Source organism: Streptomyces globisporus C-1027 (assembly GCF_000261345.2).
Lineage (GTDB): Bacteria > Actinomycetota > Actinomycetes > Streptomycetales > Streptomycetaceae > Streptomyces > Streptomyces pakalii.
On record NZ_CP013738.1, the window covers coordinates 5,870,774 to 5,927,996 of the forward strand.

54 protein-coding genes (2 of these 54 cut by a window edge) are annotated in these 57,223 nt (G+C 71.6%); 43 read left to right on the top strand and 11 right to left on the bottom strand.

All coding sequences use genetic code 11. The features are described 5' to 3' along the window. The 3 genes in view from repSA to WQO_RS26005 are tightly spaced (each overlapping or abutting the next) and all read left to right on the top strand, a layout consistent with a single transcriptional unit that may run on beyond the window. Positions 1-459, top strand: partial view of a replication initiator protein RepSA gene (gene repSA / locus WQO_RS25995; RefSeq protein ID WP_010061981.1) — the final stretch only. The gene continues 984 nt to the left of window position 1, outside the view; 459 of the gene's 1,443 nt are visible here — the last part of the coding sequence; its start codon lies off the left edge, out of view; it ends in the stop codon at positions 457-459. Further along, positions 456-653, top strand: a complete 198-nt coding sequence (locus WQO_RS26000; protein WP_007457675.1) for a helix-turn-helix transcriptional regulator — start codon at positions 456-458, stop codon at positions 651-653. Before repSA ends, WQO_RS26000 begins: the two co-directional genes overlap by 4 nt. After that, positions 653-1,888, top strand: a complete 1,236-nt coding sequence (locus WQO_RS26005; RefSeq protein WP_010061980.1) for a tyrosine-type recombinase/integrase — start codon at positions 653-655, stop codon at positions 1,886-1,888. The genes WQO_RS26000 and WQO_RS26005 overlap by 1 nt, the downstream gene beginning before the upstream one ends. Before the next feature lie 20 nt (positions 1,889-1,908). Here WQO_RS26005 and WQO_RS26010 read toward each other — a convergent pair whose 3' ends face one another. After that, positions 1,909-2,859, bottom strand: coding sequence for a CAP domain-containing protein (locus tag WQO_RS26010; protein WP_029182422.1), 951 nt, complete (start codon positions 2,857-2,859; stop codon positions 1,909-1,911). A gap of 237 nt (positions 2,860-3,096) precedes the next feature. On the opposite strand from WQO_RS26010, the gene WQO_RS26015 reads away from it, so the two are divergent. The 4 genes from WQO_RS26015 to WQO_RS26030 all read left to right on the top strand — a co-directional run bounded on the left by WQO_RS26015 (position 3,097) and on the right by WQO_RS26030 (position 9,880). Beyond that, a complete protein-coding gene (locus tag WQO_RS26015) occupies positions 3,097-3,378 on the top strand; it encodes an acylphosphatase (RefSeq protein ID WP_010061977.1) in 282 nt (93 codons plus the stop codon). A gap of 438 nt (positions 3,379-3,816) precedes the next feature. Further along, the gene (locus WQO_RS26020; protein ID WP_006127885.1) at positions 3,817-4,029 is read left to right on the top strand and encodes a hypothetical protein; all 213 of its coding nucleotides are present in this window, start codon (positions 3,817-3,819) and stop codon (positions 4,027-4,029) included. Positions 4,030-4,368: 339 nt separating this feature from the next. Then, positions 4,369-8,253, top strand: coding sequence for an AAA family ATPase (locus WQO_RS26025; RefSeq protein ID WP_010061976.1), 3,885 nt, complete (start codon positions 4,369-4,371; stop codon positions 8,251-8,253). Between the two features lie 205 nt (positions 8,254-8,458). Further along, positions 8,459-9,880 (top strand): sugar porter family MFS transporter, encoded by a 1,422-nt coding sequence (locus tag WQO_RS26030; protein ID WP_010061975.1) that lies wholly within the window; start codon positions 8,459-8,461, stop codon positions 9,878-9,880. A 65-nt stretch (positions 9,881-9,945) separates the two neighbouring features. Here WQO_RS26030 and WQO_RS26035 read toward each other — a convergent pair whose 3' ends face one another. After that, a complete protein-coding gene (locus WQO_RS26035; protein ID WP_010061974.1) occupies positions 9,946-10,932 on the bottom strand; it encodes an LLM class flavin-dependent oxidoreductase in 987 nt (328 codons plus the stop codon). A gap of 200 nt (positions 10,933-11,132) precedes the next feature. On the opposite strand from WQO_RS26035, the gene ftsY reads away from it, so the two are divergent. Continuing rightward, a complete protein-coding gene (gene ftsY / locus WQO_RS26040; RefSeq protein ID WP_010061973.1) occupies positions 11,133-12,347 on the top strand; it encodes a signal recognition particle-docking protein FtsY in 1,215 nt (404 codons plus the stop codon). Positions 12,348-12,427: 80 nt separating this feature from the next. Here the strand turns inward: ftsY and WQO_RS26045 are convergent, their stop codons facing one another. Beyond that, complete coding sequence (locus WQO_RS26045; RefSeq protein ID WP_058954103.1) at positions 12,428-13,075, bottom strand: bifunctional DNA primase/polymerase; 648 nt, start codon at positions 13,073-13,075, stop codon at positions 12,428-12,430. A gap of 429 nt (positions 13,076-13,504) precedes the next feature. On the opposite strand from WQO_RS26045, the gene nsdA reads away from it, so the two are divergent. From nsdA to ffh, 5 genes are all read left to right on the top strand, one after another. Continuing rightward, on the top strand, positions 13,505-14,980 hold the full coding sequence (gene nsdA / locus WQO_RS26050) for a transcriptional repressor NsdA (protein ID WP_058954104.1): 1,476 nt from the start codon (positions 13,505-13,507) through the stop codon (positions 14,978-14,980). Between the two features lie 371 nt (positions 14,981-15,351). Next, a complete protein-coding gene (locus WQO_RS26055) occupies positions 15,352-16,704 on the top strand; it encodes an ammonium transporter (protein ID WP_010061969.1) in 1,353 nt (450 codons plus the stop codon). Further along, positions 16,701-17,039, top strand: coding sequence for a P-II family nitrogen regulator (locus WQO_RS26060; protein WP_006127894.1), 339 nt, complete (start codon positions 16,701-16,703; stop codon positions 17,037-17,039). Before WQO_RS26055 ends, WQO_RS26060 begins: the two co-directional genes overlap by 4 nt. A 29-nt stretch (positions 17,040-17,068) precedes the next feature. Next, positions 17,069-19,528: a [protein-PII] uridylyltransferase gene (locus tag WQO_RS26065; protein ID WP_010061968.1), complete on the top strand. Its 2,460-nt coding sequence runs from the start codon at positions 17,069-17,071 to the stop codon at positions 19,526-19,528. 132 nt (positions 19,529-19,660) lie between these two features. Next, positions 19,661-21,211: a signal recognition particle protein gene (ffh, locus tag WQO_RS26070; RefSeq protein WP_010061967.1), complete on the top strand. Its 1,551-nt coding sequence runs from the start codon at positions 19,661-19,663 to the stop codon at positions 21,209-21,211. 60 nt (positions 21,212-21,271) lie between these two features. Here ffh and WQO_RS26075 read toward each other — a convergent pair whose 3' ends face one another. After that, positions 21,272-22,156 carry a methyltransferase domain-containing protein gene (locus WQO_RS26075; protein ID WP_058954105.1) on the bottom strand — a complete coding sequence of 295 codons (885 nt, stop codon included), beginning with the start codon at positions 22,154-22,156 and terminating at the stop codon, positions 21,272-21,274. Between the two features lie 452 nt (positions 22,157-22,608). On the opposite strand from WQO_RS26075, the gene WQO_RS26080 reads away from it, so the two are divergent. From WQO_RS26080 to WQO_RS26160, 17 genes are all read left to right on the top strand, one after another. Then, positions 22,609-23,202 carry a hypothetical protein gene (locus WQO_RS26080; protein ID WP_003965961.1) on the top strand — a complete coding sequence of 198 codons (594 nt, stop codon included), beginning with the start codon at positions 22,609-22,611 and terminating at the stop codon, positions 23,200-23,202. A gap of 157 nt (positions 23,203-23,359) precedes the next feature. Then, positions 23,360-23,800, top strand: coding sequence for a 30S ribosomal protein S16 (gene rpsP, locus WQO_RS26085; protein ID WP_006127898.1), 441 nt, complete (start codon positions 23,360-23,362; stop codon positions 23,798-23,800). Between the two features lie 2 nt (positions 23,801-23,802). After that, complete coding sequence (locus WQO_RS26090) at positions 23,803-24,042, top strand: RNA-binding protein (protein ID WP_003965959.1); 240 nt, start codon at positions 23,803-23,805, stop codon at positions 24,040-24,042. Positions 24,043-24,159: 117 nt separating this feature from the next. Next, on the top strand, positions 24,160-24,756 hold the full coding sequence (rimM, locus tag WQO_RS26095; RefSeq protein WP_010061964.1) for a ribosome maturation factor RimM: 597 nt from the start codon (positions 24,160-24,162) through the stop codon (positions 24,754-24,756). Further along, positions 24,756-25,577, top strand: coding sequence for a tRNA (guanosine(37)-N1)-methyltransferase TrmD (gene trmD, locus WQO_RS26100; RefSeq protein WP_010061962.1), 822 nt, complete (start codon positions 24,756-24,758; stop codon positions 25,575-25,577). The genes rimM and trmD overlap by 1 nt, the downstream gene beginning before the upstream one ends. A 130-nt stretch (positions 25,578-25,707) precedes the next feature. Then, positions 25,708-26,058, top strand: coding sequence for a 50S ribosomal protein L19 (gene rplS / locus WQO_RS26105; protein WP_010061961.1), 351 nt, complete (start codon positions 25,708-25,710; stop codon positions 26,056-26,058). A 66-nt stretch (positions 26,059-26,124) separates the two neighbouring features. Next, on the top strand, positions 26,125-26,895 hold the full coding sequence (gene lepB, locus WQO_RS26110; RefSeq protein WP_010061960.1) for a signal peptidase I: 771 nt from the start codon (positions 26,125-26,127) through the stop codon (positions 26,893-26,895). Continuing rightward, entirely contained in the window at positions 26,888-27,964 is a 1,077-nt protein-coding gene (gene lepB / locus WQO_RS26115) for a signal peptidase I (protein WP_029182421.1), read from the top strand. Before lepB (WQO_RS26110) ends, lepB (WQO_RS26115) begins: the two co-directional genes overlap by 8 nt. Then, complete coding sequence (lepB, locus tag WQO_RS26120) at positions 27,867-28,763, top strand: signal peptidase I (protein WP_010061958.1); 897 nt, start codon at positions 27,867-27,869, stop codon at positions 28,761-28,763. The genes lepB (WQO_RS26115) and lepB (WQO_RS26120) overlap by 98 nt, the downstream gene beginning before the upstream one ends. 50 nt (positions 28,764-28,813) lie before the next feature. Next, positions 28,814-29,572 carry a signal peptidase I gene (lepB, locus tag WQO_RS26125; RefSeq protein ID WP_058954106.1) on the top strand — a complete coding sequence of 253 codons (759 nt, stop codon included), beginning with the start codon at positions 28,814-28,816 and terminating at the stop codon, positions 29,570-29,572. Further along, complete coding sequence (locus WQO_RS26130) at positions 29,569-30,057, top strand: NUDIX hydrolase (RefSeq protein WP_010061956.1); 489 nt, start codon at positions 29,569-29,571, stop codon at positions 30,055-30,057. Before lepB (WQO_RS26125) ends, WQO_RS26130 begins: the two co-directional genes overlap by 4 nt. Positions 30,058-30,121: 64 nt before the next feature. Continuing rightward, positions 30,122-30,430, top strand: coding sequence for a DUF2469 domain-containing protein (locus tag WQO_RS26135; RefSeq protein WP_003965949.1), 309 nt, complete (start codon positions 30,122-30,124; stop codon positions 30,428-30,430). Positions 30,431-30,600: 170 nt separating this feature from the next. Then, on the top strand, positions 30,601-30,960 hold the full coding sequence (locus WQO_RS26140; protein WP_010061952.1) for a YraN family protein: 360 nt from the start codon (positions 30,601-30,603) through the stop codon (positions 30,958-30,960). Then, the gene (locus WQO_RS26145; RefSeq protein ID WP_010061949.1) at positions 30,960-32,582 is read left to right on the top strand and encodes a YifB family Mg chelatase-like AAA ATPase; all 1,623 of its coding nucleotides are present in this window, start codon (positions 30,960-30,962) and stop codon (positions 32,580-32,582) included. Before WQO_RS26140 ends, WQO_RS26145 begins: the two co-directional genes overlap by 1 nt. Positions 32,583-32,977: 395 nt before the next feature. Next, positions 32,978-34,090, top strand: coding sequence for a DNA-processing protein DprA (gene dprA, locus WQO_RS26150; RefSeq protein WP_010061948.1), 1,113 nt, complete (start codon positions 32,978-32,980; stop codon positions 34,088-34,090). A 254-nt stretch (positions 34,091-34,344) separates the two neighbouring features. Further along, positions 34,345-35,181, top strand: coding sequence for an RNA polymerase sigma factor WhiG (whiG, locus tag WQO_RS26155; RefSeq protein ID WP_006127910.1), 837 nt, complete (start codon positions 34,345-34,347; stop codon positions 35,179-35,181). Positions 35,182-35,321: 140 nt separating this feature from the next. Then, on the top strand, positions 35,322-35,879 hold the full coding sequence (locus WQO_RS26160) for a TetR/AcrR family transcriptional regulator (protein ID WP_029182420.1): 558 nt from the start codon (positions 35,322-35,324) through the stop codon (positions 35,877-35,879). Between the two features lie 121 nt (positions 35,880-36,000). Here WQO_RS26160 and WQO_RS26165 read toward each other — a convergent pair whose 3' ends face one another. Next, positions 36,001-36,675: a M23 family metallopeptidase gene (locus WQO_RS26165; RefSeq protein ID WP_029182419.1), complete on the bottom strand. Its 675-nt coding sequence runs from the start codon at positions 36,673-36,675 to the stop codon at positions 36,001-36,003. Positions 36,676-36,997: 322 nt separating this feature from the next. Here WQO_RS26165 and rpsB point away from each other — a divergent pair, with 322 nt between their 5' ends. The 9 genes from rpsB (at position 36,998) to WQO_RS26210 (ending at position 46,931) form a co-directional block, all read left to right on the top strand. Then, entirely contained in the window at positions 36,998-37,912 is a 915-nt protein-coding gene (rpsB, locus tag WQO_RS26170) for a 30S ribosomal protein S2 (protein ID WP_006127913.1), read from the top strand. Positions 37,913-38,011: 99 nt separating this feature from the next. Next, positions 38,012-38,848 carry a translation elongation factor Ts gene (tsf, locus tag WQO_RS26175; protein ID WP_010061944.1) on the top strand — a complete coding sequence of 279 codons (837 nt, stop codon included), beginning with the start codon at positions 38,012-38,014 and terminating at the stop codon, positions 38,846-38,848. A 161-nt stretch (positions 38,849-39,009) separates the two neighbouring features. Further along, the gene (gene pyrH / locus WQO_RS26180; RefSeq protein WP_010061943.1) at positions 39,010-39,786 is read left to right on the top strand and encodes a UMP kinase; all 777 of its coding nucleotides are present in this window, start codon (positions 39,010-39,012) and stop codon (positions 39,784-39,786) included. Positions 39,787-39,908: 122 nt separating this feature from the next. After that, complete coding sequence (frr, locus tag WQO_RS26185) at positions 39,909-40,466, top strand: ribosome recycling factor (RefSeq protein WP_006127917.1); 558 nt, start codon at positions 39,909-39,911, stop codon at positions 40,464-40,466. Beyond that, positions 40,466-41,563: a phosphatidate cytidylyltransferase gene (locus WQO_RS26190; protein ID WP_029182418.1), complete on the top strand. Its 1,098-nt coding sequence runs from the start codon at positions 40,466-40,468 to the stop codon at positions 41,561-41,563. Before frr ends, WQO_RS26190 begins: the two co-directional genes overlap by 1 nt. Before the next feature lie 110 nt (positions 41,564-41,673). Beyond that, a complete protein-coding gene (rlmN, locus tag WQO_RS26195; RefSeq protein ID WP_010061941.1) occupies positions 41,674-42,780 on the top strand; it encodes a dual-specificity RNA methyltransferase RlmN in 1,107 nt (368 codons plus the stop codon). A 295-nt stretch (positions 42,781-43,075) separates the two neighbouring features. Continuing rightward, positions 43,076-44,173: a thiamine ABC transporter substrate-binding protein gene (locus tag WQO_RS26200; protein ID WP_010061940.1), complete on the top strand. Its 1,098-nt coding sequence runs from the start codon at positions 43,076-43,078 to the stop codon at positions 44,171-44,173. 86 nt (positions 44,174-44,259) lie between these two features. Continuing rightward, on the top strand, positions 44,260-45,885 hold the full coding sequence (locus tag WQO_RS26205) for an ABC transporter permease (RefSeq protein ID WP_032748777.1): 1,626 nt from the start codon (positions 44,260-44,262) through the stop codon (positions 45,883-45,885). A gap of 5 nt (positions 45,886-45,890) precedes the next feature. After that, positions 45,891-46,931 (top strand): ABC transporter ATP-binding protein, encoded by a 1,041-nt coding sequence (locus WQO_RS26210; protein WP_010061938.1) that lies wholly within the window; start codon positions 45,891-45,893, stop codon positions 46,929-46,931. Here the strand turns inward: WQO_RS26210 and WQO_RS26215 are convergent. Together WQO_RS26215 and WQO_RS26220 are read right to left on the bottom strand one after the other, a co-directional pair. Beyond that, complete coding sequence (locus WQO_RS26215; RefSeq protein WP_010061936.1) at positions 46,920-47,588, bottom strand: response regulator; 669 nt, start codon at positions 47,586-47,588, stop codon at positions 46,920-46,922. The two genes, WQO_RS26210 and WQO_RS26215, sit on opposite strands and share 12 nt — an antisense overlap. Then, complete coding sequence (locus WQO_RS26220; RefSeq protein WP_010061934.1) at positions 47,582-48,838, bottom strand: sensor histidine kinase; 1,257 nt, start codon at positions 48,836-48,838, stop codon at positions 47,582-47,584. Before WQO_RS26220 ends, WQO_RS26215 begins: the two co-directional genes overlap by 7 nt. Before the next feature lie 142 nt (positions 48,839-48,980). Here WQO_RS26220 and WQO_RS26225 point away from each other — a divergent pair, with 142 nt between their 5' ends. From WQO_RS26225 to WQO_RS26235, 3 genes are all read left to right on the top strand, one after another. Next, positions 48,981-50,207 (top strand): hypothetical protein, encoded by a 1,227-nt coding sequence (locus tag WQO_RS26225; protein ID WP_010061933.1) that lies wholly within the window; start codon positions 48,981-48,983, stop codon positions 50,205-50,207. Further along, a complete protein-coding gene (locus WQO_RS26230) occupies positions 50,204-51,391 on the top strand; it encodes a glycosyltransferase family 4 protein (protein WP_010061932.1) in 1,188 nt (395 codons plus the stop codon). Before WQO_RS26225 ends, WQO_RS26230 begins: the two co-directional genes overlap by 4 nt. 119 nt (positions 51,392-51,510) lie before the next feature. Next, entirely contained in the window at positions 51,511-51,966 is a 456-nt protein-coding gene (locus WQO_RS26235) for an SRPBCC family protein (RefSeq protein WP_010061931.1), read from the top strand. A 1-nt stretch (position 51,967) separates the two neighbouring features. On the opposite strand, the gene WQO_RS26240 is transcribed toward WQO_RS26235, so the two are convergent. The 4 genes from WQO_RS26240 to WQO_RS26255 all read right to left on the bottom strand — a co-directional run bounded on the left by WQO_RS26240 (position 51,968) and on the right by WQO_RS26255 (position 55,915). Next, complete coding sequence (locus WQO_RS26240) at positions 51,968-53,125, bottom strand: hypothetical protein (protein ID WP_010061930.1); 1,158 nt, start codon at positions 53,123-53,125, stop codon at positions 51,968-51,970. Beyond that, positions 53,107-53,844: an ABC transporter ATP-binding protein gene (locus WQO_RS26245; protein ID WP_010061929.1), complete on the bottom strand. Its 738-nt coding sequence runs from the start codon at positions 53,842-53,844 to the stop codon at positions 53,107-53,109. Before WQO_RS26245 ends, WQO_RS26240 begins: the two co-directional genes overlap by 19 nt. 215 nt (positions 53,845-54,059) lie before the next feature. Further along, positions 54,060-55,439: an aspartate aminotransferase family protein gene (locus tag WQO_RS26250; protein WP_029182417.1), complete on the bottom strand. Its 1,380-nt coding sequence runs from the start codon at positions 55,437-55,439 to the stop codon at positions 54,060-54,062. Continuing rightward, positions 55,424-55,915 (bottom strand): Lrp/AsnC family transcriptional regulator, encoded by a 492-nt coding sequence (locus tag WQO_RS26255; protein ID WP_006127933.1) that lies wholly within the window; start codon positions 55,913-55,915, stop codon positions 55,424-55,426. Before WQO_RS26255 ends, WQO_RS26250 begins: the two co-directional genes overlap by 16 nt. Positions 55,916-56,092: 177 nt before the next feature. On the opposite strand from WQO_RS26255, the gene WQO_RS26260 reads away from it, so the two are divergent. Further along, positions 56,093-57,223 carry the 5' portion of a gamma-aminobutyraldehyde dehydrogenase gene (locus tag WQO_RS26260; protein ID WP_010061927.1) on the top strand. 309 nt of this gene lie beyond the right edge of the window, so the window shows 1,131 of its 1,440 coding nt (coding positions 1-1,131); its start codon is at positions 56,093-56,095; the stop codon falls past the right edge of the window.

A 57,223-nucleotide genomic window follows, 5' to 3' on the forward strand; every position in this document is an offset into this window, starting at 1 on the left:
ACCGTCGACCGCCGTATCGGAGAGCTGGGCGAGCTGGACAAGCTCACCGACCTGCCCGACCACGCCCGGCGTCTCATCGAAGCGTGCTTCGTCCTGGACGACGCCTACCCGGACCGGATGCTGTGGCGGTGGGCCCACATGCTCGGCTTCCGCGGACACTTCTCCACCAAGTCCCGCGCCTACTCCACCACCCTCGGCGCACTGCGCCAGGTCCGCGCCGACTACCGCGCCCGCCAGGAACGCCGCGAACGCGGCCTCCCCGACCCCGACGACGCCCCGGAGGGCTCCACACTCACCCTCGCCCACTGGACGTACGCCGGACACGGGCACACCCCCGGTGAGTCCTGGCTCGCCGCCACCATCGCCCGCGACATCCAGACCGGCCGCACCACCGCCCGCGAAGCACGCGCCGAACTCGAAGACCTGGACCACCTCGACGCGGCGGAGGCGTGGGCATGAGGCGACCGCTGCCCGACCGCTACCTGACCCCGCTCGACCTGGCCGACCTCCTGGGCGTGCCCGTCGAGACCGTCTACCAGTGGCGCCGCAAGGACACCGGGCCCCGCGGCTTCCGCGTCGGCCGACACCTCCGCTACGACCCCGAAGACGTCCGCGCCTGGGTCGCCACCCTCATGGACAAGGAAGCCGCCTGATGGCCGGACACATCCAAGACCGCTGGTACAAGACCGAACCCGGACCGACCGGCAAGGCCGTACGGGTCAAGACGGACCGCCACGGCATCGGCCTGCGCTACCGCGCCCGCTACATCGGCCCCGACGGCACCGAGAAGTCCAAGAGCTTCCCCGACAAGCAGAAACGCAAGGCTGAGACCTGGCTGTCCAACGTCGAAGCCGACATGTCTCGTGGCGACTACATCGCGCCCGAGGCAGGCAAGGTCACCTTCGAGCAGTACGCGACGCGGTGGATGAAGACGCAGATGACGGACCCGGCGACCCGCGAAGCCGTCGAGATGCGGCTGAGGCTCCACGCTCTCCCGCACATCGGTAAGCGGCCCATCGGGTCGTTCAACCCGACGCACCTTCGCCTCTGGATGCGGGGCCTGGAGGACGCGGGTCTGTCCGCCGCTTACCGGCGCGGGATCTTCGCTCACGTATCGACGGTTTTCACGGCCGCAGTCGAGGACCGACTCATCCGGGCGAATCCGTGCTCGGCGCGATCGGTCAAGGCTCCCCGTCTCGATCCCCGAAAGATCAAGCCTTGGTCTGCCGAGCGCGTCAAGGCGGTTCGGGAAGCGCTGCCGGAGAAGTACCGCGCGATGGTGGACCCCGCTTCCGGATGCGGTCTACGTCAGGGGGAGGTGTTTGGGCTCGCGGTTGAGGACGTGGACTTCCTCGGTGGCGTCCTCCACGTGGTCCGGCAAGTCAAGTTGCTCCGTGGGCGGCCCGTCTTCGCTCCGCCCAAGGGAGGGAAGGAGAGGGACGTTCCTCTGCCCGAGTCCATCGCCTCCGGGTTGGCCGGCCACCTGACGCGGATGCCTGCCGCCGAGGTGACGTTGCCGTGGAAGACGTTGGACGGCCCGCTCGTCACTGCGGCGCTGATCTTCCGGAGCCCTGAGGGGCACGCACTGAACCGCAACAAGTTCAACGATCGGCAGTGGCGGCCCGCCCTTCGTGCTGCTGGTGTGGCTGAGGGGCGGGACAACGGGGTGCATGCGCTGCGGCACTTCTACGCGTCGGTGCTCCTGGACGCGGGGGAGAGCATCAAGGCTCTGAGCGAGTACCTGGGGCATCACGACCCCGGTTTCACGCTGCGGACCTACACCCACCTGATGCCGTCGAGCGAGACTCGCACGCGCGCTGCTGTCGACGCAGTCTGGGCCGCCCCGGTTACCGATGACGGCCCGGAGACGGCCCAGAAGGGGCTATAGGTCGTTGACCTGCGGGATTCTCAAAAGCCGAAGTTCTGGACCCACCACGGGCCGCCGGAGCCCTCGTGGACACCGATGCCGATGGTCTTGTAGTCGCAGTTGAGAATGTTCGCCCGGTGGCCTTCGCTGTTCATCCAGCCCTCCATCACGGCCTGGGCGTCGGCCTGGCCGCGGGCGATGTTCTCCGCCGCCAGCCCCTGGACGCCCGCCTGCGCGGCGCGGTCCCAGGGGGTGTCGCCGTCCGGGTCCGTGTGGTCGAAGAAGCCGCGGGCCGCCATGTCCTCGCTGAAGTTCTGGGCGAGCGAGGTCAGCGGGGCGCTGGTGGAGAGCGGGGAGCAGCCGACCTTCGCGCGCTCCTGGTTCACCAGGGCCAGCACCGCGCTGCGTGCGGAGGCGTCGGTCGGGGAAGGGCTCGGCTTCTTGCTGGGCGGCGGGGCGGCGGAGGTCTTCGGCGGCGCCGGGGCCTTGCTCGCCGGGGCGGAGCTCTTCTCCGGGGCCGTGGTGGGGGCCTTGGACTTCTTCGACGGGGTGGCGGCCGGCTTCTTCGACGTGGAGGGCGCGGCCGACTTCGACGGGGCCTTCGAGGTCTTCGAAGGCGAGGGCGTCTTGGACGGCGTCTTCGACGGCGACGTGCTCGGCGCCTCCGGACGCTCGCTGCCCCGGCTCGCGGGGGAGGAGGACCGGTCGGCCGGCGCGGTGGAGCTGCCGCCCTGCGTCAGCAGGTCCGGAGCGCCGCCGGTGCGCACCTGGTCGGAGGCGGTGGGGGAGCCGGTGGTGTACGTGTCGTTGCCGGGCATCAGACCCGAGGCGACGGCCACCGCTCCGACGGCCACAGCCGCCGAGACGCCGAGAAGCCCGGTCCGGATCGGCACGGCGGACTTCTTCCGGCGCGTGCCCCGGCGCCGGGAAGCGGCCCCGGCCGCGGGTTCTTCAGCGGCGGGGCCTGCGGCGGATCGTCGGTGGCGTCCCATGCGCTGTGCCTTCCTGATACTCCGGACGCCGTCTGCGACGTCACGCGATTGCCCCGTTTGCTGAACGGCCTTGATGATCGAATGCGATCGACGCGGAGCGAATGTCGCTTGATCGACTTTCCGTCGATACTCGTCCGACACTCACCCGATCGAGTGAGGCTGTTGCGACGGGACTGTAGCCCATGGGTGAAAGGGGGCGGCGTGCTTCTTGAGCAATTGGCCGGTTAGCGTTCGGGCATGAACGAAGAAGCGCGCCTCGTCGTCTGGGTACGCGGCCGAGTACAGCAAGTAGGCTTCCGTTGGTTCACCAGGGCAAACGCTTTGGAGATCGGCGGGCTCATCGGGTTCGCCCTCAATCTCGACGACGGCAGGGTGCAGGTCGTCGCCGAAGGCCGACGTGAGAATTGCCACCGTCTGCTGGACTGGCTGCAGTCCGACGACACACCCGGGCGCGTGGACGGAGTCACTGAGATCTGGGACACCCCGCGCGGTGGATACGACGGATTCGCCATCCGCTGATCCCGCCCGGAGCGAGCGCTTCCGATCCGCTCCGTGAACGCGGCGCACCGAACGGTCACCGGAAGATCCGCTCGCCCCCCGCACCCGAAATGACCTGCGACGGGACCCGGCGGGGACCGATGGTTGCCAGAAGCGGAATGTCGTGCAAGGCTGCGGCATTGACGAAGATCCGCGCACCCCTCGGGGTCCCGCAGGAGAGTCGCGCCGCATGATCGTCCGGCCGCGCGCCCCCGGGACACCCGGGTACACAGGGTGTGATCGTGTTGACCGTCAAACTTTTTGGTGAGACGCTGAAAACCCCGCGCACCTTAGCTGTTCGGTAGAGCTGATTAGCAGCAGAACCGCAGTGGTGACAGAGCCCTGCCGAGCACCGCGGGTGCGATCCCCTGACGACCCACACCGCATCGGTCGGTCACTCATTGTGGAGGACCATCCATCATGGCAAAGGCGCTTCTCGGTTACGTCGGCGGTTCCGATCCGCGACTCCTCGCCGAGATGCGACGGCTCCAGCAGCGCGTCCAGGACCTGGAATCCGAGCTCACCCGGATCCAGGACGAGAACGACGCGCTCAACGCCGCCGCCCAGCACCAGGAGTCGCTGCTCGACAGCATCGACATCGACGTACCCCAGGGCGAGCCTGCACTGACCTGACCGTGACGGCCCCTTCGGGCCGGTCGGGCCGGGCACGCTCAGTAGCCTCGGAATTTCTCTGATCCGTCCTGCGTCAGGGATCGCCGTCCCCGAACACCGGGGTCCCCGCACCGTCGGGGATGCCGATGTCCGGTCGTTCGACGATGCACGGCGCGGGTCACAGCAGGATGAACGGCGACGCAGGCTGCACAGCGACGTCGACAAGATTCACAGGGACGCTTCGGCGTCCCTTTTTCTTTGCCCGACGGCCACCCCCTGACCTGCCCCCCTTCGCTTACCGTCTGATGTGCCCTGCACCTTCATCAGCGAAACCGAGAGCGAAAGGTAGAGTCCGGCGGCGTGCACCTCAAGGCCCTGACCCTGCGTGGTTTCAAATCGTTCGCGTCCGCCACCACCCTGCGGTTCGAACCGGGGATCACCTGCGTCGTCGGACCCAATGGATCCGGCAAATCCAACGTGGTGGACGCGCTCTCCTGGGTCATGGGGGAACAAGGGGCCAAATCCCTGCGCGGCGGCAAGATGGAAGACGTGATCTTCGCCGGGACGACCGGGCGGCCGCCGCTCGGCCGCGCCGAAGTATCGCTGACCATCGACAATTCCGACGGCGCATTGCCCATCGAGTACGCCGAAGTGACGATCACTCGGATCATGTTCCGCAATGGCGGCAGCGAATACCAGATCAACGGCGACACCTGCCGGCTGCTCGACATCCAGGAACTCCTCTCCGACTCCGGTATCGGGCGCGAGATGCACGTCATCGTCGGGCAGGGCCAGTTGGACTCCGTTCTGCACGCCGACCCGATGGGCCGCCGGGCCTTCATCGAGGAGGCCGCGGGCGTGCTCAAGCACCGCAAGCGGAAAGAGAAGGCGCTGCGGAAGCTGGACGCGATGGGTGCCAACCTGGCCCGGGTCCAGGACCTCACCGACGAACTGCGCCGCCAGCTCAAACCGCTCGGCCGGCAGGCCGCCGTCGCCCGCCGGGCCGCCGTCATCCAGGCCGACCTGCGCGACGCCCGGCTCCGGCTCCTCGCCGATGACCTGGTGACCCTGCGGGACGCGCTGCGCGACGAGATCGCCGACGAGGCGGAGCTGAAGAAGCGCAAGGACGCGGCCGAGGCCGAGCTGAAGACGGCCCTCCTCCGCGAGGCCGAGCTGGAGGGCGAGGTGCGCCGGCTCGCGCCCCGGCTCCAGCGCGCCCAGCAGACCTGGTACGAGCTCTCCCAGCTCGCCGAGCGGGTCCGCGGCACGGTCTCGCTGGCCGACGCCCGCGTCCGAAGCGCCTCCGAGGCGCCCGCCGAGGAGCGCCGCGGCCGCGACCCCGAGGACCTGGAGCGCGAGGCGGCCCGGATCCGCGAGCAGGAGGCGGAGCTGACGGCGGCCCTGGAGGCGGCCGAACACGCGCTGGAGGACACCGTCGCCCACCGCGCCGACCTGGAACGCGAGCTGGCCGCTGAGGAGCGTCGGCTCAAGGACGCGGCCCGCGCCATCGCGGACCGGCGCGAAGGGCTGGCCCGGCTGAACGGCCAGGTCAACGCGGCCCGCGGCCGGGCCGGTTCGGCCCAGGCCGAGATCGACCGGCTGGCAGCCTCCCGCGACGAGGCCCAGGAGCGCGCGGTCGCCGCCCAGGAGGAGTACGAGCAGCTCAAGGCCGAGGTCGAAGGGCTGGACGGGGTCGACGAGGAGCTGACCGCCCGCCACGAGGAGGCCAAGCGGGCTCTGGCCGACGCCCAGGCCGCCCACAGCACGGCCCGCGACGAAGCCACCGCCGCCGAGCGCAGGCGGGCGGCGGTCGCGGCCCGGCACGAGGCGCTGGCCCTGGGGCTCCGCCGCAAGGACGGCACGGGCGCGCTGCTCGGCGCCCGGGACCGGCTGGCCGGACTCCTCGGCCCCGCCGCCGAACTGCTGACCGTCGAGCCCGGGTACGAGATTCCGGTCGCGGCCGCCCTCGGCACGGCGGCGGACGCGGTGGCCGTCACGGACCCGGCCACCGCGGCCGCCGCGATCAGGCTCCTGCGCGAACGGGACGCGGGGCGCGCGGCGATGCTGCTGGGCGGGGAGACCGGCGGCGCTCCGGAGACCCGGCCCAACCACGTACCGGAGCAGTCCGGCGAGCAGACGCCCGGGCGGCAAGAGCCGGGTGGCCAGGTACCCGTACCGGGGCGACCTGGTGAGCAGGCAGCCGTGCTGGGGCGACCTGGTGAGCAGGTGCCCCCGCCTGAGCGATCCGGCGGGCAGGCCCCCGTACCCGAACAACCCGGCGAGCAGACGCCCGTACGGGACGAGGCTTTGCATTCCGCGCCCGCCGTGCTGCCCGGCCAGGGCGGCGCTCCCGGTGAGCCCGCGTCCGCGTCTTCGCCCACCGGCCCGGCTGCCGTCGTCCCCCTCCCGCACGGCCGTGCGGGAGAACAGGCCACCGTCCTCGCCCCGCCCGCCGTCGCCGATCTCGTGCGCGGGCCCGCCGCGCTCGTCGAGGCCGTCCGTCGCCTGGTCGCGGGCACGGTGGTCGTCGCGACGCTGGAGGACGCCGAGGAGCTGGTCGCCGCGCAGCCCGGGCTGACCGCGGTGACCGGGGAGGGGGACGTGCTCTCCGCCCACTTCGCGCACGGCGGGTCGGCCGGTGCGCCCAGTCTGCTGGAGGTCCAGGCCTCCGTCGACGAGGCGGCCGCCGAGCTGGCCGACCTGGCCGTACGGTGCGAGGAACTGGCCGAGGCCCAGCGCCTGGCGGGGGAGCGGCGCACCGAGCAGGCCGCGCTCGTCGAGGAGCTGGGGGAGCGCCGCCGGGCGGCCGAGCGGGAGAAGTCCGGGTTCGCCCAGCAGCTCGGGCGGCTCGCCGGGACGGCCCGGAGCGCGGCGGGCGAGGCCGAGCGCATGACCGCATCCGCCGCCCGCGCCGAGGAAGCCCTGGAGCGGGCGACCGAGGAGGCCGAGGAGCTGGCCGAACGGCTGCTGGTCGCCGAGGAGGCGCCGGCCGAGGAGGAGCCCGACACCTCCGTACGGGACCGGCTCGCCGCCGACGGGGCCAACGCCCGCCAGACCGAGATGGAGGCCCGGCTCCAGGCCCGTACGCACGAGGAGCGGGTCAAGGCGCTGGCCGGGCGCGCCGACTCGCTGGACCGGGCCGCCCGGACCGAACGTGAGGCCCGCGCCCGTGCCGAACAGCGCCGGGCCCGGCTGCGGTACGAGGCCGAGGTCGCCTCCGCCGTCGCCTCGGGCGCCCGTCAGCTGCTGGCGCACGTCGAGGTGTCTCTCGTACGGGCCGACGAGGAGCGGACGTCGGCCGAGGCGGCGAAGGGGGAGCGGGAGCGCGAGCTGGCCGTCGACCGCGACCGGGGCCGGGAGCTGAAGGGCGAGCTGGACAAGCTCACCGACTCGGTCCACCGGGGCGAGGTGCTGGGGGCCGAGAAGCGGCTGCGGATCGAGCAGTTGGAGACGAAGGCCCTGGAGGAGCTGGGCGTGGAGCCCGCGGGGCTGGTCTCCGAGTACGGCCCCGACCAGCTCGTACCGCCGTCGCCCGCCGCCGAGGGCGAGGAGCTGCCGGAGGACCCGGAGCACCCGCGCAACCAGCCGAAGCCGTACCGGCGGCCCGAGCAGGAGAAGCGGCTGCGGTCGGCCGAACGGGCGTACCAGCAACTCGGGAAGGTGAATCCGCTCGCGCTGGAGGAGTTCTCGGCGCTGGAGGAACGGCACAAGTTCCTGTCCGAGCAGCTTGAAGACCTGAAGAAGACCCGGGCCGATCTGCTCCAGGTGATCAAGGAGGTCGACGAGCGAGTCGAGCAGGTCTTCACCGAGGCCTACCACGACACCGCCCGGCAGTTCGAGGGCGTCTTCTCGCGGCTCTTCCCCGGCGGCGAGGGCCGGCTCATCCTCACCGACCCGGACAACATGCTGACCACCGGCGTGGACGTCGAGGCACGCCCGCCGGGCAAGAAGGTGAAGCGGCTCTCCCTGCTCTCGGGCGGCGAGCGGTCCCTGACGGCGGTGGCGTTGCTGGTCTCGATCTTCAAGGCCCGGCCCAGCCCGTTCTACGTGATGGACGAGGTCGAGGCCGCGCTCGACGACACGAACCTCCAGCGGCTGATCCGGATCATGGAGGAGCTCCAGGAGAGCTCGCAGCTGATCGTGATCACCCACCAGAAGCGGACGATGGAGGTCGCCGACGCGCTGTACGGCGTGTCCATGCAGGGCGACGGGGTCTCGAAGGTGATCAGCCAGCGGCTGCGCTGACTCTTTACCGAATCATCAGAGGTTCAACGCACCTTTTGTGCACCCTGGGGTACACGGCACCGGACCCGCTGTTTGACTTCGATTCTTGAACGCATAACCTCTGCGAAGTTGATTTGGTCTTCAAGTGGTGGCGAGCCGGATGGTGTGCGCCACTGGGAAGGCTCACACCCCACGTCTGACCCCCGGCCAGGCATCAGGAGTTCACGTGACCAGCAGCACAGCGAACGGACCCGAGTCCGGGGCGAGGGCGGCCCACCCGGACCACCTCGGCCATGTCATCTTCATCACCGCGGCCGCGGCGATGGGCGGCTTCCTCTTCGGCTACGACAGCTCCGTCATCAACGGCGCCGTCGAGGCGATCCGCGACCGGTACGACATCGGTTCCGGAACGCTCGCCCAGGTCATCGCCATCGCCCTGATCGGCTGTGCGATCGGCGCCGCCACCGCGGGCCGGATCGCGGACCGGATCGGCCGCATCCGCTGTATGCAGATCGCCTCGGTGCTCTTCACCGCCAGCGCCATCGGCTCCGCGCTGCCGTTCGCGCTCTGGGACCTGGCGCTGTGGCGCATCATCGGCGGCTTCGCCATCGGCATGGCCTCCGTGATCGGCCCGGCCTACATCGCCGAGGTCTCCCCGCCCGCCTACCGCGGCCGGCTCGGCTCCTTCCAGCAGGCCGCGATCGTCATCGGCATCGCCATCTCCCAGCTGGTCAACTACGCCGTCCTGCAGATCGCCGACGGCGACCAGCGCGGCGAGATCCTGGGCCTGGAGGCCTGGCAGTGGATGCTCGGCGTGATGGTCGTCCCGGCCATCCTGTACGGGCTCCTCTCCTTTGCCATCCCCGAGTCCCCGCGCTTCCTCATCTCGGTCGGCAAGAAGGCCGAGGCCCGCAAGATCCTCGAAGAGGTCGAGGGCGACAAGATCGACCTCGACGCGCGCGTGACCGAGATCGAGACCGCCATGCACCGCGAGCACAAGTCCTCCTTCAAGGACCTGCTCGGCAACCGCTTCTTCTTCCTGCCGATCGTCTGGGTCGGCATCGGCCTCTCGATGTTCCAGCAGCTCGTCGGCATCAACGTGGCGTTCTACTACTCGGCGACGCTGTGGCAGTCCGTCGGCATCGACCCGACCGACTCGTTCTTCTACTCGTTCACCACCTCGATCATCAACATCATCGGCACGGTGATCGCGATGGTGCTGGTCGACCGGGTGGGCCGCAGGCCGCTCGCCCTCGTCGGTTCCGTCGGTATGGCGGTCGCGCTGGCCGTCGAGGCCTGGGCGTTCTCCGCCGACCTGGTCGACGGCAAGCTCCCCACCGCCCAGGGCGCCACGGCGCTGGTCGCCGCCCACGTCTTCGTGCTCTTCTTCGCCCTGTCGTGGGGTGTCGTCGTCTGGGTCTTCCTGGGCGAGATGTTCCCGAACCGCCTGCGCGCCGCCGCCCTCGGTGTCGCCGTCTTCGCGCAGTGGATCGCCAACTGGGCGATCACCGCCAGCTTCCCGAGCCTGGCCGACTGGAACCTCTCGGGGACGTACATCATCTACGCCTGCTTCGCCGTGCTCTCGATCCCCTTCGTGCTCAAGTTCGTGAAGGAGACCAAGGGCAAAACGCTGGAGGAGATGGGCTGACCCCCCGCACGGGAGGAGACGGGCCCATCCCCGCTGCCCCTCTCCTCTTCACCGACGGCCCCGGCTCACCCTTGAGCCGGGGCCGTCGGCCTTTCCCGGGCCAGGGCCCCGCAGAACAGCCGCAGGCTCCGCCACCCCTCCTCCACCGGCATCCCTCCGCACAGCGGGTGCAGCACCAGGCTCTCCGCCCCCAGGCCCGCCAGCTGGTCCGGCGTCACGATCCGGTACACCCCCTCCTCGCGCAGCTCCGCCACCGTCGTCGCCGCCGAGCGCACCGCCGAGCGGATGTCCTTGGACTGCCAGGAGGCGTACGTCCTCGCCTCGTGCAGCAGGTGCTCCCCGTACAGCGCCCACGTCCGCTCCGGGTCCTCGGAGACATGCAGCAGCGGGGTGCGCTCCGCAGGCATCATGCAGAAGCCCTCCGTGCCGTGGGCGGCACACTGCTCCCGGTAGTACGCCTCCAGCTCCGGCAGATGCGCGCTCGGGAACAGCGGCAGCCCCATCCGGGCCGCCCGCCGCGCCGCCGCCCGCGAGCTGCCGCCGACCAGCAGCATCGGGTGCGGTCGCGTGTACGGGCGCGGGGTGACGCGTACCGTACGGCCCCGGTACGGGAACGGCTCCCCGGTCCACGCGGCCAGCAGCGTCTCCAGCAGCTCGTCCTGGAGCCTGCCGCGCCGGCCCCACTCGACCCCCGCCCGCTCGTACTCCTCCGGGCGGTAGCCGATCCCCGCCACCGTCACCAGGCGGCCCGCGCTCAGCAGGTCCAGCACAGCGGTGTCCTCCGCGAGCCGCAGCGGATCGTGCAGCGGCCCGATGATCGCCGAGACGGTGACCGCGATCCGGCGGGTGGCGCCGAAGACCGCTCCGGCGAAGGTGAACGGGGAGGGCAGCCAGGAGTTCGCCACCCCGTGATGCTCCTCGGTCTGCACCGTGTCGACGCCGTGCTCGTCCGCGTACGCCGCCATCTCCAGGGCGGCGCGGTAGCGGGCCGAGAGCGATACGGGGGTGGCGTCGGGCTCGACGAGATTGAACCGGACCACTGTGAAGGCCATCGGGGGTGTCCCTTCGCCGGAGCGGGCGGATGGGTGGCTGTACGGGCAGGCGGGCGGCCGCACCGTACCTGACGAGTCGTCAGAAGTGTAGAGGTGTACGTCTGCATTGCGGCCAAAAGGTGCATAGGGGGCCCGCTGGATCGCCGGGGGGCTGCCGGGGCAGCGCCTGCGCGACGGCCGTGGCCGATACTGGACGGGTTATGGAACTCGTCGAAATCGTCATCCTCGCTGTAGTCATCGCCCTGGTCGCTGTCGGCCTGGTCGGCGGGCTCGTGGTCGGCAGCCGCAAGAAGAAGCAGCTGCCGCCCCCGCCGCCGTCCACGCCGACCATCACCCCTCCCGCCGAACCGCAGGTCGGCGAGGAGGCCGAGACGCCGCGCGACGAAGCGCGGCGCACCATCGACGAAGTCGGCCTCCCGGACGCCACCGCGCCCGTGGAGGAGGAGGCTCCGGTCGTCGAGGCCCTCGAGGCACCCGAGCTGGAGGTCCCCGAGCCCACCGCCGGGCGGCTCGTCCGCCTGCGGGCCCGGCTCGCCCGCTCGCAGAACTCGCTCGGCAAGGGACTCCTCACCCTGCTCTCCCGGGACAACCTCGACGAGGACACCTGGGAGGAGATCGAGGACACCCTCCTCACCGCCGACGTCGGCGTCGCCCCCACCCAGGAACTGGTCGAGCGGCTCCGCGAGCGCGTCCGCGTGCTCGGCACCCGCACCCCGGAAGAGCTGCGCACCCTGCTCCGCGAGGAGCTGATCACCCTGCTCGGCCCGGACTTCGACCGTGAGGTCAAGGCCGAGGGGGGCGCGGAGACCCCCGGCGTCGTCATGGTCGTCGGCGTCAACGGCACCGGCAAGACCACCACCACCGGCAAGCTGGCCCGGGTGCTCGTCGCCGACGGCCGCAGCGTGGTGCTCGGCGCGGCCGACACCTTCCGCGCCGCCGCCGCCGACCAGCTCCAGACCTGGGGCGAGCGCGTCGGCGCCCGTACGGTCCGGGGCCCCGAGGGCGGCGACCCGGCGTCGATCGCCTACGACGCGGTCAAGGAAGGCATCGCCGAGGGCGCCGACGTCGTCCTGATCGACACCGCGGGCCGGCTGCACACCAAGACCGGCCTCATGGACGAGCTGGGCAAGGTCAAGCGCGTCGTGGAGAAGCACGGCCCGCTGGACGAGATCCTCCTCGTCCTGGACGCCACCACCGGGCAGAACGGTCTCGTCCAGGCCCGGGTGTTCGCGGAGGTCGTGGACATCACCGGCATCGTCCTCACCAAGCTCGACGGCACCGCCAAGGGCGGCATCGTCATCGCGGTCCAGCGCGAGCTGGGCGTACCGGTGAAGCTGATCGGCCTCGGCGAGGGTCCGGACGACCTCGCCCCGTTCGAGCCGGGCGCCTTCGTGGACGCCCTGATCGGCGACTGACCCAGCCCGCGAACCGGTACGGCGGACGGGCGGCGGCTCCTTGGAGGAGCTCGCCGCCCGTCCGCCGTTTCCCGGGGCTTCTACGAGCGGCGGCAGACGTACGCCAGGGTCCCCAGCAGCAGCCGCGCCTGCGGGGGAGCGGCCGCCGTGTCCAGGACCGGGGGCCGCAGCCAGTGGACCGGGCCGAGGCCGCCGAGGTCGGACGGCGGGGCGGTGATGTGCGCCCCCGGGCCCAGGGCGCGCAGATCCAGGCGCGCGTCGTCCCAGCCCATCCGGTAGAGCAGCTCGGGCAGCTCGGCGGCGGCCCCGGGGGCGACGAAGAACTGCGCCCGCCCGGTCGGCGTCACTGTGACCGGGCCCAGCGGCAGCCCCATCCGCTCCATCCGCACCAGCGCCCGCCGCCCGGCCTGCTCCGCGACGTCCAGGACGTCGAAGGAACGGCCCACCGGCAGCAGCATCGCGGCGCCCGGTGTCTGCGCCCAGGCGTCCGCCGCGCGGTCGAGGCCGGTGCCCGCCGGGACCTCCCCGGCGAAGCCCAGCGGGTGGGCGCCGGGGGAGGGACACACGGGGTCGCCGCACGAGCAGGCGCCGGCCTCCGCCCGCGCTCCGGGCGTCACCGCCCAGCCCCACAGTCCTGTGTACTCGGCCACCGCCGTGCCCTCGGTGCCGCGGTGGCGTCGCCGCGCACCGGATCGCATCTCCCGGATGCCGCCGATCGTGAAGCCCATGCCCCCTCCAACGGGTACGGCTCGCCGGTGGTTACGACCCGCGTCGCTCGGGTAACCCTCCGTCGCTGCTACTCGATCGAGTGGCGTGCGCGGTGGTGCAAAACGGAGTGCGACACGGTGTACGCGCCCCCGAGTGCTTCCGTGCGCTCGCCCTCGGTTCTGATTCCTCAAGTCAAGCGCGCGCAGCGGCAGTCGGGTTCATTCGAAGGGGTGGCGAATGGTGGCGTTTCTTCAATCTCCCTCGCGAGAGGGGTGATCGTAGGATTACCGTCGGTACACGGACTCTGGGAGTATGTGCACCCGCGGGTATGCCGCAGGCAACCCGATTTCCTGTTCGAGGGTGTCCAACTCCCGTACGGACAGCACCGATGCACGGCATTCTGATAATGGTTCGCGCGATGAGGTTTCAGCGGGATGGGGGGCGTTCCAGTGAGTGGCAGCGGCGCAGGCGACACGGATGCCGGCAAGCGTCCAAACGAGCAGTTGGGCTCGTGGTTCGTGCGCAGTGGCTGGTCCAAGGGCGAGCTGGCCCGCCAGGTCAACCGGCGGGCCCGGCAGATGGGCGCCTCCCACATCAGCACCGACACCTCCCGGGTGCGGCGCTGGCTCGACGGCGAGCAGCCGCGGGAGCCGATCCCGCGCATCCTCTCCGAGCTGTTCTCGGAGCGCTTCGGCGCCGTCGTCGCCGTCGAGCAGCTCGGCCTGCGCACCGCCCACCAGTCACCCTCGGTGGCCGGGGTCGACCTCCCCTGGGCCGGCCCGCAGACCGTCGCCCTGCTCAGCGAGTTCTCCCGCAGCGACCTGATGCTCGCCCGGCGCGGCTTCCTCGGCAGCTCTCTGGCGCTGGCCGCGGGCCCCGCGCTCATCGAGCCGATGCAGCGCTGGCTGGTGCCCGTCCCCGTACAGGGGACCGGCGAACCGGCGGCCCCGGCCGCCGACCACCGCCCCTCCAGACTCTCCCGGCCCGAGCTCGACCTGCTGGAGTCGACCACCGCGATGTTCCGGCAGTGGGACGCCCAGCGCGGCGGCGGACTGCGCCGCAAGGCCGTCGTCGGACAGCTGCACGAGGTCACCGACCTGCTCCAGGAGCCCCAGCCCGGCCCCACCGCCCAGCGGCTCTTCCGCTGCGCCGCCGAACTGGCCGAGCTGGCGGGCTGGATGAGCTACGACGTCGGCCTCCAGCCCACCGCCCAGAAGTACTTCGTGCTCGCCCTGCACGCCGCCAAGGAGGCCGGCGACAAACCGCTCGGCAGCTACATCCTCTCCAGCATGAGCCGCCAGATGATCCACCTGGGCCGCCCCGACGACGCCCTGGAGCTGATCCACCTCGCGCAGTACGGCAGCCGCGACTGCGCCACCTCGCGCACGCAGGCCATGCTGTATGCGATGGAGGCCCGCGCCTACGCCAACATGGGCCAGCCCAGCAAGTGCAAGCGGGCCGTCCGGATGGCCGAGGACACCTTCCTGGACGCCGGACTGGACGGCGAGCCCGAGCCCGACTGGATCCGCTTCTTCTCCGAGGCCGAGCTGAACGGCGAGAACGCCCACTCCTACCGTGACCTGGCCTATGTCGCCGGCCGCAGCCCCACCTACGCCTCGCTCTCCGAGCCCGTCATGGAGAAGGCCGTCGAACTGTTCGGCGAGGACGACGAGCACCAGCGCTCCTACGCGCTCAACCTCATCGGCATGGCCACCGTCCATCTCCTCCAGCGCGAGCCGGAGCAGTCCACCGTGCTCGCCGGGCAGGCCCTGAAGATCGCCAAGAAGGTCCGCTCCGAGCGGGTGAACACCCGTCTGCGCAAGACCGTCGACACCGCTGCCAGGGACTTCGGCGATGTCGCCGACGTCGCCCGGCTCACCGAGCTGCTCCACGAACAGCTGCCGGAGACCGCCGAAGCGGTCTGACCGGCCCTCCGAGGCCCCGGCCGCGGCGCCCCTTCCGTACACCCCGACTCGGCTCCCCCATCGCCTGGTCACACGGAGGGTCGCCGTGGCCGGTTTCGTGCTTTCCGGGCCCAGGAGCGGCCCCTCGGGCGTTTCAACCGCACCGTATGCGGCGTGCGCCGCAGGATAAGCAGCGCACCGGACGCGCCACCCCGGATTCATTCGGCCGTAACACGCGATCCCTCTTCGTCACGCTCGCGAAACATCGTGCGGCATCCCATGAAACGGCCCTCCGTCAACCTCGTGGCTCATAACCGGCCCGCACCTTTTCCCCAGTGGTCCCGCAGCACTCCCCCGCACGCCGCGGCCGCACCGACGACGAGGAGACGCCGATGCCCCCAGGCATCACGACGCTTGCCGCAGACGCCCCTGAGCTGTCTGCCGCCAACACCGGGTTCATGCTGATCTGCTCGGCCCTGGTGATGCTCATGACCCCCGGCCTGGCCTTCTTCTACGGAGGCATGGTCCGCGTCAAGAGCACCCTCAACATGCTGATGATGAGCTTCATCAGCCTCGGGATCGTCACGGTCCTGTGGGTGCTCTACGGATTCAGCCTGGCCTTCGGCTCCGACGTCGGCTCGGTCATCGGCTGGAGCTCCGAGTACGTCGGCCTCAGCGGGATCGGCGTCACCGAACTCTGGGACGGCTACACCATCCCGGTGTACGTCTTCGCCGCCTTCCAGCTGATGTTCGCCGTCCTCACCCCGGCCCTGATCAGCGGTGCGCTCGCCGACCGCGTGAAGTTCACCGCGTGGGCGCTGTTCATCGTCCTCTGGGTCACCGTCGTCTACTTCCCCGTCGCCCACTGGGTCTGGGGCTCCGGCGGCTGGCTCTTCGAGATGGGCGTCATCGACTTCGCCGGTGGTACGGCCGTCCACATCAACGCCGGTGCCGCCGCCCTCGGCGTCATCCTGGTCATCGGCAAGCGCATCGGCTTCAAGAAGGACCCGATGCGGCCGCACAGCCTGCCGCTCGTCATGCTCGGTGCGGCCCTCCTCTGGTTCGGCTGGTTCGGCTTCAACGCCGGATCCTGGCTCGGCAACGACGACGGCGTCGGCGCGGTCATGTTCCTGAACACCCAGGTCGCCACCGCCGCCGCGGTCCTCGGCTGGCTCGTCTACGAGAAGCTGCGCCACGGCTCCTTCACCACCCTCGGCGCCGCCTCCGGCGCGGTCGCCGGCCTCGTCGCCATCACCCCGGCGGGCGGCTCCGTCTCCCCGCTGGGTGCCATCGCGATCGGCGTCATCGCCGGTGTCCTGTGTGCCATGGCGGTCGGCCTGAAGTACAAGTTCGGCTACGACGACTCCCTGGACGTCGTCGGCGTCCACCTCGTCGGCGGCATCATCGGCTCCATCCTGGTCGGCTTCTTCGCCACCGGAGGCGTCCAGTCCGACGCGGCGGGCCTCTTCTACGGCGGCGGTGTCGACCAGCTCGGCAAGCAGGTCGTCGGCGTCGTCGCGGTCCTCGCGTACTCTCTCGTCGTCTCTGCGGTCATCGCCCTGGCGATCCACAGGACCATCGGGATGCGGGTCTCCGAGGACGACGAGGTCTCCGGCATCGACCAGGTCGAGCACGCCGAGACGGCGTACGACTTCAGCGGCACCGGCGGCGGCTCGGTCTCCCGCACCACGGCCCCCGCCCCCGACACGACGGCAGCACCGAAGGCAAAGAAGGTGGACGCATGAAGCTCATCACCGCGGTCGTGAAGCCCCACCGGCTGGACGAGATCAAGGAGGCCCTCCAGGCCTTCGGCGTCCAGGGGCTCACCGTCACCGAGGCCAGCGGTTACGGGCGGCAGCGCGGCCACACCGAGGTCTACCGGGGCGCCGAGTACACCGTCGACCTGGTCCCCAAGATCCGCATCGAGGTCCTCGTCGAGGACGAGGACGCCGAACAGCTCATCGAGGTCGTCGTCAAGGCCGCCCGGACCGGCAAGATCGGAGACGGCAAGGTCTGGAGCGTTCCGGTCGACACCGCCGTCCGGGTACGGACCGGCGAACGCGGCCCGGACGCCCTCTGACCGACGGCCCACGAACGGAAGGCAGCTGGGTGACGAGTACCGAAGTGACCACCGAAACCGAAGGCTCGGGACCCAGCGGCTACGCGGCGGCCCGGCTGCGCCTCCTCCAGCAGGAGGCGCGGTCCGGGCCGCCGCGCCGTGCGGCCCTCGCCCGCCTCACCGACGACTGGCTCACCGGCCTGTTCACCGCCGCCGCGACACGGGCCGGGGTACGCGGCGCCGCCCTCGTCGCCGTCGGCGGCTACGGCCGCGGCGAGCTCTCCCCGCGCAGCGACCTCGACCTGCTCCTCCTGCACGACGGCAACGCCGACCCGGCCGCCGTCGCCGCCCTCGCCGACGCCATCTGGTACCCGGTCTGGGACCTGGGCCTGGCCCTCGACCACTCCGTACGCACCGCCGGCGAAGCCCGGAAGACGGCGAGCGAGGACCTCAAGGTCCAGCTGGGCCTGCTGGACGCCCGGCCGGTCGCCGGAGACCTCGGCCTCGCCGCCGGCCTGCGCACCGCGATCCTCGCCGACTGGCGCAACCAGGCCCCCAAACGGCTCCCCGCCCTCCACGAGCTCTGCCAGGAACGCGCGGAGCGGGCCGGCGAGCTCCAGTTCCTCCTGGAACCCGACCTCAAGGAGGCCCGCGGCGGCCTCCGCGACGCCACCGCCCTGCGCGCGGTCGCCGCCTCCTGGGTCGCCGACGCCCCGCGCGAAGGGCTCGACCGGGCCCGCCGCACCCTCCTCGACGCCCGCGACGCCCTCCACCTCACCACCGGGCGCGCCACCGACCGCCTCGCCCTCCAGGAACAGGACCAGGTCGCCGCCGCCCTCGGCCTCCTCGACGCCGACACCCTGCTGCGCCAGGTCTACGAGGCCGCGCGGACGGTCTCGTACGCCACCGACGTCACCTGGCGCGAGGTCAACCGGGTGCTGCGCGCCCGCTCCGCCCGTCCCAAGCTCCGCGCCCTGCTCAGCGGCGGCCTCGGCACCAAGCCCACCCCCGAGCGCACCCCGCTCGCCGACGGCGTGGTGGACGCGGACGGCGAAGTGGTCCTCGCCCGCGCCGCCCGCCCCGAGCGCGACCCGGTCCTGACCCTGCGCGCCGCCGCGGCCGCCGCCGAGGCCGGACTCCCGCTCTCCCGCCACCTCGTACGCCACCTGGCGACCACCGCCCGGCCGCTGCCGGTCCCGTGGCCCCCCGAGGCCCGCGAGGAACTGGTCACCCTGCTCGGCGCGGGAGAGGCCACCGTCGGCGTCTGGGAGGCGCTCGAAGCGGAAGGAATCATCACCCGGCTGCTGCCCGACTGGGAACGCGTCCACTGTCGCCCCCAGCGCAACCCCGTCCACACCTGGACCGTCGACCGGCACCTCGTGGAGACCGCCGTCCGCGCCGCCTCCCTCACCCGCCGCGTCCACCGCCCCGACCTCCTCCTGGTCGCCGCCCTTCTGCACGACATCGGCAAGGGCTGGCCCGGCGACCACTCGGTCGCCGGTGAGGTCATCGCCCGGGACATGGCCACCCGGATCGGCTTCGACAAGCACGACGTGGGCGTCATCGCCACCCTCGTACGCCACCACCTGCTGCTCGTCGACACCGCCACCCGGCGCGACCTCGACGACCCCGCCACCGTCCAGGCCGTCGCCGGGGCCGTCTCCAACGCCTCCACCCTGGAGCTGCTGCACGCCCTCACCGAGGCCGACGCGCTCGCCACCGGCCCCGCCGCCTGGTCCGCCTGGCGGGCCTCCCTCGTCGCCGACCTGGTCAAACGGGTCGGATCCGTGCTCGCCGGGGAGTTCCCCGACGAGCCCGACGACGAGGCCCCCAGTGCCGAGCACGAACGCCTCGCCATCGAGGCCCTGCGCACCGGCGAACCCGTCCTCGCCCTGCACACCCAGCCCGAGGAGCCCGCCGGCGACGGCGAAGTGGGACCTGTCGGCGTCGAACTCCTCATCGCCCTGCCCGACCGGCCCGGCGTCCTGCCCGCCGCAGCCGGGGTCCTCGCCCTGCACCGCCTCACCGTGCGCGCCGCCGACCTGCGCGCGGTGGAGCTGCCCAACGAGGTGGGGGAGAAGGCGGACCTGCTGCTGCTCAGCTGGCGGGTCGCCGCCGAGTACGGATCGCTCCCGGAGGCCGCCCGTCTCCGCGCCGACCTCGTACGCACCCTGGAGGGCTCCCTGGACATCCGGGCCCGCCTCGCCGAGCGCGAGGCCGCCTATCCGCGCAGGCGAGGCGTCAAGGCCCCGCCGCCCCGGGTCACCGTGGCCGCCGCGGGCTCCCGCCGCGCCACCGTCATCGAGGTCCGCGCCCAGGACGCTCCGGGCCTGCTGCACCGCATCGGCAACGCCCTGGAAGGCAGTGCTGTACGGGTGCGGAGCGCCCATGTCTCCACCCTCGGCGCCAACGCCGTGGACGCCTTCTACGTCACCGGGACCGACGGCGAACCGCTCACCCCGGCCCGGGCCTCCGAGGTCGCCCAAGAGGTCGAGAAGGCCCTCGGCTGACACGTACGACGCATTTGTCCAGCCCTCGCCCGGCACCGGATCCGGGCGAGGGCTTGGTGTTCTCCGGGGGACCGATACCCTGGAGGGCGATTGACCAGCCCCCGACCCCGACCCTGAGGACCGACGAGCGCCGTGTTCGATACTCTCTCCGACCGCCTTAGCGCGACTTTCAAGAACCTCAGGGGCAAGGGCCGCTTGTCCGAGGCCGACATCGACGCCACGGCACGCGAGATCCGTATCGCCCTGCTGGAAGCCGACGTCGCCCTGCCCGTGGTCCGGGCCTTCATCGCCAACATCAAGGAGCGGGCGCGCGGCGTCGAGGTCTCCCAGGCGCTGAACCCCGCCCAGCAGGTCGTCAAGATCGTCAATGAGGAGCTCGTCGCCATCCTCGGCGGCGAGACCCGGCGGCTGCGGTTCGCCAAGACCGCGCCCACCGTGATCATGCTCGCCGGTCTCCAGGGTGCCGGTAAGACGACGCTGGCCGGAAAGCTCGGCCTCTGGCTCAAGGGCCAGGGCCACTCCCCGCTGCTCGTCGCCTGTGACCTCCAGCGCCCCAACGCCGTCAACCAGCTGAGCGTCGTCGCCGAGCGCGCCGGCGTCGCGGTGTACGCCCCCGAGCCGGGCAACGGCGTCGGCGACCCGGTCCAGGTCGCCAAGGACTCCATCGAGTTCGCCAAGGCCAAGGTCCACGACATCGTCATCGTCGACACCGCGGGACGCCTCGGTATCGACCAGGAGCTGATGCAGCAGGCCGCGGACATCCGCGACGCCGTCAGCCCCGACGAGATCCTCTTCGTCGTCGACGCGATGATCGGTCAGGACGCGGTCAACACCGCCGAGGCCTTCCGCGACGGCGTCGGCTTCGACGGCGTGGTCCTCTCCAAGCTCGACGGCGACGCCCGCGGTGGCGCGGCCCTGTCGATCGCCCATGTCACGGGCAAGCAGATCATGTTCGCGTCGAACGGCGAGAAGCTGGAGGACTTCGACGCGTTCCACCCGGACCGGATGGCCTCCCGCATCCTCGACATGGGTGACCTGCTCACCCTGATCGAGCAGGCGGAGAAGACGTTCAGCCAGGAAGAGGCCGCCAAAATGGCCTCGAAGCTCCAGTCGAGCAAGGGTGGGAAGGACTTCACCCTCGACGACTTCCTGGCCCAGATGGAGCAGGTCCGCAAGATGGGCTCCATCTCCAAGCTGCTCGGCATGCTGCCCGGCATGGGGCAGATCAAGGACCAGATCAACAACATCGACGAGCGCGACATCGACCGCACCGCCGCGATCATCAAGTCGATGACGCCCAAGGAGCGCGCCGAGCCGACGATCATCAACGGTTCGCGCCGGGCCCGTATCGCCAAGGGCTCGGGCGTCGAGGTCTCCGCGGTCAAGAGCCTGGTGGAGCGCTTCTTCGAGGCGCGCAAGATGATGTCGAAGATGGCCCAGGGCGGCGGCATGCCCGGGATGCCGGGCATGCCCGGCATGGGCGGTGGCCCCGGCCGGCAGAAGAAGCAGGTCAAGCAGGCCAAGGGCAAGCGCAAGAGCGGCAACCCGATGAAGCGCAAGGCCGAGGAGCAGGCCGCGGCGGCCCGCCGTGAGCAGGCGGCTGCCCAGGGCGGCGCGTTCGGTCTGCCCGCCCAGGACGACAAGAACTTCGAGCTCCCGGACGAGTTCAAGAAGTTCATGTAAGCGAGCACGACATAGGTAAGGGGCGCCCTCGAGAGAGGGCGCCCCTTACCTGTACGGCGTTCAAGTGACGCAGACCAAATAGCGGAAGACGTTCGGCATCCACACCGTGCCGTCCTCCCGCTGGTACGGATGCAGAGCCTCCGCGACCTCCTTCTCCACCTGGGAGCGGTCCGTGGCCCGTACGGCGGCGTCGAAGAGCCCGGTGGACAGCAGCCCGCGCACCGCGCTGCCCACGTCCGCGTAACCGAACGGGCAGGACACCCGGCCCGAACCGTCCGGCTTCAGCCCGGCCCGCGCCGCCACGTCCTCCAGGTCGTCCCGGAGCGTCGGCCGCCACCTTCCCGGCTCCGTACGCGGCGGACGAGCGGTGTCCGCGAGGCGGGCGGCCACCTGGAGCACCGCGGCCGTGGCGCAGCGCTCGGGCGGACCCCAGCCGGTCAGCACCACCGTCGCACCCCGGACCGCGAGCGGCACCGCGGAGCGCAGCGCCGGCACCAGCCCCTCGGAATCCCCGGCCGCGCAGCCGATCGGCTCGAAGACCGTGATCAGGTTGTACGGAGAGCCGTCCGCGCCGAGGGGCGTGGGATCCCCGTCCTGCAGCAGCCGGGCCCGACGGCGGGCCGGGTGCGGGGAGTGCGCGGGCGCGTCGTCCCAGTCCGCGTCGGGCAGCAGCCGCGTCCGGGCCAGCGCCAGGCGCTCCCGGTCGGAGTCCACACCCGTTACGTGCGCCCCCCGGGCCGCCGCGACGAGCATCGCGAGGCCCGAACCGCAGCCGAGGGACAGCATCCGGGTGGCGGCCCCGACTTCCATCCGGTCGTACACCGCCTCGTAGAGCGGCGCGAGCATGCGTTCCTGGATCTCGGCCCAGTCGCGTGCGCGGGTACCGGCGTCCGCCGGCGCGTAGGCGTCCGCGCCCAGCTGGTTCCGGACGAGCGTTGGTGTCATGGAAAGTGCCCCAATCCGCCAAGAGGTCGGTCGTGCCCGAGTGGACGTCCCCCGTGTGAGAGTGTTCCGCGCCCCGTAGCCAGAGAACTGCGCATCCGCCGTTCCGTCCAGGGGTTGTGGAGCAGTGCTTGCGTGCCCCGGTCGTGCGCCCCGTCCCACGTCTGCTCTCCGACCAGTCTTACCCGACACCCCGCGCCGGGCACGTCGAGCGGAGGGGAGGGTAGTCTTCCCGGCGGATTCGTCAGGGCCGCGGGCCGCCCGCGCTCCTCACATCGGCGGCCGCCGGGCGTACCGCACGCTGTGCACCACCTTGGTGCGAGCTGTGCGTCTTCTCCGCAGTTCTGCGTACCCGCCCTCGTCCGGACGCATCAAGGGCAACTGACTGGTACGTGCAAATTATTTGGGATGCCCCGGAATAGGAACACCGGGGCACTCGGGCTCGTTGTCACGACGTGAGCACGACACCACCTGTACTTGCCGCAGAGCTGGCACAGGCGTGGGCCGACATTCAGCGGTACCACCCCGAGCTGCCCGATCTTGCCGCGCCCGAGTCCCTGATCGGAGAGTCCTCGTCCGCCTGTGGCGCCGAGCTCTCCTTCGAGCGACTGCTCCACGAGGCAGTCCACGGCATCGCCGCCGCGAGAGGAGTCCGAGACACCTCCCGCGCCGGCCGCTACCACAACCGACGCTTCCTCGCGATCGCCGAGGAGCTGGGCCTCGATCATGCCGAGGAACCCCACCCCAGCAGCGGATTCTCGCTGGTCACGCTGAATCCGGAAGCCAAGCGCCGGTACCGTCCGACCACCGAACGGTTGCAGCGCGCCCTCAAGGCGCACACCGTCGCCACCGCCGCCGACACCAAGCGCTCCTTCCGCGGACCTGCCGCCCGGCACGGTTCCTCCGGAGGCGGTGTGCGGGTCAAGGCCGTCTGCGACTGCGGACGCAACGTCCGCGTCGTCCCGTCGGTCCTGGCGCAGGCGCCGATCGTCTGCGGCGGCTGCGGCAAGCCGTTCCGGATCCCGGAAGCGGCGGTCGCGGTGGGGTGAGCCGATGTGGTGTGGCACAATGGCTAGCTGTACTCGACAGTCGCACAGGACCCCTCTCTCCTCCGGCTGACGCGTCCATCGGGCACACGAGTACCGCAACCCCACGTGGCATCTTCGTTGTGCCCAACCACGTCAGAGACCAGGAGACACCACTTCCGTGGCAGTCAAGATCAAGCTGAAGCGTCTGGGCAAGATCCGTTCGCCTCACTACCGCATCGTCGTCGCCGACTCCCGTACCCGCCGTGACGGCCGGGCCATCGAGGAGATCGGCCTGTACCACCCGGTGCAGAACCCCTCGCGCATCGAGGTCAACTCGGAGCGTGCGCAGTACTGGCTGTCCGTCGGCGCCCAGCCGACCGAGCCGGTTCTCGCGATCCTGAAGCTCACCGGTGACTGGCAGGCCCACAAGGGTCTCCCGGCCCCCGCGCCGCTGCTGCAGCCGGAGCCCAAGGCTGACAAGCGCGCGCTGTTCGAGGCGCTGTCTGCGGACGGCGACGAGGCCAAGGGTGAGGCCATCACCCCCAAGGCCAAGAAGTCCGACAAGAAGGCGGACGAGGCGGCTGACGCTGCCGAGTCCACCGAGTCGACCGAGGCCTGAGCATGCTCGAGGAGGCTCTCGAGCACCTCGTGAAGGGCATCGTCGACAACCCCGACGACGTGCAGGTTGCCGAGCGCACCCTGCGCCGCGGGCGCGTGCTGGAGGTCCGGGTCCACCCCGACGACCTCGGCAAGGTGATCGGCCGTAACGGCCGCACCGCTCGCGCCCTGCGGACGGTCGTGGGTGCCATCGGCGGCCGCGGTATCCGTGTCGACCTCGTCGATGTGGACCAGGTTCGCTGATCAGCGAGTTGAACACCGGCCAGGGCCGGGGAGGGCCTTCGGGCCGTCCCCGGCCTTTGTCGTCGGCCACCCGGACGTCTCCCCTCCCCGTCCGCACCCCATCAATCGGAGAACAGCGTGCAGTTGGTAGTCGCGCGGATCGGCCGCGCCCACGGCATCAAGGGCGAGGTCACCGTCGAGGTACGAACGGACGAGCCGGAGCTGCGGCTCGGCCCCGGCGCCGTCCTGGCCACCGAACCGGCGGCGACGGGTCCGCTGACGATCGAGACGGGCCGGGTCCACAGCGGCCGGCTCCTGCTGCGTTTCGAGGGCGTACGCGACCGCACCGCCGCCGAAGCCCTCCGCAACACGCTCCTGATCGCCGAGGTGGACCCGGACGAACTGCCGGAGGAGGAGGACGAGTTCTACGACCACCAGCTGATCGACCTCGACGTGGTGCTCGCCGACGGCACCGAGATCGGCCGGATCACCGAGATCTCCCACCTGCCCTCGCAGGACCTGTTCATCGTGGAGCGCCCCGACGGCAGCGAGGTGATGATCCCCTTCGTCGAGGAGATCGTCACCGAGATCGACCTGGAGGAACAGCGCGCGGTCATCACCCCGCCGCCCGGTCTGATCGACGAGAGCGAGGCCGTGATCGCCTCCTCCCGCGACGAGGAGACCGGCGATGCGGCCTCCGGGGACGCGGCCGAGGCGCCGAAGGGCGACGCCTGATGCGGCTCGATGTCGTCACGATCTTCCCCGAGTACCTGGAACCGCTGAACGTCTCCCTCGTCGGCAAGGCCCGCGCCCGCGGCGTGCTGGACGTTCACGTCCAGGACCTGCGGGAGTGGACGTACGACCGGCACAACACGGTCGACGACACCCCCTACGGCGGCGGACCCGGCATGGTCATGAAGACCGAGCCCTGGGGCGACGCCCTGGACGAGTCCCTGGCCGACGGCTACGAGGCCGGGGCGCACTCCCCGGTCCTCGTCGTGCCCACGCCCAGCGGCCGGCCGTTCACCCAGGAACTGGCCGTCGAACTCTCCGCCGAGCCCTGGCTGCTCTTCACCCCGGCCCGCTACGAGGGCATCGACCGCCGCGTGATCGACGAGTACGCCACCCGGCTGCGGGTCGTCGAGGTCTCCATCGGGGACTACGTGCTGGCCGGCGGGGAAGCGGCCGTCCTGGTGATCACGGAGGCGGTGGCCCGGCTGCTGCCCGGTGTCCTCGGCAACGCCGAATCCCACCGGGACGACTCCTTCGCCCCGGGCGCGATGGCCAATCTCCTGGAGGGCCCCGTCTACACCAAGCCGCCCGAGTGGCGCGGCCGGTCGATCCCGGACGTCCTGCTCAGCGGCCACCACGGGAAGATCGCGCGCTGGCGGCGCGACCAGGCCTTCGCCCGTACCGCCCTCAACCGCCCCGATCTGATCGAGCGGTGCGAGGCGAGCGCCTTCGACAAGAAGGACCGCGAGATCCTCTCCATCCTCGGCTTCGCGCCGGAGCCCGGCGGCCGATTTTGGCGCAGGCCCACCGCCGTGGAACAATAGGCCGCTGCTGTCCGTCCGGAGTGCGCCCCTGCCACAGGGGGAAAGACGCCCGCCCGACGCGATCAGCACTCCGAACTCTCAACGACATTTCCGTCGATGACCTGTGGCATCGGCGAAGAAAGCAGAAACCATGGCTTCCCTGCTCGATGGCGTCAATGCTGCCACCCTCCGTTCGGACGTCCCGGCGTTCCGCCCCGGTGACACCGTCAACGTCCACGTGCGCGTGATCGAGGGCAACCGCTCCCGTATCCAGCAGTTCAAGGGCGTTGTCATCCGCCGCCAGGGCGCGGGCGTCAGCGAGACCTTCACGGTCCGCAAGGTCTCGTTCTCCGTCGGCGTCGAGCGCACCTTCCCGGTGCACAGCCCGATCTTCGAGAAGATCGAGCTCGTCACCCGCGGTGACGTCCGTCGCGCCAAGCTGTACTTCCTCCGTGAGCTGCGCGGCAAGGCCGCGAAGATCAAGGAGAAGCGCGACAACTGAGCTGTCGCCCGGTCATCCCCCTGCGGGTGACCCGTCCACAGCCTGGCCGGATAAGCTTCGGCCGCGATGGACACGCAAGCACAGCACTCGGAGCGCGACCGCTCCCCGGAACCCGACGCGGGGTCCGGGGAGAGGTCGCGCTTTTCGCGTACGCGGTCCCGCCTCGCCTCCGCACTGTCCTGGCGGCGGGTGCTCGCCGGGGCGGTCCTGGCCACCGTCGCCCTGCTGCTCTTCAGCTCCTACGTGGTCCAGCCCTTCCTGATCCCCAGCCGCTCGATGGAGCCCACGCTGCAGGTCGGCGACCGGGTGCTCGTGAACAAGCTGGCGTACCGTTTCGGCGCCGAGCCCGAGCGCGGCGACGTGGTGGTCTTCGACGGCACAGGATCGTTCGTACGGGAGGACCTCGACGCGAACCCCCTGGCCGGGCTGGTGCGCGGGGCGGCGGCCTCCCTGGGGCTCGCGGAGCCCGCCGACACCGACTTCGTGAAGCGGGTGGTGGGCGTGGGCGGGGACCGCGTCGTGTGCTGCGACAAGCAGGGGAGGCTCGCGGTCAACGGGACCGTGGTGGACGAGCCGTACCTGTACCCCGGTGACACCGCTTCCCGGGTGCCCTTCGACATCGTCGTGTCCGCCGGCACCCTCTGGATGATGGGCGACCACCGCAGCCGCTCCAGCGACTCCCGGGACCACCTCGGATCGCCCGGGGGCGGGATGGTCCCCGTCGAGCGGGTGACCGGCCGGGTGGACTGGCTGGGCTGGCCGCCCGCCCGGGTCGGCTCGCTGACCGGGACCGGCGCCTTCGGTGACGTACGGGCGCCTGGCGCGGCGCATGGGTAACCGCGGACGCCCGCGCGGCGCATCCGACCCCCGCGCGTCCCTGCCGACCGGGACCAGGCCGACTGCGCCGCGCTCGCTGCCCACCCGGGCGGAGCGCCGCAGGCTGGCCAAGAAGGTCCGGCGCAAGCGCCGCAGGTCCGCGGTGAAGGAGATACCCGTCCTCGTCGTCGTGGCGCTGCTGATCGCGCTCGTTCTGAAGACGTTCCTGGTCCAGGCGTTCGTCATCCCGTCCGGGTCGATGGAACAGACCATCCGGATCGGCGACCGGGTGCTCGTCGACAAACTGACCCCGTGGTTCGGATCGAAGCCGCAGCGCGGCGACGTCGTGGTCTTCAAGGACCCCGGCGGCTGGCTCCAGCAGGAGAACCCCGGAGAGAAGAAGGACCCGCCGATCGGCGTCAAGCAGGCCACCGAGCTGCTGACCTTCATCGGGCTGCTGCCGTCCGACGACGAACAGGACTTGATCAAGCGGGTCATCGCGGTCGGCGGCGACACCGTGAAGTGCTGCGGCGAGGACGGCCGGGTCACCGTCAACGGCGTACCGCTGGCCGAGACGTACCTGCACCCCGACGACCGGCCCTCGACCATCTCGTTCGAGGTGAAGGTCCCCGAGGGGCGGCTCTTCGTGATGGGGGACCACCGGTCCGACTCCGCCGACTCCCGCTTCCACCTCGGCGAACCCGGCCGGGGCACGGTCGCCGAGGAGGAGGTCGTGGGGCGGGCCGTCGTGATCGCCTGGCCGTTCGGTCACTGGAGCACCCTGGAGGAGCGCGACGCCTTCCGTGCGGTCCCGGACTCGCGCGCATCGGAGGCGGCGGTTCCGGCCCGGTCGAATAGTGTGGCACCTCCGGATCGCGATGGAATGGTCCGGCTCCCGACCCCTGCGGAACTCCCGCTCGTTATGGGAGTGGTGGGCCTGCGTCTGATGGGGCGCGGGCAGTGGCACGTACTGAGGAGTGGATGTGGGGGATTTGGCGGTCGGCGCACGATCCGGACACGACGAACCCGAGGACCGGCCGGAGCGCGACGAGTCTCCCGCGGGCGGGGCGGCGGTCCCGCCGGAGGGTGAGGGCGACGCCGCGGGCGGCGGCACGCCCCCGAAGGGCAAGAAGCAGCGATCCTTCTGGGTGGAGCTGCCGCTGCTCGTCGGTATCGCCCTGATCCTGGCGCTGCTGATCAAGACGTTCCTGGTCCAGGCGTTCTCGATCCCCTCGGACTCCATGCAGAACACCCTGCAGCGGGGCGACCGGGTGCTGGTCGACAAGCTGACCCCGTGGTTCGGCTCGGAGCCGGAGCGCGGCGAGGTCGTGGTGTTCCACGACCCGGGCGGCTGGCTGGAGGACACCGTGACGCCGGAGCCCAACGCGGTGCAGAAGTTCCTGAGCTTCATCGGCCTGATGCCGTCCTCCGAGGAGAAGGACCTGATCAAGCGGGTCATCGCGGTCGGCGGCGACACCGTGGAGTGCAAGGAGAACGGCCCGGTCACTGTCAACGGGAAGAGCCTGGACGAGAAGTCGTTCATCTTCCCGGGCAACACCCCGTGCAACGACAAGCCCTTCGGCCCGATCAAGGTGCCCGAGGGCCGGATCTTCGTCATGGGCGACCACCGGCAGAACTCCCTGGACTCGCGCTACCACCAGGAGCTCCCGGGGCAGGGCACGGTCTCCAACGACGAGGTCGTCGGCCGCGCGATCGTCGTCGCCTGGCCGGTGGGCCGCTGGGCGACCCTTCCGGTCCCCGACACCTTCGACCAGCCCGGTCTGAACGCGGCCGCAGCGATGGCTCCGACGGCACTGGGTGTAGCCGGAGCGGTGCCCCTCGTGTTGTGGCGCCGCCGGAGGCTGACCGTCCGGCGTACCGCCGGGTAGGGTGCCGACTCGGATCAGCGATTGTCGATCTCCGACGGGGGAGCGCTGGGATGAGCGGTACAGGAAACGGGAAAGACGGCCGCGGCCGGCTCGGCGCCATGGTGTCGGGGCTCGCCGTGGCCGTCGGCTGTGTGCTCTTCCTCGGCGGTTTCGCCTGGGCGGCGGTGGTCTACCAGCCGTACACGATCCCGACCGACTCCATGGCCCCGACGGTGAACCCGGGTGACCGGGTGCTCGCCGAGCGGATAGACGGGGCCGACGTCCGGCGCGGTGACGTGGTGGTCTTCACCGACAAGGTCTGGGCCGCCACACCGATGGTGAAGCGTGTCGTCGGGATCGGCGGCGACAAGGTGGCCTGCTGCGACGAGGACGGCCGCCTCACCGTCAACGGGACCCCCGTCGACGAGCCGTACGTCGAGCAGGGCCCGACGGCCGCCGGCGGCAAGGCGGCCCCCGCCTCGCCCCAGGAATTCTCCGCCACCGTGCCGAAGGGCAAGATCTTCCTCCTCGGCGACGAACGGGCCACCTCCCTGGACTCCCGGGTCCACCTCCAGGACGCCGGCCAGGGCTCCGTACCGCTGAGCGCCGTCCAGGCCCGGGTGGACGCGGTGGCCTGGCCGATGGACGGCATGATCGACCGGCCCTCCTCCTTCGCCGCGCTGCCCGGCGGGGTGTCCGCCGCCGGGCCCCTGCCGCTCCAGCTGGGCGCGATCCTGGTGGGGGTCGCCCTGATCCTCGGCGGGGCGGTGTACGGGCCCGTGGCGGCGCGCCTGGGCCGCCGGAGGACGCCTGCCGGAGGGGCCCGGTGACCTCCGGAGCCCGCAAGGTCGCCCGGGTGGTCCTCCTGGACCCCGACGACCGCGTCCTGCTGTTGCACGGCCATGAGCCGGACGATCCGGCCGACACCTGGTGGTTCACCCCGGGCGGCGGCCTGGAGGGCGACGAGACCCGGGAGCAGGCGGCCCGCCGGGAGCTCGCCGAGGAGACCGGGATCACGGACATCGAGCTGGGCCCGCTGCTCTGGATCCGGATCTGCTCCTTCCCGTTCGACGGGCGCCGCTGGGACCAGGACGAGTGGTACTACCTGGCCCGTACGCAGCAGACCGCCACCGCCCCGCAGGGCCTCACCGACCTGGAACTGCGCAGCGTCGCCGGTCTGAGGTGGTGGACTTCCACCGAACTTCTCGCGACGCGTGAGACGGTGTACCCGACCAGACTCGCCGAGCTGCTGCGCACGCTCCTCGACGAGGGTCCCCCGCGTGATCCGCTGGTTCTGGCCCCCGAAATCGTCTAATCGTCCAGGGGTGCCGAAGGCTGACGCACAATGGGGGCACGCACGGCTGAAGGGGAAACATGCCATGAGCGCCGAGGACCTCGAAAAGTACGAGACCGAGATGGAGCTGAAGCTCTACCGGGAGTACCGCGATGTCGTCGGTCTGTTCAAATATGTGATCGAGACCGAACGGCGCTTCTACCTCACCAACGACTACGAGATGCAGGTGCACTCCGTCCAGGGTGAGGTTTTCTTCGAGGTGTCCATGGCGGACGCCTGGGTCTGGGACATGTACCGGCCTGCCAGGTTCGTCAAGCAGGTCCGCGTGCTGACCTTCAAGGACGTCAACATCGAAGAGCTCAACAAGAGCGATCTGGAACTTCCGGGAGGCTGACCCCAGGCGGCCCCCTGGAGCCGGGGCCGCCGACACGTGCGCCGCACGTCGCAAGGAGAAGCCCGGTCACCCGTGTGGGTGGCCGGGTTTTCCACATCCGCGGAGTTGTCCACCAAGATCCACATCTTTCGGCGGGCCGGGCCACAGTCGGTGCCGGAGGTGGTGCCGAGATGAACGCACGGGGGGCACTCGGGCGGTACGGCGAGGATCTGGCGGCGCGGCTGCTGACCGAAGCCGGGATGACGGTGGTCGGGCGGAACTGGCGCTGTCGCGCCGGAGAGATCGACATCGTGGCCAGGGACGGGGACGCGCTGGTCTTCTGCGAGGTGAAGACGCGCAGGTCGGATGGGTTCGAGCACCCCATGGCCGCGGTCGGCCCGGTCAAGGCGGACCGGCTGAGACGGCTCGCGGAGATCTGGCTGGAGCGGCACGGTGGGGCACCGCCCGGCGGGGTCCGCATCGATCTGGTCGGGGTGATCGTGCCCCGGCGCGGGGCCCCGGTCACGGAGCACGCCCGGGGGGTGTCCTGATGGGCTTCGCACGCGCGTGTTCCGTGGCGCTCGTCGGCGTCGAGGGTGTGGTGGTGGAGGTCCAGGCGGACCTGGAGCCGGGGGTGGCGGCCTTCACGCTGGTCGGGCTGCCGGACAAGAGCCTGGTGGAGAGCCGGGACCGGGTGCGGGCGGCCGTCGTGAACTCCGGGGCCGAGTGGCCGCAGAAGAAGCTCACGGTCGGGCTCTCCCCGGCCTCCGTCCCGAAAAGTGGTTCGGGTTTCGATCTCGCCGTGGCGTGCGCGGTGCTCGGCGCGGCGGAGCGGATCGACCCCGCGATGGTCGCCGACGTGGTGATGATCGGCGAACTGGGTCTGGACGGCCGGGTGCGTCCGGTACGGGGCGTGCTGCCCGCGGTCCTCGCGGCGGCCGAAGCGGGGTACGAGCAGGTCGTCGTCCCCGAGCAGACGGCTGGGGAGGCGGCCCTGGTGCCGGGGGTCTCGGTCCTCGGCGTCCGGAGCCTGCGCCAGCTCATCGCCGTCCTGTGCGACGAACCGGTGCCCGACGAGCCCGCCGACGGCCAAGGGCGCCCCGACGCCATGCTGGCCGGGCTCATGATCCCCGGCACCGGCCTCGGTACAGGGCTCGCACCGGCCGCCGCGCGGGGCGACGGGCACCGGCCGGACCTGGCGGACGTCGCGGGGCAGCTGCGCCCGCGCCAGGCCCTGGAGGTGGCCGCGGCCGGCGGACACCACCTACTCCTCTCGGGTCCCCCGGGCGCGGGCAAGACCATGTTGGCCGAGCGGCTGTCGGCGGTCCTGCCACCGCTGACCCGGCAGGAATCCCTCGAAGTGACGGCGGTCCACTCCGTGGCGGGCATCCTCCCCCCGGGTGAACCGCTCGTCTCCCGGGCGCCCTACTGCGCCCCGCACCACTCGGCGACCATGCAGTCCCTGGTGGGCGGCGGCAACGGAGTTCCGAGGCCGGGCGCGGTCTCGCTGGCCCACCGAGGCGTGCTCTTCCTCGACGAGGCCCCCGAATTCTCGGGCAAGGCCCTGGACGCGCTGCGCCAGCCGCTGGAGTCGGGCCATGTGGTGGTCGCGCGGGCGGCGGGGGTGGTGCGGCTGCCCGCCCGGTTCCTGATGGTGCTGGCGGCCAATCCGTGCCCCTGCGGCCGGCACACGCTCACGGGCGCGGGCTGCGAGTGCCCGCCCTCGGTGGTCCGCCGCTACCAGGCGAGGCTGTCCGGCCCTCTGCTCGACCGGGTGGATCTGCGGGTCGAGGTGGAGCCGGTCGATCGCGCGGACCTCCTGGGCCAGGGCGGCCGGGGCGAGTCGACGGAGGTCGTCGCCGCACGGGTACGGGACGCCAGGGCCCGGGCGGCCGAGCGGCTGGCCGGCACCCCGTGGACCACGAACAGCGAGGTCTCGGGCCACGAGCTGCGGACCCGCCTGCTGAGGGCCCCGGGGGCGCTGGCGGCGGCGGAACGGGACCTGGAACGCGGGATCCTCACGGCCCGCGGCCTGGACCGGGTGCTGAGGGTGGCCTGGACGGTGGCGGACCTACGCGGCGCCGACCGCCCGGACGCCTCGGACGTGGCGGTCGCCCTGGAACTGCGGACGGGCATCCAGCGCGGGGTGCCGATGGGGGCGGGGGAGCGGTGACCGGGGTGACGGGGGAGCGGGAGCGGGGTGTGGCCGCCGGGGCCGGGCCCGGGCACGGCCCGGCACCGGACAACGGACTGGGACCGGACAACGGACTGGGACCGGAGCACGGCCCGGATCCCGCGTACGGACTCGGCAGGGAGCAGGAGGGGGAGTGCGGCCCGGGTGCGGGACCCGGGCATGGGCCGGGGAGGTACGGGGAGCCCGGGCTTGACCGGGAGTGTGACCCGGATCCCGCGCACGGGCTCGCCCCGGAGTGCGGCCCCGGGCGGGAGCACGGCCTCTTCCCGGAACGTGGCTCCGGCCGGGAGCGTGACGGGGGCCTGGATCTCGGTACGGAGTCGCGGGACCGGGATCGCGACGCCCAGCGGTTGGCCAGGGCTGCATTGACGCGGGTGCTGGAGCCGGGGGACGAGCGTGCCGGGCGGTGGCTGCGGCTCACCGGTCCGGTCGAGCTGATGCGGAGGCTCACCGTCGAGGACGGCTCCGCCGAGAAGCTGCCGGGCATGACCGCCGCGCGGCTCGGGGGTTACCGGCTGCGGGCGGCCACCGCGGAGCCGAGGCGGGACCTGGCCGCGGTCGCCGCGGTGGGCGGGCGCTTCGTCTGCCCGGGCGACCGGGAGTGGCCGAGCCAGCTGGACGACCTCGGCGACGCGCGACCCGTCGGGCTCTGGGTGCGGGGGCGGCCCGACCTGCGGCTGTGGTCCCTGCGCTCGGTCGCGGTGGTCGGCGCGAGGGCCTGCACTTCGTACGGGGCGCACATGGCGGCCACCCTCGGCTCCGGGCTCGCGGAGCGCGGCTGGGTGGTGGTGTCGGGGGCGGCGTTCGGGGTGGACGGTGCCGCCCACCGGGGCGCGCTGGCCGCGGGCGGGGCGACGACGGCGGTGCTGGCCTGCGGTGTCGACGTAGCCTACCCGCGCGGGCACGCCGAGTTACTCGGGCGCATGGCCCAACAGGGGCTGGTGGTAGCCGAGTTGCCACCGTCATCCCACCCCACTCGCAGCCGGTTCATCCTGCGCAACCGCGTCATCGCCGCACTGACCAGGGGCACGGTCGTGGTCGAGGCCGAATACCGCAGCGGTTCGCTGGTCACCGCCCGCCAGGCGCAACGGCTCGGCCGCATCTCGATGGGCGTTCCGGGGCCGGCCACCAGCGGGCTGTCGGCAGGGGTGCACGAGTTGTTGCGCGGCGAGGGCGTACTCGTCACCGACGCGGACGAAATCGTCGAGCTGGTCGGGGACATCGGCGACCTCCCGCCGGTCCGCCGCGGCCCGGTGCTGCCCAGGGACCACCTGGACGCGGCCACCGCACGGGTCCTCGACGCGCTCCCGTACCACGGGGCCACCCACCCCCGTGACCTCGCGCGCACCGCGGGCACCTCGGCCGACGAAACGCTCGGTCGACTGTACGAACTGCACTCACTGGGGTTCGTCGAACGCGAAGGCGACGCCTGGCGGTTGACGCCTCCTTCGGCACGCAACGACGACGCGCGGCGAGGCGATACTTGACCTGGAGCATTCGGGTGAAAAGGTAAGGCCGATGACCTCGCACGATCGATCGGTGACCTGTCCGGGACCCGTGCCAACGGCGACGGCCCCGGTCCCGGGCGGGCGCCGACGGCGCAAGGGGCGACCGGCAATCGCGCGGCAGGGAACTCCCGTCCTGCGCGGACTGCGACGCCACAGTCACGCTACGCTCACAAGGATTCCGCTTCAGACACAAGTCCCCCAGCACTTCACGGCAGAACGGCTCAAGGCACCACATGCCCCAGCACACCTCCGGGTCTGACCGCGCGGCGAAACCACCGGTTGCGCGTGGCACTGTGCGCCCTCCCGCTCCCTCCTCCCTCGACGAGTTGTGGCGTTCCTACAAGACCACGGGCGACGAGCGGCTGCGGGAGCAGCTGATCCTGCACTACTCGCCGCTCGTGAAGTACGTCGCGGGCCGGGTGAGCGTGGGGCTGCCCTCCAACGTCGAGCAGGCCGACTTCGTCTCCTCCGGGGTCTTCGGACTGATCGACGCGATCGAGAAGTTCGACATCGAGCGGGCCATCAAGTTCGAGACGTATGCGATCACCCGGATCCGTGGCGCGATGATCGACGAACTCCGGGCCCTGGACTGGATCCCGCGGTCCGTCCGCCAGAAGGCGCGCAACGTGGAGCGCGCGTACGCCACGCTGGAGGCGCAGTTCCGGCGTACGCCCTCGGAGGCCGAGGTCGCCTCGGAGATGGGCATCGCGCTGGAGGAACTGCACGCTGTTTTCAGCCAGTTGTCGCTGGCGAACGTGGTCGCGCTGGAAGAGTTGCTGCACGTCGGCGGCGAGGGCGGCGACCGGCTGAGCCTGATGGACACCCTGGAGGACACCGCCGCCGACAATCCGGTGGAGGTCGCCGAGGACCGCGAGCTGCGAAGACTGCTCGCGCGTGCCATCAACACCCTCCCCGACCGCGAGAAGACCGTGGTGACCCTCTACTACTACGAGGGCCTCACCCTCGCGGAGATCGGCAACGTCCTCGGAGTGACCGAGAGCCGGGTCAGCCAGATCCACACCAAGTCCGTGCTCCAGCTCCGGGCGAAGCTGGCCGACGCGGGCCGCTGACCTCCCGCCGCATCCCTCACCGGTATCCCCTCCCGGAGCCCCCTCTCCGCCCTCGCCGGCCATCCGATCGGTGGCTGTGCCCTTCCTCCACGCGCCTGCCGCCGTAGAGTGGATGCGTGCCCAGGATTCGAGCGGCCTCCGTGGCCGAGCACCGGACCATGCAGCGCGGCGCCCTCCTGGACGCCGCGCGCTCCCTGCTGTCCGAGGGCGGTACGGAAGCGCTGACCTTCCCCGCACTCGCCGAGCGCACGGGCCTCGCGCGGTCCTCCGTGTACGAGTACTTCCGCTCCCGTGCCGCCGTCGTCGAGGAGCTGTGCGCCGTCGACTTCCCCGTCTGGGCGGCCGAGGTCGAGAACGCCATGCAGCGCGCCGAGACGCCCGAGGCGAAGATCGAGGCGTATGTGCGCCGGCAGCTCGACCTCGTCGGCGACCGCCGCCACCGCGCGGTCGTCGCGATCTCCGCGAGCGAGCTGGACGCCGGCGCCCGCGAGAAGATCCGGGCCGCGCACGGCGGGCTGATCGCCATGATCGTCGAAGCGCTCGGCGATCTGGGCCACACCCAGCCGAGGCTGGCCGCCATGCTCCTGCAGGGGTCGGTCGACGCCGCCGTACGCCGGATCGAACTGGGCGTCGCCGAGGAGCCGGGTGTCATCGCGGACACCGCCGTCGCAATGGTCCTGCGCGGTGTGAGCGGCTGACCCGCCCCTGCTCCCGGCGGAACGCCCCGCCGCTTCCCGAACCGGGGCTCCGCCCCGGACCCCGCTCCTCGAACGCCGGAGGGGATGGGTGGTGGGTGCGGCTCCCCCTGGACCCCGCTCCTCAGACACCGGAGGGGCTGGGTGGGCGCGGCTCCGGCACCCCGAACACCGGCAGCAACCGCGAAGGCCCTCTCCGCAGCAGCCCGGGCGGCAGCAGCGAGAGCGGGTTCAGATAGGTGTCCCCGCGCCGCAGCCCCCAGTGCAGGCAGCCCGCCGGACAGTGGAACGGCCCCGCCTCCAGCACCCCGACCGGCTGGCCCGCGCGTACGCCCACGCCCTCCTCGACCAGCGACCGCACCGGCTCGTACGTGGTGCGCAGCGGCGGCGAACCGCTCCCGGCCACCTCGATGGCGAGCACCCCGCGTCCTGCGACCCGCCCCGCGAACGACACCCGGCCGTCGGTCGCCGCCAGCACCCGTGCGCCCGCTCCCGCCGCGAGGTCCACGCCGCGGTGGCCGGGCCCGTAAGGACCGGCGGGCGGCTCCCACCCCCGTAACAGCGCCGGTCTCCCTGCCAGCGGCCAGCTCCGGGCACTGCTGTCCGTGTCCACCTCGGCATCCGGGGGCGCCGCCGACGCCTCCGCTGTCCCCGGCCCGGACGGCCCGGACGAAGACGTGTGCACGAGCGGCCCCGACCGCCCGGGAGGAAGCAGCACGTACAGCAGAAGCCCCAGCAGCAGGAGCGGCAGCAGGGGGCGGAGGGCGGGGGAGCGGCGTGAGCCGGGGAGGTGGCGCATGCCCCTCACCCTGTCCCGGAGGCCGGGATTCCGGGGATCATGGGCCGTTCCTGTGGACTACTCACCGGTTGTGGACATCCTCGTCACCCGGTAGTGGCGCCGCCGTCACCTGGTCATGGACATCGCCGTCACCCGGCACTCAGCCGGTCCCGTACACTTCTTACGGCGATCCGGGTCACCGGGTCGACTTCGCACGCCCCGCCACCTCCCTCTTCTCGGAGGTGGCCGCGCTCCTCGGTCCCTCGTGGCACGGCGCGTCGGGGCGTCAGGCGCGAACGCAAACCTGCGGTCGCGATAACCGAGTACCTCAAGGAGTACGGCCATGGCCGTCGTCACGATGCGGGAGCTGCTGGAAAGCGGCGTCCACTTCGGTCACCAGACCCGTCGCTGGAACCCGAAGATGAAGCGCTTCATCTTCACCGAGCGCAACGGCATCTACATCATCGACCTGCTCCAGTCGCTGTCGTACATCGACCGCGCCTACGAGTTCGTCAAGGAGACCGTCGCCCACGGCGGCTCCATCATGTTCGTGGGTACGAAGAAGCAGGCCCAGGAGGCCATCGCCGAGCAGGCGACGCGCGTCGGCATGCCGTACGTCAACCAGCGTTGGCTCGGTGGCATGCTCACCAACTTCTCCACCGTCTACAAGCGCCTCCAGCGCCTGAAGGAGCTGGAGCTCATCGACTTCGAGGACGTGGCCGCCTCCGGCCTCACCAAGAAGGAGCTCCTGGTCCTCTCGCGCGAGAAGGCCAAGCTGGAGAAGACCCTCGGTGGTATCCGCGAGATGCAGAAGGTGCCCAGCGCCGTCTGGATCGTCGACACCAAGAAGGAGCACATCGCCGTCGGTGAGGCGCGCAAGCTCCACATCCCGGTCGTCGCGATCCTCGACACCAACTGCGACCCCGACGAGGTCGACTACAAGATTCCGGGCAACGACGACGCGATCCGCTCCGTCACCCTGCTCACCCGCGTGATCGCCGACGCCGTCGCCGAGGGCCTCATCGCCCGCTCCGGTGCCGCCACCGGTGACTCGAAGCCGGGCGAGAAGGCCGCCGGCGAGCCCCTCGCCGAGTGGGAGCGCGACCTGCTCGAGGGCGACAAGAAGGACGAGACCGCGGCTGCCGCCGAGGTCCAGTCCTCCGCCGAGACCGAGAAGGTCGCCGACGCCGAGAAGCCGGCCGAGGCCGTCGCCGAGGCCGAGGCTCCGGCCGCCGACGCGGACGCCGAGCAGGCCTGACACCCGTCACGGCTGCTGACGGCGGGGGCCGGCGCCACAAGCGCGGCCCCCGCCGTTCACCCGTAGATCTTTCAGACTTCGAGAGAGACATACAGACTCATGGCGAACTACACCGCCGCTGACGTCAAGAAGCTCCGCGAGCTCACCGGCGCCGGCATGATGGACTGCAAGAAGGCGCTCGACGAGGCCGACGGCAACGTCGACAAGGCCGTCGAGGCGCTCCGTATCAAGGGCCAGAAGGGCGTCGCCAAGCGCGAGGGCCGTTCCGCCGAGAACGGTGCCGTCGTCTCCCTCATCTCCGAGGACAAGACGTCCGGCGTTCTGCTCGAGCTGAAGTGCGAGACGGACTTCGTCGCCAAGGGCGACAAGTTCCAGACCGTCGCCAACACGCTCGCCGCGCACGTCGCCGCGACCTCCCCGGCCGACATCGCCGCGCTCCTCGCCTCCGAGATCGAGCCCGGCAAGACCGTCCAGGCGTACGTCGACGAGGCCAACGCCAACCTCGGCGAGAAGATCGTCCTGGACCGCTTCGCGCAGTTCACCGGCGAGTACGTCTCCGTGTACATGCACCGCACCATGCCCGACCTGCCCCCGCAGATCGGTGTTCTGGTCGAGCTGGACAAGGCCGACGCCGAGCTGGCCAAGGGCATCGCGCAGCACATCGCCGCCTTCGCCCCGAAGTACCTGTCCCGCGAGGACGTCCCGGCCGAGGTCGTCGAGGCCGAGCGCCGCGTCGCCGAGGAGACCACCCGCGCCGAGGGCAAGCCCGAGGCCGCCCTCCCGAAGATCGTCGAGGGTCGGGTCAACGGCTTCTTCAAGGAGGCCACCCTCCTGGGCCAGCCGTACGCGCTGGACGCCAAGAAGTCCGTCCAGAAGGTCCTGGACGAGGCCGGTGTCACCCTGAAGCGCTTCTCGCGCATCAAGGTCGGCATCTGAGTCCGTCCGGGCGAACAGCGTCGGACCCGATAGGGTCTGACGCAGTCGACGGCCGCACTCACGCCGGACGACCGCAGATCTGACGAGGAGGCCATTGCCGCTGTAGGGACACCAGACCCACCGGCAATGGCCTTCTTCGTATGTGCACGAGGAGAATTTCCATGGACAAGGGCGCGGACGCCATTCAGGCCGACGACAAGCGCGACGACGACAAGGGTTCCGGGCGCTTCATGCTGAAGCTCTCCGGTGAGGCATTCGCCGGCGGCGGCGGTCTCGGCGTCGACCCCGACGTCGTGCACACCATCGCCCGCGAGATCGCCGCCGTCGTCCGTGACGGCGCCCAGATCGCGGTGGTCATCGGAGGGGGCAACTTCTTCCGTGGTGCCGAGCTCCAGCAGCGCGGCATGGACCGGGCCCGGTCCGACTACATGGGCATGCTCGGCACCGTCATGAACTGCCTGGCGCTCCAGGACTTCCTGGAGAAGGAGGGCATCGACTCGCGCGTCCAGACCGCCATCACCATGGGCCAGGTCGCCGAGCCGTACATCCCGCTCCGTGCCGTACGGCACCTGGAGAAGGGGCGCGTTGTGATCTTCGGCGCCGGTATGGGCATGCCCTACTTCTCCACCGACACCACCGCCGCGCAGCGCGCCCTGGAGATCGACGCCGAGGCGCTCCTCATGGGGAAGAACGGGGTGGACGGGGTCTACGACTCCGACCCGAAGAACAACCCCGGCGCGGTGAAGTTCGACGCACTGGAGTACGGCGAGGTGATCGCCCGCGATCTGAAGGTCGCCGACGCCACCGCCATCACGCTCTGCCGCGACAACAAGCTGCCGATCCTCGTCTTCGAGCTGACCGCCCTGGGCAATATCGCTCGCGCGGTCAAGGGTGAGAAGATCGGCACGCTCGTGAGCGACGTGAGCACCCGGGCCTGACGGCCCCCCAGGATGGACAACGGCCTGCCGGTCGGACACCGTGCAGGTGAGGACGCGACGCAGGACCCGCAGGGCGCGGCGATGACGACGCCGGGCCCACCCAAGACACGCAGGAGCACGTGGTGATCGAAGAAATCCTCCTCGAGGCCGAGGAGAAGATGGAGAAGGCCGTTGTCGTCGCGAAAGAGGACTTCGCCGCGATCCGTACCGGCCGCGCGCACCCGGCGATGTTCAACAAGATCGTCGCCGACTACTACGGCGCGCTGACCCCGATCAACCAGCTGGCCTCGTTCTCGGTTCCCGAGCCGCGGATGGCCGTCGTGACGCCGTTCGACAAGACCGCGCTGCGCAACATCGAGCAGGCGATCCGCGACTCCGACCTCGGCGTCAACCCGAGCAACGACGGCAACATCATCCGGGTGACCTTCCCCGAGCTCACCCAGGACCGCCGCAAGGAGTACATCAAGGTCGCCAAGACCAAGGCCGAGGACTCCAAGATCTCGATCCGCTCCATCCGCCGCAAGGCCAAGGAGAACCTCGACAAGCTCGTCAAGGACAAGGAGTCCGGCGAGGACGAGGTGCGCCGCGCCGAGAAGGAGCTCGACGACACCACCGCGAAGTACGTCGCGCAGGTGGACGAGCTGCTCAAGCACAAGGAAGCCGAGCTGCTCGAAGTCTGATGAACGACTCTTCCTGGGGCGCCCCGCAAGGAGCCGGTTACTGGGGCACGCCCGAGATGAGGGCTGCCCCGGCGGGTCCTGCCCACGATGTGCACGGCGCCCAGCAGACTCGGCCCATGCCCATCGTGCCGGACGTTCCCGACGCAGGTAGAGACGCAGACAGAGAGCCGCAGAGCCGCGACGGCCGGGACGGGGACGCCGCGCTCATCAGCGGCCCCCTGTTCCGTGACGAGATGCCGCAGGAGCCCATGTCCACCCCGCTGCCGTCCCCGCCGCAGAAGAAGCGCGCGGGGCGTGATCTGCGCGCCGCCATAGGGGTCGGCGTGGGCCTCGGCGCCGTCATCGGCGTCTCGCTGTTCATCGTGAAGGCCGTCTTCATCGGGGTCATAGTGATCGCCGTCGTCGTCGGCCTGTGGGAGCTCACCTCCCGCCTCCAGGAGCGCAAGGGCATCAAGGCGCCCCTGATCCCGCTGGCCGTCGGCGGAGCCGCGATGGTCGTCGCCGGTTACGCCCGGGGCCCCGAGGGCGCCTGGGTCGCCATGGCCCTGACCGCCCTCGCGGTGCTGGTCTGGCGGATGACCGAGCCGCCGGAGGGGTATCTCAAGGACGTCACCGCCGGGGTCTTCGCGGCGTTCTACGTCCCCTTCCTGGCCACCTTCGTCGCCCTGCTGCTGACGGCGGACGACGGGTCGTGGCGGGTGCTGACCTTCCTCGTGCTCACGGTGGTCAGCGACACCGGGGCGTACGCGGTCGGCTGGCGCTTCGGCAAGCACAAGCTCGCCCCGCGCATCAGCCCCGGCAAGACCCGCGAGGGACTGCTCGGCGCGGTCGCCTTCGCCATGGTCGCCGGCGCGCTCTGCATGGAGTTCCTGATCGACGACGGCGCCTGGTGGCAGGGCCTGCTGCTCGGCCTCGCGGTCGCGGCCAGCGCCACCCTGGGCGACCTGGGCGAGTCCATGATCAAGAGGGACCTCGGGATCAAGGACATGGGCACCCTGCTCCCCGGCCACGGCGGCATCATGGACCGGCTGGACTCACTCCTGCCGACCGCACCGGTGGTCTGGCTGCTGCTGGTCCTGTTCGTCGGCTCCGGCTGACCGCCACGGCGCCCCCGGGACCCTGTCCCACCTGCACGTTCCACGAGTGAGGGTCCGTCGTCCACAGGGCGGCGGGCCCTCACCCGTATGTCTGCGACACTGGATGAACCATGCCTAAGCCCGGAGAACTCACTTTCGTCGCGCCCCGCGGAGCCAAGAAGCCGCCGCGGCACCTCGCCGACCTCACGCCCGCCGAGCGCAAGGAAGCGGTCGCCGCGACCGGCGAGAAGCCGTTCCGCGCCCAGCAGCTCTCGCAGCACTACTTCACGCGGTACGCGCACGACCCGGCCGAGTGGACCAACATCCCGGCCGCGTCGCGGGAGAAGCTCGCCGAGGCGCTGTTCCCCGAGCTGATGTCCGTGATCCGGCACATCAGCTGCGACGACGACACCACCCGTAAGACCCTGTGGAAGCTGCACGACGGGACGCTCGTCGAGTCCGTCCTGATGCGCTATCCGGAGCGCGTCACGATGTGCATCTCCTCGCAGGCCGGCTGCGGGATGAACTGCCCCTTCTGCGCCACCGGGCAGGCCGGCCTCGACCGCAATCTGTCGACCGCCGAGATCGTGCACCAGATCGTCGACGGCATGCGCGCCCTGCGCGACGGCGAGGTGCCCGGCGGTCCCGCCCGGCTGTCCAACATCGTCTTCATGGGCATGGGCGAGCCGCTCGCCAACTACAAGCGGGTCGTCGGCGCCATCCGCCGGCTCACCGACCCCGAGCCGGACGGCCTCGGTCTCTCGCAGCGCGGGATCACCGTCTCCACCGTGGGCCTCGTCCCGGCCATGCTGCGCTTCGCCGACGAGGGCTTCAAGTGCCGCCTCGCCGTCTCGCTGCACGCCCCGGACGACGAACTGCGCGACACCCTGGTCCCCGTCAACACCCGGTGGAAGGTCCGCGAGGTCCTGGACGCCGCCTGGGAGTACGCGGAGAAGTCCGGCCGCCGGATCTCCATCGAGTACGCCCTGATCCGCGACATCAACGACCAGGCCTGGCGCGGCGACCTCCTCGGCCGGCTCCTCAAGGGCAAGCGGGTGCACGTCAACCTGATCCCGCTGAACCCCACGCCCGGCTCCAAGTGGACCGCCTCGCGCCCCGAGGACGAGAAGGCGTTCGTCGAGGCCATCGCGGCCCACGGCGTGCCCGTCACCGTCCGGGACACCCGCGGTCAGGAGATCGACGGGGCCTGCGGTCAGCTGGCGGCCTCCGAGCGCTAGGACGTTCCCGGACGGGCGGCCTCCGGGTGCCGGAGTTCCCCGGCCTCTCCGGTCCGGCCGAAAACCGCCGGTGTAGCCTGGGCCCGAAATCAACTTCATATTCCGACAGGGGAGCGCCACAGCGCTGAGAGTGCGGCACCAAGGACAGGTTGGCCGCAGACCCTCTGAACCTCGCCCGGGTCATTCCGGGTAGGAAGTTCGGACCTTACTCAAGCTGTTGCGCCCTGCCCGCTTCCGGTTCGCCGGACAGCGGGCGGGGCCGCGTCTCTTCCTGGTCACCTCCAGGAGGAATCACATGAACACCACCACGAAGTACGCGGCGACCGCGCTCGCGGCGGCGCTCGGCGTCACCGTGCTCGCCGGCTGCGGCAGCGACGACGGCTCCGCGGGCTCCGGGGCGTCCAAGGGCAGCGGTTCCAAGACCGTGACCCTGGTCAGCCACGACTCCTTCAACGTCTCGGACGACGTGCTGAAGGCGTTCACGAAGGAGACCGGCTACACGGTCAAGACCCTCAAGAGCGGCGACGCCGGGGCCGCGCTCAACCAGGAGATCCTGACCAAGGGCTCCCCGCGCGGCGACGTCTTCTTCGGCGTCGACAACACCCTGCTCTCCCGCGCCCTCGACAACGGTCTGTTCACCGCGTACGAGGCCAAGGGCCTGGACCGCGTCGCGCCGGACACGCAGACGGACGAGAAGCACCGCGTCACGCCCGTCGACACCGGTGACATCTGCGTCAACTACGACAAGAAGTACTTCGCCGACAAGAAGCTCGCCCCGCCGAAGACCTTCGCGGACCTGCTGAAGCCCGCGTACAAGAACCTCCTCGTCACGGAGAACGCGGCCGGCTCCTCGCCCGGTCTCGGCTTCCTCCTCGGCACCATCGCCGCCGAGGGCGAGGACGGCTACGAGGCGTACTGGAAGAAGCTGAAGGCCAACGGCGTCAAGGTCGTCGACGGCTGGGAGCAGGCGTACAACGAGGAGTTCTCCGGCTCCGCCGGCGGCAAGAAGGCCAAGGCCGACCGGCCGCTCGTCGTCTCCTACGCCTCCAGCCCGCCCGTCGAGGTGCTCTACGCCGACCCGCAGCCGAAGGAGGCCCCCACCGGGGTCGCCACCGGCACCTGCTTCCGGCAGACCGAGTACGCCGGGCTGCTGACCGGGGCGAAGAACGAGGCGGGCGGCAAGGCGCTGCTGGACTTCATGATCAGCAAGACGTTTCAGGAGGACATGCCGCTGAACATGTTCGTCAACCCGGTCGTGAAGGACGCCGAGCTGCCGGAGCTGTTCACGAAGCACGGCGAGAAGGTCGACACGCCTCCCACCGTCCCGCCCGGGAAGATCGCCGCCAACCGTGAGCAGTGGATCCAGTCGTGGCAGTCGCTGGTCCTGAAGTAGAGCCGAAGGAGGAGGCCGCCCGGCCCGCCGGCAGCGGGTCCGGGCGGCGGTCCGGGCGGCGCGGAGCCGCGGTGCGGCTCGGCCTGATGGCCGTGCCCGTCGCGTTCTTCGCGCTGTTCTTCGCCTATCCCGTGACCGCCATCGTCGGCCGCGGGTTCAAGGCGGAGGGCGACTGGCAGTTCGGGCGGATCGGCGAGGTGCTGAGCCGCCCGGACATCCTCGACGTCCTCTGGTTCACCACCTGGCAGGCCCTTGCCTCGACCGCGCTCACCCTGCTGATCGCCCTGCCCGGGGCGTATGTCTTCGCCCGCTTCGACTTCCCGGGCAAACAGGTGCTGCGGGCGGTCGTCACCGTGCCGTTCGTGCTGCCCACCGTCGTCGTCGGCACCGCGTTCCTGGCGCTGCTCGGGCGCGGCGGGCTCCTCGACGAGCTGTGGGGCGTCCGGCTCGACACCACCGTGTGGGCGATCCTGCTGGCCCACGTCTTCTTCAACTACGCCGTGGTCGTCCGCACGGTGGGCGGTCTCTGGTCCCAGCTCGACCCGCGCCAGGAGGAGGCCGCCCGGGTGCTGGGGGCCGGGCGGTTCGCCGCGTTCCGCCGGGTGACGCTGCCCGCGCTCGCCCCGGCCGTGGCCGCCGCCGCGCTGATGGTCTTCCTCTTCACGTTCACCTCCTTCGGCGTCGTACAGATCCTCGGCGGACCGGCGTACTCCACCCTGGAGGTGGAGATCTACCGGCAGACCGCGCAACTGCTGGACCTGCCGACCGCCGCCGTGCTGACCCTGGTGCAGTTCGCCGCGGTCGGCGCGATCCTCGCCGTGCACGCCGCGACCGTACGCCGCCGGGAGCGGGCGCTGAAGCTGGTCGACCCGGCGCAGACTTCGCGGAGGCCGCGTGGTGCGGGCCAGTGGGCGTTGCTCGGCGGGGTGCTGCTCACCGCGCTGCTGCTGATCCTGCTGCCGCTCGGTGTGCTGGTGGAGCGATCCCTCGACGGAGCAGACGGGCCCGGCGGTTACGGCTTCGGCTACTACGAGGCCCTCCAGTCGGTCGGGGCGGGCGGCTCCTCCACCTTCCTGGTGCCGCCGCTGGAGGCCGTCGGCAACTCCCTGCGGTACGCGCTCGTCGCGACGCTCATCGCCCTCGTCATCGGCGGGCTCGCGGCGGCGGCCCTGACCCGGCGGGCCGGGCGGCTGGTCCGGGGCTTCGACGCCCTGCTGATGCTGCCGCTCGGGGTCTCCGCCGTGACCGTCGGCTTCGGCTTCCTGATCACCCTGGACAAGCCGCCGCTCGACCTGCGGACCTCCTGGATCCTGGTTCCGCTGGCCCAGGCGCTGGTCGGCGTCCCCTTCGTCGTACGGACCATGCTGCCCGTCCTGCGGGCCGTCGACGACCGGCTGCGGGAGGCCGCCGCCGTGCTCGGGGCATCGCCTCTGCGGGCCTGGCGGGAGGTCGATCTGCCGCTGGTGCGACGGGCGGTGCTGGTTGCTGCGGGCTTCGCCTTCGCCGTCTCCCTCGGGGAGTTCGGCGCGACGGTCTTCATCGCGCGGCCCGACAACCCGACCCTGCCGGTCGCCGTGGCCCGGCTGCTGGGCCGGTCGGGGGAGCTCAACTACGGGCAGGCGATGGCCCTGAGCACGATTCTGATGCTGGTGTGCGCGGTGTCGCTGCTGCTCCTGGAGCGTATCCGCACCGACCGATCCGGGGAGTTCTGAACGACATGCTGAGCTTGCGGGAAGCCACCGTACGGTTCGGGGAGCGGGCCGCGCTCGACGCGGTCGACCTGGAGGTCGCCGACCACCGGATCTCTTGCGTCCTCGGGCCCAGCGGAAGCGGGAAGTCCACCCTGCTGCGGGCCGTCGCCGGGCTCCAGCCCATGGACGGCGGCCGGGTCCTGCTGGCCGGACAGGACCAGGCGGGCGTCCCGGTGCACCGGCGCGGGCTCGGCCTGATGTTCCAGGACCACCAGCTCTTCCCGCACCGGGACGTCGGCTCCAACGTCGCCTTCGGGCTGCGCATGCACGGCGTAGGACGGGCCGAGACGAACGCCCGGGTCCGCGAACTCCTGGAGCTGGTCGGTCTGCCGGGCGCGGAACGCCGGGCCGTCGCCGCGCTCTCCGGCGGCGAACAGCAGCGCGTCGCCCTGGCCCGCGCGCTCGCCCCGCGCCCGAAGCTCCTGATGCTGGACGAGCCCCTCGGTCAGCTCGACCGGAGCCTGCGTGAACGGCTCGTCGTGGAACTCCGGACGCTCTTCCAGGAGCTGGGGACGACCGTGCTGGCCGTCACGCACGACCAGGGGGAGGCGTTCGCGCTCGCCGACCGGGTCGTCGTGATGCGGGACGGCCGGATCGCGCAGGAGGGTACCCCGCTGGACGTCTGGCAGCGCCCCGCCTCCGCGTTCGTCGCCCGGTTCCTCGGCTTCGACAACGTCACCGCGGCGACCGTCACCGGCCAGGCCGCCGCTACCGCCTGGGGCAAGGTCCCGGTGCCCGAGGGTTCCCCGCAGGGCGAGGTCGACCTGCTCGTCCGGCCCGCCGGGGTCCGGATCGGCGCTCCCGAGGACGGCCTGCGCTGCACGGTCGGCGTCCGCACCTTCCGGGGGAACCACGTGACCGTACGGCTGCTGCCCGAGAACGCGCCGGTGCTGGAAGCCGAATGCGCCCTGCGGGACACCCCGGACGAGGGCGCGGTCGTGGGCGTCCGCTTCGACGCGGCGGAGACGGTGGTGCTGGCAGGGGCGGGGATGCCTTCAGGGGCCTGAGTTCCCCGCCACCACCAGACCCAGTTCGTACGCCAGGATCACCGCCTGCGCCCGGTCCCGCAGCCCCATCTTCGCGAACAGCCGGTTGATGTGGGTCTTCACCGTGTGGTCGGTGATGGTCAGGCGGTCGGCGATGTCCGCGTTGGACAGCCCCCGGGCGATCAGGACGAGTACCTCGGCCTCGCGCGCGGTCAGCCCGTCGATCGAGCGCTTCGGCGGAGCGCTGACCCGCTGCCGGGCGAACTCGGCGATGAGCCGCCCCGTGATCTCAGGGGCCAGCAGGGCGTGGCCGCCCGCCACCACCCGTACCGCGTGCAGCAGTTCGGGAAAGGTCGCGTCCTTCAGCAGGAAGCCGCTGGCTCCGGCGGAGAGGGCGTCGTACACGTACTCGTCCAGGCCGAACGTCGTCAGCATCAGCGCCCTGGTCGCCCCGTTCGACGCCGCGACGATGTCGCGCGCCGCGTCGATGCCGCCGAGACGGGGCATCCGGATGTCCAACAGGGCCACATCGGGTCGCAGTTCGGCCGCGCCGAGCACGGCCTGTTCGCCGTCCTCCGCCTCCCCGACCACCTCGATGTCGTCCTGCGTGTTCAGCAGACCGGAGAAGGCCGTCCGGACGACGGCCTGGTCGTCGGCCACCAGCACCCGGATCACCACGGCAGCTCCGCCTCCACGAGAAAGCCGCCGGCCGGACCCCGGCCGGTGGTGAGCGCCCCGCCGAGCAGGGAGGCCCGTTCGGCCATGCCCACCAGCCCGTGCCCCGCCCGCCCGGTGGAGCCGGACTGATCGGGGCCCGGCCCGTCATCGCTCACGCGGACCGTCAACAGGCGCGTCCCGTAGCGGAGTTCCACGACCGAATGCGCCCCCGGGGCGTGCCGCCGGGCGTTCGTCAGGGCCTCCTGGACGATCCGGTACGCCGACAGCTCCCAGGACGCGGGCAGCGGGACCCGCTCGCCGCTGATCCGCAGCTCGGCCGCGCCGCCCACCGCCCGGTGCTGGCCGAGGAGGTCGTCGAGACCGGCCAGCGAGGGCTGCGGGGCGGTGAGCGGGGCCCGTGAGGTGTCGTCGCCCGTCCGCAGCACCCCGAGCAGCCGCCGCAGCTCCGCCATCGAGGAGCGTGCGGTGCCCGCGATCTCCTGGAAGGCGTCCCGCGCCGGAGGCGAGAGGTCCGGCGTCGTGTACGTGGCGCTCTCGGCCCGGACCGCGATCACCGACACCGAGTGGGCGATCATGTCGTGCAACTCCCTCGCTATCGCCGCCCGTTCCGCCTCGGCCGCCTGCCGCCGCTCCATCTCCAGCAGCCGCGACTGGGCGGCCGCCCGGGTGTGCCGGGTCTCCTCGCGCGCCCGCACCGCGTCCCCCGTGCTCACCGCGCCCAGGATCATCACCGTCAGCACCAGCGTCTCGGCGTACAGCCCCAGGCTGAACCGGTCGGTCCCCTGGAGCGCGGGCAGCCCCGGGGAGCCGTCCCGGGCCCACCGGTCGATGTGCACCAGGTTGACCGTCAGCGCCGCCAGCGAACCGGCCAGCACAAGGATCGCCGGATGCTGCACCCGGTGCCGGCCCAGGGTGTAGCAGCCGATCAGGGACCCGGCGATGGTCGCGTACGCCATGTTGCCGTCGGTCGCGAAGCTCAGCAGGGCCGCGCCCACGGTGAGAAACCCGACGGCGGGCCAGGCCGCCCGCAGCGCCAGGGAGGCCGTACAGACCACCACCCCGAACGCCGTGATCGCCGAACCCGGTACGAGGACCAGCTCCACCACCGCGAAGAGCGTCAGCGCCGCCGCGGTGAGCCAGGCCCACGAGGGTGCCGCCGCCCGGTGCCGCAGCCGTCGCCGCACCCCGCGGTCCGGCGGCGGGGCTTCGGGGGCGGCGGCCGGGCGGTCCGGCGTGATGGTGCGCGTCATACGGAGATTCTTCGTCACCGCCGGGGCCGGGCACATCGGAGTACGGGTGGAATTCCCGGTGCCGGCTCATGCCACGGGTTGACCCCGAGGACCGGACGGTGGTGTGACGATCCGTGAACGGCCCGTTCCTAGCCTCGGATCCATGGCAACGACCACGCCCCTCACCCCTCCTGACCAGCATCGCGAGCCGCCACCGCTGCTCGGGGGCGCCTGCTGGTGGGCGCTGTGCGCGGCCGCCGCGCTGGGGCTCGCCGTCTGCTCCTCGCTCGGACCGCACCGCGTCTGGGGAGCCACCGCCGCGCTCGGCTACCTGGCCGCCGCGCTGCTCGCCGCGCGCGGGCGGAGCCCCCGTACCGCAGGCGCGGTCGCCGTCGCCGGGGCGGTGCTGCTGCCCCTGCTGTGGCTTCTCGCCGTGGACCGGGCGCAGTTGGAGGTGCGGGTGGTCGCACGGTCGGCCGGGCTGCTGCTCGCCGAGGGGACGCCCTACCTCCAGCATCCCGTGGTGCCGGAGGACTTCAACCCGTACCTCCCGGGCATGGCCGTCTTCGGTCTGCCGGAGGCCGTGGCCGGGCCCGGTCCGCTCACCGACCCACGGCTGTGGCTGGGGGCGGCGTTCCTCGGGGCGTTCGCGTTCGCCCTTCCGGCGGGGTCCCGGAGCGCGCCGCTGCGGTGGATCGCCGCCTGCCCGCTGGTCGCGCTGCCGCTCGCGGTCGGGGGCGTCGATCTGCCGGTGGCCGGGCTGATGTGCCTCGGCCTCGCCCTGGCCGGGCGGGGACGAGCGGGCGCGGCCGGGCTGGTGCTCGGTGTGGCCGCCGCGCTCAAGTGGACGGCCTGGCCCGCGATTCCGGTGGTCCTGGCCCTGCTCGCCGTGTCCCCCCGATCCACGGGCCGCCCCGGGGACCGGGGGGAGGGTCGCCCCCCGGCGGATCGCGCCGCCGCGCGCTGCGGGCTCGTCGCCCTGCTCACCGCTGCCGCCCTCGTCCTGCCCGCCGCGCTGCGCGACCCGGGAGCCTTCCGGGCCCATGTCGTCGACTTCCCGCTCGGGCTGACCGACGCGGTCTCGTCCGCCGCGAGCCCGCTCCCCGGCCATCTGCTGGCCACCCACGTCCCCGGCGGCCGCACGCTCGCCCTCCTGCTGCTCGGGGTGAGCGCCCTCCTCCTCGCCCTCTCCCTTCTCCTCCGGCCCCCGGCGACCACGGCGGACGCGGCGGCGAGGCTCGCACTCGGGCTGCTCCTGGCCACCGCGTTCATGCCCGCGAGCCGGTTCGGCTATCTGGTGCACCCGTTGGTCCTCGCGGTGTGGGCGGCGGCCCGGGAGACACCCGGCCACCCCTTGCTCCTCCGCGTACAGAAGCAGGTGTCCCGATGACCGGCCGCCGCACCCTCGTGGTCACCAACGACTTCCCGCCGCGCCAGGGCGGTATCGAGACCTTCGTCCGGGCGATGACCGACCGGTTCCCCGCGGACTCCGTCGTCGTCTACACCTCCGCCGAACCCGGGGCGGCCGCCCATGACGCGGCCCTGCCCTACCCCGTGGTGCGCGACCCGGCCCGGACGCTGCTCCCCGTCCCCCGCGTCACCGCCCGCGCCGCCGAACTCGCCCGGCGCCACGGCTGCGACAGCGTCTGGTTCGGGGCCGCCGCCCCGCTCGGGCTGATGGCGGACCGGCTGCGCCGGGAGAGCGGGGTGCGGCGGGCCGTCGCCACGACACACGGGCACGAGGTGTGGTGGGCCCGCACCCCGGGCGCCCGGGCCCTGCTGCGGAGGATCGGGGAGCGTACGGACGCGGTGACCTACCTCGGCGCGGCGACCCGCGCCCCCATCGCCGCCGCGCTCGGCCCGGCCGCCGCCCGCCGCATGGTGCGACTGGCACCGGGCGTGGACGCGGAGGCCTTCGCCGTACGGCCGGGAGCGCGCGACGGCGTACGGGAACCGGCGCCCGACGGCGGGCCGCCCGGGGCGCGCAACCGTGTCCGCGAGCGGTACAGGCTCGGCGCGCGGCCGGTGATCCTGTGCGCGGCGCGGCTCGTCCCGCGCAAGGGGCAGGACACCCTGATCCGCGCCCTCCCCGCCGTCCTGCGCGCGGTGCCCGACGCCGTACTCCTGCTGACCGGCGACGGACCGTACGCCCGGACCCTGCACCGGCTCGCCGCCGACGCCGGGGTCGCCGACGCGGTGGTCCTCGCCGGCGGACGCCCGCACCCGGAGATGCCGGAGCACTACGCGGCCGCCGACGTCTTCGCCATGCCCTGCCGGACCCGCAGAGGCGGCCTGGAGGTGGAGGGGCTCGGCATCGTCTTCCTGGAGGCGGCGGCCGCCGGGCTGCCGGTCCTCGTCGGCGACTCGGGCGGTGCGCCGGACACCGTACGGGACGGGGAGACCGGCCACCTGGTCGACGGGCGGGACACGGCCGCGGTCGCGGACCGGCTCGTCGCGCTGCTGCGGGACCGGGCGGCGGCCGCGGCGATGGGGGAGAAGGGCCGGGCGTGGGTCCGCGAGTCATGGGGGTGGGAGAGCGCCTACGCCACCCTCGCCGTACTGCTGCGGCCCTGACCGCCGAGCCGGAGCGCGTGGCGTACGCCGCGACAGCGCGCCCCGGGCCCGGCAAGCTGGAGGTCCGGACCCCGTACCCCCACGCCGTACGGCACCGACAGCGACAAGGACCGTGAACCATGACCGGTGGCACCCGCGAGGGCATCGACCTCACCCGCGTCCTCGACGCCCCGCAGCAGCGGGTCTTCGCCGCCTGGACGTCACCGGAGGACTTCGCCGCCTGGTACGGGGGCGAGGCGGACGTCCCCCTGGACCGGGTGGCGATGGACGTACGGCCCGGGGGCTCGTGGAGTCTGGTCATCGTGATGCCGGGCGTCGAGATGCCCTTCCACGGGGTCTACCGCGAGGTCAGCGAACCCGACGGGCTGGTCTTCACGCTGAAGGATCGCTCCGCCCCCGAGGACGCCGAGGGCGAGACCGTGACCGTCACCTTCGGCGACCTCGGGAGCGGCCGGACCGAACTGGCCTTCCAGCAGCGCGGCGGGAACCTCACCCCCGAGCAGTACGCGGCGGCCGAGGACGGCTGGGAGGCCTTCTTCGACGCGCTCGCCGACCGCCTCGCCACCCACCCCTGACCTACGCCAGCGGAAGCGCCGCGAGCTGCGCGATCACCCAGGTCAGCGGGGCGAACAGGGCCAGCAGCGCGCCCGCCCGCAGCAGCGTCGCCCGGCGCAGCGTGGCCGCCGGAGCGCCCATCCTGAGCAGCGCCTCGGCCGTGTGGGCCCGGGCGTGCTTGGCCTCCAGCGCCGAGGTCAGCAGCGTCGCCGTCGTACAGCCGAGGACCAGCACCGCCCCGAGAGCGGTGAGCGGACCGTACGGGCGGTCGTCGCCCCCGTACAGCGCCGAAGCGGCGACCGCGGCGGACACCACCGCGCAGACGATGCCGAGCGGGCGGCCGATCCGGCGCGCCTCGTCCATCAGGACCCGGCCCGCCAGCAGCCGCACGGCCCCCGGGCGCACCGCCTGAAGCGCACGGCCGCACAGATAGGTCAGGCTCGGCCCGGCCATCGCCAGTCCGACCGCGGTCAGCGTCCAGCCGACCAGCACCGCCACCGGGGTGGAGTCGAACCGTCCGGGCAGCGGGAACGCGTTCCCCGCCGCACCCCGGGAGGCGATCGCCTCGACCGCGAGTCCGGCCGCCGTCAGCGCCACGCCCCAGGGGAGACCGGCCGGGGCCGGCGCGGGCTCCGGCAGCTCCTCGGAGCCGAAGGTGTCCCGCGCCGGGTCGGGCCGCGACCGCAGCGCCAGCGCGCTCGCCGTCGACGCGGCCACCGGCACGAGCGCCAGCAGCATCAGTGCGGCGGCCAAGGGCAGTGGAGTGCCCGCGCCGAGGAACTCCGCCGCGCCCCCGTCGAACGGCATCCCGGTCAGATCGCCGCGCAGATGCAGGAAGAAGAGCAGCGCCACCATCGAGCCGAGCGTGGTCGAGACGGCCGTGGAGACCGCGGCCAGCGCCGACAGCCGGACCGGGCCGAGGCCCAGCGAGGAGAGGCCGGGACGGGGCCGGGTGCTCGGGTCGGTCCGGGCGACCGCCACGGCGAACTGCACGGTGGCGGCCAGCGGGACGAAGCACCACAGCAGCCGGAGTACCGAACCGGCGGACGCGGGGTGCGCGGCGGCGTACCCGAGGGCGCACAGGAGGAGGAATCCGACACCGGCCGACGCGGCGGCCACCAGCAGCCGCCGGACCAGGACGAGGGGATGGGAACCGCGGGCTAGACGGAGAGCGAGCACGCCGCGCGGCCCTCCGCTTCCGGTTTCGAAGGCAGGGTGACGGTGGCGACGCAGCGGCCGTCCAGCATGGGCACGGTCCGGTCGGCGAGGGCCGCGACCTCCGTGTCATGGGTGGCCAGCACGACGGTGATGCCGTGCGAGCGGGCCGCCGTGGTGAAGGTGCGCAGCACCTGGGCGCGGTCCGCGCGGTGCAGGGTCGCGGTGGGCTCGTCCGCGAAGATCACGGTCGGTGCGCCGCAGAGGGCGCGGGCCACGGAGATCCGCTGGCGCTGTGCCTGGAGCAGGGCGTGCGGCCGCTTCTTGGCGAACGCGGCGATGTCCAGGCGCTCCAGCCACTCGGTGGCGGCCTTCCTGGCGGTCCGGTGCGAGACGCCGCGCAGCAGCAGGGGCAGCGCGGTGTTCTCCCAGACGGTCAGCTCCGGGACCAGCCCGGGATCGGCGGAGATCCAGCCGAAGCGCTCCCGGCGCAGCTGTTCGCGGACCCGGGGGGCCATGGTGTGGACGGGGACGCTGTTGAACCAGACCTCGCCCTCCTGGGGCACGAGCCGCCCCGAGAGGCAGTGCAGCAGCGTCGTCTTCCCGCTGCCGCGCGGGCCGGTCACGGCGAGGATCTCCGCGTCCCGGACGCCGATGGAGACACCGCCGAGACCGGGCGATCCGTTGTGGGAGTGGTGCAGTGAACGCGCCCAGATCACGTCGTTGTCCGGCGGGGCCACCATGGCGTACACCTCGGTTCAGGTCAGATTTCCCGTCCCCCGTACGGGGGAACGAAGACGCGGCCGATCGGTCACTGGGCACCGTAGATAGTCGGACCGGTCCGGGAGCACGGAACGCGGCCCGGATACCCCCCTTCTCACTCGAAGGGGCGTATCCGGGCCGCGTGGACCGATGAAATGACCGCTGGGCGGCTATCGGCCGGGGGACCTGAAGGCGGTCAGAGCTTCGTCCACGCCTCCGTGAGGACGGCCCGCAGGATGCCCTCGATCTCGTCGAACGTGGACTGGTCGGAGATCAGCGGCGGGGCGAGCTGGATGACCGGGTCGCCTCGGTCGTCGGCCCGGCAGTACAGGCCGTTCTCGAACAGGGCCTTGGAGAGGAAGCCGTACAGGACGCGCTCGGTCTCCTCGTCGGTGAACGTCTCCTTGGTCGCCTTGTCCTTCACCAGCTCGATGCCGTAGAAGTACCCGTTGCCGCGGACGTCGCCGACGATCGGCAGGTCGTGCAGCTTCTGGAGCGTGGTCAGGAAGGCGTTCTCGTTGTCGAGGACGTGCTGGGTGAGGTTCTCGCGCTCGAAGATGTCGAGGTTGGCGAGGCCCACGGCCGCGGAGACCGGGTGGCCGCCGAAGGTGTAGCCGTGCAGGAAGGTGTTGCCGCCCTCGTAGAACGGCTCCGCGATCTTGTCCGAGACGATGCAGGCGCCGATCGGGGAGTAGCCCGAGGTCATGCCCTTCGCGCAGGTGATCATGTCCGGCACGTAGCCGAACTTGTCGCAGGCGAAGATCGTGCCGAGTCGGCCGAAGGCGCAGATGACCTCGTCGGAGACGAGCAGCACGTCGTACTTGTCGCAGATCTCGCGGACCCGCTGGAAGTAGCCGGGCGGCGGCGGGAAGCAGCCGCCCGCGTTCTGCACGGGCTCCAGGAAGACGGCCGCGACGGTCTCGGGGCCTTCGAAGAGGATCTCCTGCTCGATCTGGTCGGCGGCCCAGCGGCCGAAGGCCTCCGGGTCGTCGCCGAAGAGCGGGGCGCGGTAGATGTTGGTGTTCGGCACCTTGTGCGCGCCGGGGACCAGCGGCTCGAAGGGGGCCTTCAGGGCCGGGAGGCCGGTGATGGACAGCGCGCCCTGCGGGGTGCCGTGGTAGGCGACGGCCCGCGAGATGACCTTGTACTTGGTCGGCTGGCCCTTGAGCTTGAAGTACTGCTTGGCCAGCTTCCAGGCGGTCTCGACGGCCTCGCCGCCACCGGTGGTGAAGAAGACCTTGTTGAGGTCGCCCGGGGCGTAGTCGGCGAGCCGCTCGGCGAGCTCGACGGCCTTCGGGTGGGCGTAGGACCACACCGGGAAGAAGGCGAGCTCCTGGCCCTGCTTGTACGCCGTCTCGGCGAGCTCGTGACGACCGTGACCGGCGTTGACCACGAACAGGCCGGAGAGGCCGTCCAGGTAGCGCTTGCCCTTGTCGTCGAAGATGTACGTTCCCTCGCCACGCACGATGGTGGGAACGGGCGCGTTCTCGTAGTCCGACATGCGGGTGAAGTGCATCCACAGGTGGTCGTACGCGGTTCGGCTGAGGTCCTTGCTCACGGCTATCGGGTTCCCCACATATAGGTCTGCTTCTTGAGCTTCAGGTAAACGAAGCTCTCGGTGGAGCGCACGCCGGGAAGGGTCCGGATGCGTTTGTTGATCGTCTCCAGCAGGTGGTCGTCGTCCTCGCAGACGATCTCCACCATCAGGTCGAAGGAGCCCGCGGTCATGACCACGTACTCGCACTCGGCCATGGCCGACAGGGCTTCGGCCACCGGATCGAGGTCGCCCTCGACATTGATGCCGACCATCGCCTGGCGCCGGAATCCCACGGTGAGCGGGTCCGTGACGGCGACGATCTGCATCACGCCCTGGTCGAGCAGCTTCTGGACGCGCTGGCGCACAGCCGCTTCGGAGAGGCCGACGGCCTTGCCGATCGCGGCGTACGGACGCCGTCCGTCCTCCTGGAGCTGCTCGATGATTGCGAGGGAGACGGCATCGACCGCCGACGGTGATCCGTTCCCTGTCCTGGAGTCTGCGCTGCGACTGGCCACGCACCCACCATGCACCGCTCCTCGTCTGTCTCGCAACCCCGGAGCGATGAAATTCGTTGAGAAGGTGCCCAGAACCGACTGAATCCGAAGTTGGGGGCGGTTGGGTATGTCGAAAGCGTCGCCCGAGCGATTAGGGTGGATGTCTCACCCATCGGACAGCCGACAGGAGGGGTGGTTGTGACCACCGAGGTGCGCCGTCTGCGCAACTACATCAACGGAGAGTTCCGGGACGCCGCGGACGGGCGGACCATCGATGTGGTCAGCCCGGTGACGGAAGAGGTCTACGCAACCTCGCCGCTCTCGGGCCAGGCCGACGTCGATGCCGCCATGGAGGCCGCAGCCGCGGCCTTCCCCGCCTGGCGCGACACCACGCCCGCCGAGCGCCAGAAGGCCCTGCTCAAGATCGCGGACGCCTTCGAGGAGCGGGCCGAGGACCTGATCGCCGCCGAGTCGGAGAACACCGGCAAGCCGATCGGCCTCACCCGCAGCGAAGAGATTCCGCCCATGGTGGACCAGATCCGCTTCTTCGCGGGGGCCGCCCGGCTGCTGGAGGGCCGTTCGGCCGGCGAGTACATGGAGGGCCTGACCTCCATCATCCGCCGTGAGCCGGTCGGCGTCTGCGCCCAGGTCGCGCCGTGGAACTACCCGATGATGATGGCCGTGTGGAAGTTCGCCCCGGCGCTCGCCGCGGGCAACACGGTCGTCATCAAGCCGTCCGACACCACCCCGGCGTCGACGGTCCTCATGGCCGAGATCATCGGGCAGATCCTGCCCAAGGGCGTCTTCAACGTCCTGTGCGGCGACCGGGACACCGGCCGCGCCATGGTCGAGCACCCGACCCCGGCGATGGCCTCCATCACCGGTTCGGTACGGGCCGGCATGCAGGTCGCCGAGTCCGCCGCCAAGGACGTCAAGCGCGTCCACCTGGAGCTCGGCGGCAAGGCGCCCGTCGTGGTCTTCGAGGACGCCGACATCGCCAAGACGGTCTCGGGCGTCTCCGAGGCGGGCTTCTTCAACGCGGGCCAGGACTGTACGGCCGCCACCCGCGTCCTGGTCCACGAGTCGATCCACGACGAGTTCGTCACCGCGCTCGCCAAGGCCGCCGCCGACACGAAGACCGGGCAGCCGGACGACGAGGACGTGGCGTACGGCCCGCTCAACAACGCCAACCAGCTGAAGCAGGTCAGCGGCTTCATCGAGCGGCTCCCCGCCCACGCCAAGGTCGAGGCGGGCGGCCACCGGGTCGGCGACAAGGGCTACTTCTACGCCCCGACCGTCGTCTCCGGCCTGAAGCAGGACGACGAGATC

Coding starts and splice junctions, on each gene's coding strand:
- WQO_RS26000 (WP_007457675.1), top strand. CDS start 456: ATGAGGCGACCGCTGCCCGACCGCTACCTGACCCCGCTCGACCTGGCC.
- WQO_RS26005 (WP_010061980.1), top strand. CDS start 653: ATGGCCGGACACATCCAAGACCGCTGGTACAAGACCGAACCCGGACCG.
- WQO_RS26010 (WP_029182422.1), bottom strand. CDS start 2,859: ATGGGACGCCACCGACGATCCGCCGCAGGCCCCGCCGCTGAAGAACCC.
- WQO_RS26015 (WP_010061977.1), top strand. CDS start 3,097: ATGAACGAAGAAGCGCGCCTCGTCGTCTGGGTACGCGGCCGAGTACAG.
- WQO_RS26020 (WP_006127885.1), top strand. CDS start 3,817: ATGGCAAAGGCGCTTCTCGGTTACGTCGGCGGTTCCGATCCGCGACTC.
- WQO_RS26035 (WP_010061974.1), bottom strand. CDS start 10,932: ATGGCCTTCACAGTGGTCCGGTTCAATCTCGTCGAGCCCGACGCCACC.
- ftsY (WP_010061973.1), top strand. CDS start 11,133: ATGGAACTCGTCGAAATCGTCATCCTCGCTGTAGTCATCGCCCTGGTC.
- WQO_RS26045 (WP_058954103.1), bottom strand. CDS start 13,075: ATGGGCTTCACGATCGGCGGCATCCGGGAGATGCGATCCGGTGCGCGG.
- WQO_RS26055 (WP_010061969.1), top strand. CDS start 15,352: ATGCCCCCAGGCATCACGACGCTTGCCGCAGACGCCCCTGAGCTGTCT.
- WQO_RS26060 (WP_006127894.1), top strand. CDS start 16,701: ATGAAGCTCATCACCGCGGTCGTGAAGCCCCACCGGCTGGACGAGATC.
- WQO_RS26075 (WP_058954105.1), bottom strand. CDS start 22,156: ATGACACCAACGCTCGTCCGGAACCAGCTGGGCGCGGACGCCTACGCG.
- WQO_RS26090 (WP_003965959.1), top strand. CDS start 23,803: ATGCTCGAGGAGGCTCTCGAGCACCTCGTGAAGGGCATCGTCGACAAC.
- trmD (WP_010061962.1), top strand. CDS start 24,756: ATGCGGCTCGATGTCGTCACGATCTTCCCCGAGTACCTGGAACCGCTG.
- rplS (WP_010061961.1), top strand. CDS start 25,708: ATGGCTTCCCTGCTCGATGGCGTCAATGCTGCCACCCTCCGTTCGGAC.
- lepB (WP_010061960.1), top strand. CDS start 26,125: ATGGACACGCAAGCACAGCACTCGGAGCGCGACCGCTCCCCGGAACCC.
- lepB (WP_029182421.1), top strand. CDS start 26,888: ATGGGTAACCGCGGACGCCCGCGCGGCGCATCCGACCCCCGCGCGTCC.
- lepB (WP_058954106.1), top strand. CDS start 28,814: ATGAGCGGTACAGGAAACGGGAAAGACGGCCGCGGCCGGCTCGGCGCC.
- WQO_RS26135 (WP_003965949.1), top strand. CDS start 30,122: ATGAGCGCCGAGGACCTCGAAAAGTACGAGACCGAGATGGAGCTGAAG.
- WQO_RS26140 (WP_010061952.1), top strand. CDS start 30,601: ATGAACGCACGGGGGGCACTCGGGCGGTACGGCGAGGATCTGGCGGCG.
- WQO_RS26145 (WP_010061949.1), top strand. CDS start 30,960: ATGGGCTTCGCACGCGCGTGTTCCGTGGCGCTCGTCGGCGTCGAGGGT.
- whiG (WP_006127910.1), top strand. CDS start 34,345: ATGCCCCAGCACACCTCCGGGTCTGACCGCGCGGCGAAACCACCGGTT.
- WQO_RS26165 (WP_029182419.1), bottom strand. CDS start 36,675: ATGCGCCACCTCCCCGGCTCACGCCGCTCCCCCGCCCTCCGCCCCCTG.
- rpsB (WP_006127913.1), top strand. CDS start 36,998: ATGGCCGTCGTCACGATGCGGGAGCTGCTGGAAAGCGGCGTCCACTTC.
- tsf (WP_010061944.1), top strand. CDS start 38,012: ATGGCGAACTACACCGCCGCTGACGTCAAGAAGCTCCGCGAGCTCACC.
- pyrH (WP_010061943.1), top strand. CDS start 39,010: ATGGACAAGGGCGCGGACGCCATTCAGGCCGACGACAAGCGCGACGAC.
- WQO_RS26190 (WP_029182418.1), top strand. CDS start 40,466: ATGAACGACTCTTCCTGGGGCGCCCCGCAAGGAGCCGGTTACTGGGGC.
- rlmN (WP_010061941.1), top strand. CDS start 41,674: ATGCCTAAGCCCGGAGAACTCACTTTCGTCGCGCCCCGCGGAGCCAAG.
- WQO_RS26200 (WP_010061940.1), top strand. CDS start 43,076: ATGAACACCACCACGAAGTACGCGGCGACCGCGCTCGCGGCGGCGCTC.
- WQO_RS26205 (WP_032748777.1), top strand. CDS start 44,260: ATGGCCGTGCCCGTCGCGTTCTTCGCGCTGTTCTTCGCCTATCCCGTG.
- WQO_RS26210 (WP_010061938.1), top strand. CDS start 45,891: ATGCTGAGCTTGCGGGAAGCCACCGTACGGTTCGGGGAGCGGGCCGCG.
- WQO_RS26220 (WP_010061934.1), bottom strand. CDS start 48,838: ATGACGCGCACCATCACGCCGGACCGCCCGGCCGCCGCCCCCGAAGCC.
- WQO_RS26225 (WP_010061933.1), top strand. CDS start 48,981: ATGGCAACGACCACGCCCCTCACCCCTCCTGACCAGCATCGCGAGCCG.
- WQO_RS26230 (WP_010061932.1), top strand. CDS start 50,204: ATGACCGGCCGCCGCACCCTCGTGGTCACCAACGACTTCCCGCCGCGC.
- WQO_RS26235 (WP_010061931.1), top strand. CDS start 51,511: ATGACCGGTGGCACCCGCGAGGGCATCGACCTCACCCGCGTCCTCGAC.
- WQO_RS26245 (WP_010061929.1), bottom strand. CDS start 53,844: ATGGTGGCCCCGCCGGACAACGACGTGATCTGGGCGCGTTCACTGCAC.